The sequence below is a fragment of the Burkholderia metallica genome, from assembly GCF_001718555.1.
GTDB lineage: Bacteria > Pseudomonadota > Gammaproteobacteria > Burkholderiales > Burkholderiaceae > Burkholderia > Burkholderia metallica.
Genome location: NZ_CP013401.1, coordinates 3295539 through 3351691, shown reverse-complemented (window position 1 = coordinate 3351691; position 56153 = coordinate 3295539). Strand labels below are relative to the sequence as shown.

At 69.1% G+C, this 56153-nt stretch carries 50 protein-coding genes (2 of these 50 cut by a window edge); 18 read left to right on the top strand and 32 right to left on the bottom strand.

Annotation, left to right across the window (positions count from 1 at the left end; genetic code table 11):
* The 3 genes from ttcA to WJ16_RS15130 all read right to left on the bottom strand — a co-directional run.
* On the bottom strand, positions 1-721 hold the 5' portion of the coding sequence (gene ttcA / locus WJ16_RS15140; RefSeq protein ID WP_069257744.1) for a tRNA 2-thiocytidine(32) synthetase TtcA. It extends 275 nt beyond the left edge of the window; only the first 721 of its 996 coding nucleotides appear in the window; its start codon is at positions 719-721; its stop codon lies beyond the left edge, outside the window.
* On the bottom strand, positions 718-1122 hold the full coding sequence (locus WJ16_RS15135) for a dihydroneopterin aldolase (RefSeq protein WP_059521150.1): 405 nt from the start codon (positions 1120-1122) through the stop codon (positions 718-720). The genes ttcA and WJ16_RS15135 overlap by 4 nt, the downstream gene beginning before the upstream one ends.
* A 75-nt stretch (positions 1123-1197) precedes the next feature.
* Positions 1198-1941, bottom strand: coding sequence for an SDR family oxidoreductase (locus WJ16_RS15130; protein WP_069257743.1), 744 nt, complete (start codon positions 1939-1941; stop codon positions 1198-1200).
* A gap of 13 nt (positions 1942-1954) precedes the next feature.
* Between WJ16_RS15130 and WJ16_RS15125 the strand changes: the two genes are divergently transcribed.
* The gene (locus WJ16_RS15125) at positions 1955-3148 is read left to right on the top strand and encodes a class I SAM-dependent methyltransferase (protein ID WP_069257742.1); all 1194 of its coding nucleotides are present in this window, start codon (positions 1955-1957) and stop codon (positions 3146-3148) included.
* An 11-nt stretch (positions 3149-3159) separates the two neighbouring features.
* On the top strand, positions 3160-3354 hold the full coding sequence (locus WJ16_RS15120) for a DUF2905 domain-containing protein (protein WP_006484654.1): 195 nt from the start codon (positions 3160-3162) through the stop codon (positions 3352-3354).
* A gap of 40 nt (positions 3355-3394) precedes the next feature.
* Here the strand turns inward: WJ16_RS15120 and WJ16_RS15115 are convergent, their stop codons facing one another.
* The 6 genes from WJ16_RS15115 to WJ16_RS15090 form a co-directional block, all read right to left on the bottom strand.
* Positions 3395-3616 carry a hypothetical protein gene (locus WJ16_RS15115; protein WP_069257741.1) on the bottom strand — a complete coding sequence of 74 codons (222 nt, stop codon included), beginning with the start codon at positions 3614-3616 and terminating at the stop codon, positions 3395-3397.
* Positions 3617-3715: 99 nt separating this feature from the next.
* Positions 3716-4624, bottom strand: a complete 909-nt coding sequence (locus WJ16_RS15110) for a carbohydrate kinase family protein (protein WP_069257740.1) — start codon at positions 4622-4624, stop codon at positions 3716-3718.
* Positions 4621-5901 (bottom strand): AGE family epimerase/isomerase, encoded by a 1281-nt coding sequence (locus WJ16_RS15105; protein ID WP_069257739.1) that lies wholly within the window; start codon positions 5899-5901, stop codon positions 4621-4623. The genes WJ16_RS15110 and WJ16_RS15105 overlap by 4 nt, the downstream gene beginning before the upstream one ends.
* On the bottom strand, positions 5898-6917 hold the full coding sequence (locus WJ16_RS15100) for a LacI family DNA-binding transcriptional regulator (protein ID WP_039355370.1): 1020 nt from the start codon (positions 6915-6917) through the stop codon (positions 5898-5900). The genes WJ16_RS15105 and WJ16_RS15100 overlap by 4 nt, the downstream gene beginning before the upstream one ends.
* Before the next feature lie 428 nt (positions 6918-7345).
* Entirely contained in the window at positions 7346-9184 is a 1839-nt protein-coding gene (locus WJ16_RS15095) for an EAL domain-containing protein (RefSeq protein ID WP_069258086.1), read from the bottom strand.
* Between the two features lie 467 nt (positions 9185-9651).
* A complete protein-coding gene (locus WJ16_RS15090) occupies positions 9652-10683 on the bottom strand; it encodes a bile acid:sodium symporter family protein (RefSeq protein ID WP_069257738.1) in 1032 nt (343 codons plus the stop codon).
* Between the two features lie 346 nt (positions 10684-11029).
* Between WJ16_RS15090 and WJ16_RS15085 the strand changes: the two genes are divergently transcribed.
* The 3 genes from WJ16_RS15085 to WJ16_RS15075 all read left to right on the top strand — a co-directional run bounded on the left by WJ16_RS15085 (position 11030) and on the right by WJ16_RS15075 (position 14070).
* On the top strand, positions 11030-11506 hold the full coding sequence (locus tag WJ16_RS15085) for a peptide-binding protein (protein WP_069257737.1): 477 nt from the start codon (positions 11030-11032) through the stop codon (positions 11504-11506).
* Between the two features lie 345 nt (positions 11507-11851).
* Positions 11852-12928, top strand: a complete 1077-nt coding sequence (locus WJ16_RS15080) for a porin (RefSeq protein ID WP_069257736.1) — start codon at positions 11852-11854, stop codon at positions 12926-12928.
* Positions 12929-13107: 179 nt separating this feature from the next.
* Complete coding sequence (locus tag WJ16_RS15075; protein ID WP_069257735.1) at positions 13108-14070, top strand: LysR family transcriptional regulator; 963 nt, start codon at positions 13108-13110, stop codon at positions 14068-14070.
* 115 nt (positions 14071-14185) lie between these two features.
* On the opposite strand, the gene WJ16_RS15070 is transcribed toward WJ16_RS15075, so the two are convergent.
* Positions 14186-15145 carry an NAD(P)H-dependent flavin oxidoreductase gene (locus tag WJ16_RS15070; protein WP_069257734.1) on the bottom strand — a complete coding sequence of 320 codons (960 nt, stop codon included), beginning with the start codon at positions 15143-15145 and terminating at the stop codon, positions 14186-14188.
* Between the two features lie 262 nt (positions 15146-15407).
* On the opposite strand from WJ16_RS15070, the gene WJ16_RS15065 reads away from it, so the two are divergent.
* Entirely contained in the window at positions 15408-16304 is an 897-nt protein-coding gene (locus tag WJ16_RS15065) for an alpha/beta fold hydrolase (RefSeq protein WP_069257733.1), read from the top strand.
* 33 nt (positions 16305-16337) lie between these two features.
* Here WJ16_RS15065 and WJ16_RS15060 read toward each other — a convergent pair whose 3' ends face one another.
* Positions 16338-16829, bottom strand: coding sequence for an Lrp/AsnC family transcriptional regulator (locus tag WJ16_RS15060; protein ID WP_069257732.1), 492 nt, complete (start codon positions 16827-16829; stop codon positions 16338-16340).
* Between the two features lie 112 nt (positions 16830-16941).
* Between WJ16_RS15060 and WJ16_RS15055 the strand changes: the two genes are divergently transcribed.
* Positions 16942-17844 carry a DMT family transporter gene (locus WJ16_RS15055; RefSeq protein ID WP_069257731.1) on the top strand — a complete coding sequence of 301 codons (903 nt, stop codon included), beginning with the start codon at positions 16942-16944 and terminating at the stop codon, positions 17842-17844.
* A gap of 275 nt (positions 17845-18119) precedes the next feature.
* Here the strand turns inward: WJ16_RS15055 and WJ16_RS15050 are convergent, their stop codons facing one another.
* Genes WJ16_RS15050 through WJ16_RS15035 form a run of 4 tightly spaced genes read right to left on the bottom strand, consistent with a single transcriptional unit; the run spans position 18120 to position 20756 of the window.
* Positions 18120-18326, bottom strand: coding sequence for a DUF1289 domain-containing protein (locus tag WJ16_RS15050; RefSeq protein ID WP_069257730.1), 207 nt, complete (start codon positions 18324-18326; stop codon positions 18120-18122).
* Positions 18323-18829 carry a YbaK/EbsC family protein gene (locus WJ16_RS15045; protein ID WP_069257729.1) on the bottom strand — a complete coding sequence of 169 codons (507 nt, stop codon included), beginning with the start codon at positions 18827-18829 and terminating at the stop codon, positions 18323-18325. The genes WJ16_RS15050 and WJ16_RS15045 overlap by 4 nt, the downstream gene beginning before the upstream one ends.
* Before the next feature lie 26 nt (positions 18830-18855).
* Positions 18856-19788: a hydroxymethylglutaryl-CoA lyase gene (locus WJ16_RS15040; RefSeq protein ID WP_069257728.1), complete on the bottom strand. Its 933-nt coding sequence runs from the start codon at positions 19786-19788 to the stop codon at positions 18856-18858.
* 26 nt (positions 19789-19814) lie between these two features.
* Entirely contained in the window at positions 19815-20756 is a 942-nt protein-coding gene (locus WJ16_RS15035; RefSeq protein ID WP_069257727.1) for a 2-hydroxyacid dehydrogenase, read from the bottom strand.
* A 329-nt stretch (positions 20757-21085) separates the two neighbouring features.
* Here WJ16_RS15035 and WJ16_RS15030 point away from each other — a divergent pair, with 329 nt between their 5' ends.
* On the top strand, positions 21086-21709 hold the full coding sequence (locus tag WJ16_RS15030; protein WP_069257726.1) for an RBBP9/YdeN family alpha/beta hydrolase: 624 nt from the start codon (positions 21086-21088) through the stop codon (positions 21707-21709).
* Between the two features lie 60 nt (positions 21710-21769).
* Here WJ16_RS15030 and WJ16_RS15025 read toward each other — a convergent pair whose 3' ends face one another.
* The 3 genes from WJ16_RS15025 to WJ16_RS15015 all read right to left on the bottom strand — a co-directional run bounded on the left by WJ16_RS15025 (position 21770) and on the right by WJ16_RS15015 (position 25389).
* A complete protein-coding gene (locus WJ16_RS15025; protein WP_069257725.1) occupies positions 21770-23887 on the bottom strand; it encodes a phosphocholine-specific phospholipase C in 2118 nt (705 codons plus the stop codon).
* Between the two features lie 48 nt (positions 23888-23935).
* The gene (locus tag WJ16_RS15020; RefSeq protein WP_069257724.1) at positions 23936-24217 is read right to left on the bottom strand and encodes a hypothetical protein; all 282 of its coding nucleotides are present in this window, start codon (positions 24215-24217) and stop codon (positions 23936-23938) included.
* A gap of 251 nt (positions 24218-24468) precedes the next feature.
* Positions 24469-25389, bottom strand: coding sequence for a LysR substrate-binding domain-containing protein (locus tag WJ16_RS15015; RefSeq protein ID WP_069257723.1), 921 nt, complete (start codon positions 25387-25389; stop codon positions 24469-24471).
* 111 nt (positions 25390-25500) lie between these two features.
* On the opposite strand from WJ16_RS15015, the gene WJ16_RS15010 reads away from it, so the two are divergent.
* Entirely contained in the window at positions 25501-26139 is a 639-nt protein-coding gene (locus tag WJ16_RS15010) for a glutathione S-transferase family protein (RefSeq protein WP_069257722.1), read from the top strand.
* A 14-nt stretch (positions 26140-26153) separates the two neighbouring features.
* Here WJ16_RS15010 and WJ16_RS15005 read toward each other — a convergent pair whose 3' ends face one another.
* The gene (locus WJ16_RS15005; protein WP_069257721.1) at positions 26154-27437 is read right to left on the bottom strand and encodes an MFS transporter; all 1284 of its coding nucleotides are present in this window, start codon (positions 27435-27437) and stop codon (positions 26154-26156) included.
* Positions 27438-27543: 106 nt separating this feature from the next.
* On the opposite strand from WJ16_RS15005, the gene WJ16_RS15000 reads away from it, so the two are divergent.
* Both WJ16_RS15000 and WJ16_RS14995 read left to right on the top strand, forming a co-directional pair.
* On the top strand, positions 27544-28599 hold the full coding sequence (locus WJ16_RS15000) for a LysR substrate-binding domain-containing protein (RefSeq protein WP_069257720.1): 1056 nt from the start codon (positions 27544-27546) through the stop codon (positions 28597-28599).
* Between the two features lie 120 nt (positions 28600-28719).
* On the top strand, positions 28720-28929 hold the full coding sequence (locus WJ16_RS14995) for a hypothetical protein (RefSeq protein WP_069257719.1): 210 nt from the start codon (positions 28720-28722) through the stop codon (positions 28927-28929).
* Positions 28930-29024: 95 nt separating this feature from the next.
* Here WJ16_RS14995 and dapA read toward each other — a convergent pair whose 3' ends face one another.
* On the bottom strand, positions 29025-29918 hold the full coding sequence (gene dapA / locus WJ16_RS14990) for a 4-hydroxy-tetrahydrodipicolinate synthase (protein WP_069257718.1): 894 nt from the start codon (positions 29916-29918) through the stop codon (positions 29025-29027).
* A 451-nt stretch (positions 29919-30369) separates the two neighbouring features.
* Between dapA and WJ16_RS14985 the strand changes: the two genes are divergently transcribed.
* Together WJ16_RS14985 and WJ16_RS14980 are read left to right on the top strand one after the other, a co-directional pair.
* On the top strand, positions 30370-31389 hold the full coding sequence (locus WJ16_RS14985) for a sulfate ABC transporter substrate-binding protein (protein ID WP_069257717.1): 1020 nt from the start codon (positions 30370-30372) through the stop codon (positions 31387-31389).
* 178 nt (positions 31390-31567) lie between these two features.
* Positions 31568-32527, top strand: a complete 960-nt coding sequence (locus WJ16_RS14980) for an ion channel (RefSeq protein WP_069257716.1) — start codon at positions 31568-31570, stop codon at positions 32525-32527.
* A 61-nt stretch (positions 32528-32588) separates the two neighbouring features.
* Here WJ16_RS14980 and WJ16_RS14975 read toward each other — a convergent pair whose 3' ends face one another.
* Positions 32589-33203 carry a glutathione S-transferase family protein gene (locus tag WJ16_RS14975; RefSeq protein ID WP_069257715.1) on the bottom strand — a complete coding sequence of 205 codons (615 nt, stop codon included), beginning with the start codon at positions 33201-33203 and terminating at the stop codon, positions 32589-32591.
* A 371-nt stretch (positions 33204-33574) separates the two neighbouring features.
* On the opposite strand from WJ16_RS14975, the gene WJ16_RS14970 reads away from it, so the two are divergent.
* Both WJ16_RS14970 and WJ16_RS14965 read left to right on the top strand, forming a co-directional pair.
* Positions 33575-34132 carry a sugar O-acetyltransferase gene (locus WJ16_RS14970; protein ID WP_069257714.1) on the top strand — a complete coding sequence of 186 codons (558 nt, stop codon included), beginning with the start codon at positions 33575-33577 and terminating at the stop codon, positions 34130-34132.
* Positions 34133-35961: 1829 nt separating this feature from the next.
* Positions 35962-39534 (top strand): indolepyruvate ferredoxin oxidoreductase family protein, encoded by a 3573-nt coding sequence (locus tag WJ16_RS14965; protein WP_069257713.1) that lies wholly within the window; start codon positions 35962-35964, stop codon positions 39532-39534.
* A gap of 85 nt (positions 39535-39619) precedes the next feature.
* On the opposite strand, the gene WJ16_RS14960 is transcribed toward WJ16_RS14965, so the two are convergent.
* Positions 39620-41287: a Na+/H+ antiporter gene (locus tag WJ16_RS14960; protein WP_069257712.1), complete on the bottom strand. Its 1668-nt coding sequence runs from the start codon at positions 41285-41287 to the stop codon at positions 39620-39622.
* 296 nt (positions 41288-41583) lie between these two features.
* Between WJ16_RS14960 and WJ16_RS14955 the strand changes: the two genes are divergently transcribed.
* On the top strand, positions 41584-42870 hold the full coding sequence (locus WJ16_RS14955) for a sensor domain-containing phosphodiesterase (protein ID WP_069257711.1): 1287 nt from the start codon (positions 41584-41586) through the stop codon (positions 42868-42870).
* A gap of 143 nt (positions 42871-43013) precedes the next feature.
* Positions 43014-43739: a copper homeostasis protein CutC gene (locus tag WJ16_RS14950; protein ID WP_069257710.1), complete on the top strand. Its 726-nt coding sequence runs from the start codon at positions 43014-43016 to the stop codon at positions 43737-43739.
* Between the two features lie 111 nt (positions 43740-43850).
* On the opposite strand, the gene bioB is transcribed toward WJ16_RS14950, so the two are convergent.
* From bioB to aceK, 9 genes are all read right to left on the bottom strand, one after another.
* A complete protein-coding gene (gene bioB / locus WJ16_RS14945) occupies positions 43851-44873 on the bottom strand; it encodes a biotin synthase BioB (protein ID WP_069257709.1) in 1023 nt (340 codons plus the stop codon).
* Positions 44874-44929: 56 nt separating this feature from the next.
* A complete protein-coding gene (gene bioD, locus WJ16_RS14940; RefSeq protein ID WP_069257708.1) occupies positions 44930-45649 on the bottom strand; it encodes a dethiobiotin synthase in 720 nt (239 codons plus the stop codon).
* A complete protein-coding gene (gene bioF / locus WJ16_RS14935) occupies positions 45646-46956 on the bottom strand; it encodes an 8-amino-7-oxononanoate synthase (RefSeq protein WP_236858157.1) in 1311 nt (436 codons plus the stop codon). Before bioF ends, bioD begins: the two co-directional genes overlap by 4 nt.
* Positions 46953-48299, bottom strand: a complete 1347-nt coding sequence (gene bioA, locus WJ16_RS14930) for an adenosylmethionine--8-amino-7-oxononanoate transaminase (RefSeq protein WP_069257707.1) — start codon at positions 48297-48299, stop codon at positions 46953-46955. Before bioA ends, bioF begins: the two co-directional genes overlap by 4 nt.
* Positions 48300-48798: 499 nt before the next feature.
* Positions 48799-50070 (bottom strand): dienelactone hydrolase family protein, encoded by a 1272-nt coding sequence (locus WJ16_RS14920; RefSeq protein ID WP_069257705.1) that lies wholly within the window; start codon positions 50068-50070, stop codon positions 48799-48801.
* Positions 50071-50176: 106 nt separating this feature from the next.
* Positions 50177-50614, bottom strand: coding sequence for a YchJ family protein (locus WJ16_RS14915; protein WP_069257704.1), 438 nt, complete (start codon positions 50612-50614; stop codon positions 50177-50179).
* 37 nt (positions 50615-50651) lie between these two features.
* Positions 50652-51329: an SDR family oxidoreductase gene (locus WJ16_RS14910; protein ID WP_069257703.1), complete on the bottom strand. Its 678-nt coding sequence runs from the start codon at positions 51327-51329 to the stop codon at positions 50652-50654.
* A gap of 83 nt (positions 51330-51412) precedes the next feature.
* Positions 51413-52180, bottom strand: coding sequence for a carbonate dehydratase (gene can, locus WJ16_RS14905; protein ID WP_069257702.1), 768 nt, complete (start codon positions 52178-52180; stop codon positions 51413-51415).
* A 53-nt stretch (positions 52181-52233) separates the two neighbouring features.
* The gene (aceK, locus tag WJ16_RS14900; RefSeq protein ID WP_069257701.1) at positions 52234-54051 is read right to left on the bottom strand and encodes a bifunctional isocitrate dehydrogenase kinase/phosphatase; all 1818 of its coding nucleotides are present in this window, start codon (positions 54049-54051) and stop codon (positions 52234-52236) included.
* 303 nt (positions 54052-54354) lie between these two features.
* On the opposite strand from aceK, the gene WJ16_RS14895 reads away from it, so the two are divergent.
* On the top strand, positions 54355-55434 hold the full coding sequence (locus WJ16_RS14895) for an MBL fold metallo-hydrolase (protein ID WP_069257700.1): 1080 nt from the start codon (positions 54355-54357) through the stop codon (positions 55432-55434).
* Between the two features lie 16 nt (positions 55435-55450).
* Here WJ16_RS14895 and WJ16_RS14890 read toward each other — a convergent pair whose 3' ends face one another.
* Positions 55451-56153: the final stretch of an ABC-F family ATP-binding cassette domain-containing protein gene (locus WJ16_RS14890; protein ID WP_069257699.1), read on the bottom strand. Its footprint extends 941 nt past the window's final position; only the last 703 of its 1644 coding nucleotides appear in the window; its start codon lies off the right edge, out of view — the gene reads right to left on this strand; the stop codon is at positions 55451-55453.

Below are 56153 nucleotides of genomic sequence, written 5' to 3'. Positions count from 1 at the left end.
GCTGGCTGCCGCACAGGTTGCACGGGATGATCGGAAATTCGCGCAGCTCCGCGTATTTCTCGAGATCGGTCTCCTTCACGTACGCGAGCGGCCGGATCACGATGTTCTTGCCGTCGTCCGACTGCAGCTTCGGCGGCATCCCCTTCAGCTTGCCGCCGTAGAACATGTTGAGCAGCAGCGTCTGCACGATGTCGTCGCGGTGATGGCCGAGCGCGATCTTGGTCGCGCCGAGCTCGCCGGCCACGCGGTACAGGATCCCGCGGCGCAGCCGCGAGCACAGCGAGCAGGTGGTCTTGCCCTCGGGCACGAGCCGCTTGACGATGCTGTAGGTGTCCTGGTTCTCGATGTGGAACGGCACGCCGACCTGCTTCAGATATTCCGGCAGCACGTGCTCGGGGAAGCCCGGCTGCTTCTGGTCGAGGTTCACCGCGACGATGTCGAAATCGATCGGCGCGCGCTCGCGCAGGCGCAGCAGCACGTCGAGCATCGCATAGCTGTCCTTGCCGCCGGACAGGCACACCATCACCTTGTCGCCCTGCTCGATCATGTTGAAGTCGCCGATCGCCTGGCCGACCTGGCGCACGATGCGCTTGAACAGCTTGTTGTTCTCGTACGCGTCCTTCTGCTCGCGGCGCGTGAGCGCCGGGCGGCCGGCCGGGGCGGCGGGGGTGTCCGGGGTGGCGGCAGCGGCCGCCGTGTCGTTCATGTGGGGGGCGTTCATGCGCGCTCCTCGTCCTTGATGCGAAAGACTTCGACGCCGACGGCGTCGCAGTCCGGATAAGCGTCCGGTTTCTCGGTACAGACGCGTACCGCGCGCACGGCGTCGTGCGCCAGCAGGTGCGCGGCGATCGCGTCGCACAGCGTTTCCTGCAGGTGGATGTGGCCGCGCGCCACGCATTGCGCGACGCTCTGCTTCATCAGGTCGTAGTCGACGACTTCGTGCAGCCGGTCGTCGACGGGCGTGGACAGCGCGAGCGGCACGAACAGGTCGACGTTGATGACGACGCGCTGCTCGCCGCGCTTCTCGTGTTCGAACGCACCGATGTTGATGTGCACTTCGTAGTCGCGCAGGTAGAGCCTGCGGCAATCCGCGAGGCGGGGGTGCAGGAGAGCGGAAAACATGGTCGTCCCAGTCAAATTGGCGTGCGCACACGCAAAGCGGCGGGCGGCGGCGTCAGGCCGCGCGAGCCGCGCAGTTCATTCATTCGGGCCGGCGGCGGGCGGCACGAGGTGCTCGCCGCCGTCGACGGTCAGCGTCGCGCCCGTGACGCCGGGCGCGCTCGCGAGATAGCAGGCGGCCGCCGCGATGTCGTCCGCGTGCGGCGCGTGGCCGCGCACCAGCGCCGCCACCCGCACCTTCGGCGCGAGCGCGAGCGCCAGCGCCGACGTCGCGCGGTTCAGCGCGGCCTGCATCAGCGCGTGCGACAACTGCGCCGGCGCTGGGTGAAACAGCGCCTGGTCGAGCACGTGGATCGCACAGGCGCGCAGCGCTTCGTGCTCGCGCGCGGCGTCGGGCGTCGCATCGGCGAGCGCGCGGGCCAGCGCGAGCGGCGCCGTCACGTTGCGCGCGAGTGCGCCGGCGAGCGCCGCGCCGTCCACCGTGTGGGCATCGTCGGCGCCCGCGCTGGCGCTCACGAACACCGCGCACGCGGGCCGGCCGAGCGCCGTGCCGCACGCGGCGACGAGCGCGGCGGCGTCGGCTTCCAGGGCCAGATCGGCGTCGAGCACGACCGCGCGGCGGCCGAGCGCCGCGACTTCGGCGACGAGCGCATCGGCGGCCGCGTGCGGCGCGCCGGGGCTGCGCTGCAGCGCGACGTCCCAGCCGCGCCGGGCGAAACCCGTCGCGAGCGCGCGGCCGATCGACGCGGCGTCGGCCGCGCTGCCCAGGGCGCCCGTGACGAGCACCACGCGTTGGGGCGACGTATCGGCTGAAACGGTCATTTACAATGCCGGGATGAACCCGAAAGCTCACGAACCCGCTAGTTTACCTGCTCCCGGCCCCGACGCGCTCGCGCAGTCCGAAACCCTCGCCGCGCAACTGCGCGACGAGATCGCGGCGGCCGGCGGCTGGCTGCCGTTCGATCGCTTCATGGAGCGTGCGCTGTATGCGCCCGGCCTCGGCTATTACAGCGGCGGCGCGCGCAAGTTCGGGCGCCGCGCCGACGACGGCAGCGACTTCGTCACCGCACCGGAGTTGTCGCCGCTGTTCGCGCAAACTTTGGCGCAACCCGTCGCGCAAGCGCTCGCGGCGAGCGGCACGCGTTGCGTGATGGAATTCGGCGCCGGCACGGGCAAGCTCGCGGCCGGGCTGCTCGCGGCGCTCGACGCGCTCGGCGTCGAACTCGACGCGTACCTGATCGTCGACTTGTCCGGCGAGCTGCGCGAACGGCAGCGCGACACGATCGCGGCCGCCGCCCCGGCGCTCGCCGCGAAGGTGCGCTGGCTCGACGCGCTGCCCGAGCGGTTCGACGGCGTCGTGGTCGGCAACGAGGTGCTCGACGCGATGCCGGTGCGGCTGTTCGCGAAGGCGGGCGGCGCGTGGCACGAGCGCGGCGTCGCGCTCGACGCGCGCCACGCGTTCGTGTTCGACGACCGTCCGGCCGCGCCGGCCAGTCTGCCGCCGGTGCTCGCGGGGCTCGACGATGTGCACGACGGCTACGTGACCGAAACGCACGAGGCCGCGCTTGCGTTCACCCGCACCGTGTGCACGATGCTCGGGCGCGGTGCGGTGCTGCTGGTCGACTACGGCTTTCCCGCGCACGAGTACTACCACCCGCAGCGCGACCGCGGCACGCTGATGTGCCACTACCGCCACCACGCGCACGACGATCCGTTCCTGTACCCGGGGCTGCAGGACATCACCGCGCACGTCGAATTCACCGGCATCTACGAAACGGCCGTCGCGACCGGCGCCGACCTGCTCGGCTACACGTCGCAGGCGCGCTTCCTGTTGAACGCGGGCATCACCGACGCGCTGGCCGCGATCGATCCGTCGGACCTCCACGCGTTCCTGCCGGCCGCGAACGCGGTGCAGAAGCTGATCTCGGAAGCCGAGATGGGCGAGTTGTTCAAGGTGATCGCGTTCTCGCGCGGCATCGACGGCACGCTCGACGCGTTCGCGCGCGGCGACCGCTCGCACGCGCTCTGACGGGAGCCGGCATGCTGCGCTGGCTGATGGCGTCGTTCGTCGCGGTGATGATCCTGACGCGCTGCTGGCCGTGGCTCGGCAAGCTCGGCATCGGGCGGATGCCGGGCGACGTCACGCTGACGCTCGGCGGGCGGCGCTACCCGTTCCCGTTCATGTCGACGCTGGTGCTGACGATGCTGGTGTCGATGGTGGCGCGGCTGCTCTGAGCCGCGCCGACGCGCCGGCGCGCATCCGGTGCGGCGCGCGCTACAGCTCGATTTCGCCGAGAATCCGGTGGGCGAGCGCCTTCGCCTCGTCGAACGCTTCTTCCTCGCTGGGGCTCGTCGAGTGGACGTCGTAGCGCGTGTTCTCGGTGTCGTCGCCGTCGTCCCGCGAGAGGATCACGTAACCCTGGAACTGCCCGTTGCCCGCTTGCTGGGTATGCGCCTTGGCCGTGTAGATACCCTTCGTGAACGTGTTGGTGTCCATCGTGCTCTCCTGCAAAAGGACACTTCATCGTAGCACTGCGGCGCAGCATGTACAGCGCGGCGAATCGGTGACCGAACGGGGCCGGTCACCGCCTTTCCGTCATCGTTCGATCAGCGCGACGACCTCGTCGAGCGTCGGCGCGTGCGCGCCCGTATGCCGGCACGCCGCGGCGCCCGCCGCGAGCGCGAACACGAGATGCTCGCGCCACGACCGCTGCGGCGCGGCCATCAGGCTGAACAGCAGGCCGCCGATCGACGCATCGCCCGCGCCGACAGTGTCGGCCACCTCGACGCGCGGCGGGCGGGCTTCATGCACGTCGCCGTCCGCGTAGAGCGTCGCAGCCTGCGCGCCGCGCGTGACGAGCACCGCCGCGCGCGGGTTCAGCGCACGGACCGCGTCGATCGCGTCGGGGCCGTCGCCGCCGAACAGGTGCCGAAGGTCCTCGTCGGACACCTTGATCAGATCGGCCAGCGCGGCCATTTTCTCCAGTGTCGGCCGGTACGCGGCCGTCATCAGGTTGCGCACGTTCGGGTCGAAGCTGATCTTCACGCCGCGCGCGTGCAGCTCGGCCGCGAGCGCGGCCAGCGTGCCGGCGAGCGGTTCGCGCACGAGGCTGATGCAGCCGAAATGCGCCCATTTCACGTGGCCGGTCCAGCCGGCCGGCAGCCGCGCGGGATCGAACGCGAGATCGGCGCTCGCTTCGCCGATGAAGAAATACGCGGGCGGGCGCGTCTCGTGGACGATCGCGAGCAGCGGCGGCCGTGCGACGCGCTGCAGGAAGCGCAGGTCGAGCCCGGCCGCTTCGCTCGTGCGCCACAGCACGTCGGAGAAGCAGTCCTCGCCGATCGAGCCCGCGAGCGCGCTCGGCACGCCGAGCCGCGCGACCGCGCGCGCGACGTTCCAGCCGGCGCCGCCCGGCACCGACGTCCACTGCGCATCGCCCGCGCGCACCATGTCGGTCAGGATGTCGCCCGCCGACACGAAAGCCGGAAACGTGCCGCCGCTCATTGCGTCGGCTCGCTGCGCTGCATACGCGCGAGGGTCGACAGCACGTCGTAGCACGCGCCCATCGTGTGGTAGTCGGTCTTGCCGGCCGGGCTCTTCTCGTCGCTGTACTTGCGGTTGTCGCAGGTAAGGATGCGGTACCACGCGCCGTAGCGGTGATCGACGAAGTGCGCCCAGCTGTAGCGCCAGATTTCGTCGTACCAGTCCCAGAACCGCTCGCTGCCGGTGCGCGCGCCGAGCATCGCGGCGGCCGCGAAGGTTTCCGCCTGCACCCAGAAATACTTGTTGTGGTCGCAGATCGTGAAATCGGGGCCGAAGCCGTAGTACAGCCCGCCGTGATCGGCGTCCCACGCGTGCGCGAGCGCGGCGTCGAACAGCTCGGCCGCGCGCGGCACGAGCCAGTCGAGCGGGCGATGCCGTTCGAGGATCAGCAGCAGCTTCGCCCATTCGGTCTGGTGGCCGGGCTGGAAGCCCCACGGGCGGAAGATGTTCGAGCTGTCTTCCTTGTTGTAGTCCCAGTCGACCGACCAGTCCGCGTGGTAGTGCTCCCACACGAGCCCGCCCGACAGCGCGGCCTGGCGCTGCGTGACGTGGGTCGCGAGCTTTTCCGCGCGATCGAGGTAGGTGAGGTGGCCGGTCGCCTCGTACGCCGCGAGCAGCGCCTCCGTCATGTGCATGTTGGCGTTCTGGCCGCGGTACGACGACACGTTCCAGTTCGGCGTCGCGTCGTCCGCATAGAGGCCCGCAGCAGCATCCCAGAAGCGGTGCTCGGCGAGTTCGTAGGTGGCGGCGATCAGCGGGCGCGCCTCGTCGATGCCGGCCATCGTCGCGTGCGCGGCCGCGAGCAGCACGAACGCGAGCCCGTAGCAGTGGCGCGAGCCGTCGAGCGTCGCGTGCTTCGCACCGTCGCGCCAGTCGAGTTCCCAGTCGTAGCCTTGCAGTTCATCGTCCCAGTGCGCGTCGCGCAGGAAGCGCAGCCCGTGGCGTGCGTAGTCTAGGTGACGCGGGTCGCCGAAATGCCGGTACGCCATCGCGTAGTTGAAGACGAACCTACAGCTGCTGACCAGGTGGCGCGACGTGCGGTTGTAGATGCTGCCGTCGTCGCGGAAGTAGTGATGGAAGCCGCCCGTCGGGTCGAACGCATTCGTTGCGTAGAAGCGCAGCGTGTCCTCGATGTGCGACAGCAGGAACGACGGATCGCGGAAGCTCGCGACGAACGGCGCGGCTTGCGTGTGGGCGGCCGGCGCGGCCGTGCAGGGTTGGACCGGGGGCATGTTCATGATTCGGTGACCGTTGCGGTATCGAGTGCCGGGGAGCCGGCGGGCTGGCTGCTGGCCCGCACGATCAGCTCGACGGGCAGGGAAATCTCGGTGCGCTCGGGCGCTTCCGCGAGCAGCAGCTCGACGCCGCGGCGGCCGAGCGCCTCCTTGTCGACCGCGAGCGTCGTGAGCGGCGGGCTCGCGTGCGCGGCGGCCGGGATGTTGTCGAAGCCGACGATCGCGATGTCGTCGGGAATGCGCAGCCCGCGCGCGGTGCACACGCGCTGCGCGGCGAGCGCGGCCGCGTCGTTGTATGCGAACACGGCTTCCGGGCGCGGGCCCGGCGCGTCGAGCAGCTGCTCCATCGCACGCGCGGCGCCCGTGTCGGGGTCGAGCCCCGCGTCGATCGTTACTTCGTAGGCGGGATCGAACAGCCGCCCGGCCTCGAAGAACGCGCGCCGGTAGCCGATCGCGCGCTGCGCGATGCTGTAGTGCGCGGGCGAGCCGCCGATGAACGCGATCCGCGTGCGGCCGGTGGCGAGCAGATGGCGCATCGCGAGCGCCGCGCCCGTCGCGTTGTCGATGTTGACCGAGCGCAGCCCGGGCGCCCACAGGTCGATCAGCACGAGCGGCCGGCCGGTCGCGGCGAGCGCCTCGATCGTTTCCGGCTCGATGAAGCCGGCCACCGCGATCGCGTCGGGCGCGTGCGGGCGCATCTGGCGCAGCACGTCGTCGTTCGGCCCGACCGTGAGCAGCGTCGGCACGATACCGCGCTCGCGGCACGCGTCCTCGACGCCGTGCAGCACGTGCGAGAAGAACGGGCTGGCCGGAAAGCGGTTGTGCTGGCGGTGCAGCAGGAAGGTGAGCCGGCGGATGCGCGGCCGCAGTTGCGCGGGATCGTAGCCGAGCCGCTGCGCGATCTCGACGATGCGCGCACGCGTGGCTTCGGACAGGCCCGGCTGGTTTTTCAGCGCGCGGGAGACGGTGCCGATCGAGACCTCTGCCGCCCGCGCCACATCGCGAATGGTGGTACCCATCGTTCGGGATCCGGTTTGTTTAGGGTGAAAGTGATTGTATAGTAAAACACATCGCGGAATTCGGGCCGGATAGGCGGGGAATACCCGCAAATTCGGGGTTTTTAAGCGCTAATCTGCGAAAACGCCGTTACTAAAAATACTAAACAAAACGCGAAAAAGGCAAGGTTGGGTTGAGGATGTGTGGCGAAGGTGAAGGTGGGCGGTAAGCGGGCGGGGGCAGCGCGATTGCGCAGCATGTCCGATGGTTTGCGCGGGGCGCGGGGAAGCAGGGAAACCGGGAGTCCGGGAGCGCGAGAGGGCGCGTGCCCGAGAAGCCGAGAAGCCGAGAAGCCCGGGGCACAATGAACGGCCCGGCCCCGTGACGTGCGAAGGCGCACCGCCGCTACAAGGAGCGCCGCCATGTCCGCCCACCGCCCACTGCCCACCGTTCAGCGTATCGCGACGGCCGGCGGTTCGCCGCGATCGCGCAACGCGGCGCGGCCCGCATCGAGATCGACGACCGCGAGCCCGTCCGGCTGCTGCTTCGCGCGCCGCTTCGCGAGCGCGGCAACCGATGCGATTTCGTCGCTGCCGTAGCGCTTGGCGCCGTGCGCGCCGGCCGGCACGCCGACCACGCCGATCGCCATCGTCACGAAGCCGAAGAACGCCGGGTTGCCGTGGCGGTCCTCGCCGCGCAGCCCGCCTGCCTGCCGGTCGGCCTGCGTGTAGAAGAGCCGCGCACCGTCGTTGAAGCGCGCGATCGCGTCGGCGGCGCGTTCGCGCCAGTCGGCGCGCTGGAACAGCACGAGGAAATCGTCGCCGCCGACGTGCCCGAGAAAGTCGCGCTGCGGATCGCACACGCCGGCCAGCACCGTCGCGGCGAACTTCAGCACCTCGTCGCCCTGCCAGTAGCCGTACTGGTCGTTGAACGGCTTGAACTGGTTCAGGTCGACGTAGCACGCATGAAAGCCGGCGTCGCGCTGGAGCAGGCGGTCGATGTGCGCGCTGATCGGGATGTTGCCGGGAAGGAACGTCAGCGGATTCGCGTAGCGTGCGGCCTCGATGCGCATCTCGGTCACCGCGCGCACGAGGCTCTCGCCGGTGCCGAGCCCGACGTAGCGGCCGTGTTCGGTGATCACGAAGCCGTCCGCGAGATAGCGCTGGTCGTGGCTCGCGAGCAGCATCGCGAGCTGCTCGAACGTCGTCGCGTTGTCGATCATCAGCGGCGCGTCGTTCGCGAACTGCAGGCACGGCTTCTTCCCGAATACCTCGCGGTGGTACGGCAGCGCGAAGCGGTCGATGAAGCCGCGGCGATTCACGAGCGCGACGGGCCGCCCGCGTTCGACGAGCGCGACCGCGTGGAGGTCGGGCATCCGGTTGAACAGGTCGAGCACGTCGTTGCTGGTCGCGTCGCGCGGCAGCGCCGGCGCGGGCACGAGCATCTTCGCGGCGATCGTGCCGGCCGGCCGCACGGTGCGCGTCGCGCCCGGAAACACCGCGATGTGCGGCGCGCGGATCGCGTCGCGCGCGGCCGGCGCGACGACTGGCGACGGTTGCGCGTTCGGCCGGCCGAGCAGGAAGCCCTGCACGCAGCAGATGCCCATGTCGCGCACGACGATCAGGTCGCACTCGTTCTCGATACCTTCGGCGATCAGTTGCGCGCCGCTCGCCTGCGCAAAGTGCTGCATCGCCTTCACGGCTTCGAACTTCAGCGGGTCGCGGGCGATGTCGTGGATGAAGAAGCGGTCGATCTTCACGACGTCCGGGTGCAGGCGCAGCCACAGGTTCATGCTCGCGTTCGCGGTGCCGTAGTCGTCGAGCGCGAACTGGATGCCGGCGTCGCGCAGCGACGCGACCGCCGGCCCGATGTGGGCGATGTCCGTCGACGCGTTCTGCTCGGTCAGCTCGATCACGATGCGCTCGGCGCCGACCCGCGCGCGGCCCAGCAGCAGGCGCGCTCGCTCGCGTTCGCGCGCGAGCTGCAGGATCGTGCCCGCGCTGAAATTGAGGAACAGCTTGCCGTCGCAGCCGAGCGCCGCGAACGCGTCGAGGCAGGTGCGTGCGGCGGCCTGTTCGAGCGCGATGGTCTCGCCTTCGCGGGCGGCCTGCGCGAACAGCGCGGCGGGCAGTTCGAGGTCGGTGCCGCGCGGGCCGCGTATCAGGCCTTCGTAGCCGACGACGGTCCCCGACCCGAGATCGACGATCGGCTGGAAGACGGCGGCGAGCGCGCGATCCGCGATCAGGCGCGAGGTGCTGGCGGCAGCGGAGTCGGAGGGAGGCGGGGGCATGGGCGAGGGCGGCCGAATCGACGGGACGACCGACATAACGGCACCGCCGGCGGAGAATTGAATGAAGATTTCGTGACGCGACGGGCGCTGCTGGTGCATCGCGGCGGATATGCGTGGTGGCTCAGCCGGAAGAGCGGTGCGGCGGGAAGGGAAAGCGCGAAGGTAGGAGGCGGAACGGCGGGAAAGCGGGAAAGCGGGAAAGCGGGAAAGCGGGAAGGCGGGAAAGCGGGAAGGCGGGAAAGCGGGAAGGCGGGAAGGCGGGAAGGCGGGAAGGCGGGAAGGCGGGAAGGCGGGAAGGCGGGAAGGCGGGAAGGCGGGAAGGCGGGGAAGCGGGGAAGCGGGGAAGCGGGGAAGCGGGAGGCGGGAGGCGGGAGGCGGTGCTGCGGAAAGGCAGGAGGCAAAACGGCGAACAGCACGACCGCCAGGACAGCGCCACCCGCGGCGGCCGTCCCGGCGCCCGCCGATCGTCAGCGCTTGCCGGCGTTCAACGCGCCGGACGCCCGTGCCGCGTCGCCCTCGTCGTGTTCGCCGCTCATGTCGCGCGCGCCCCAGCGCTGCGCGAGCGCCGCGCACGCCATCAGCTGGATCTGGTGGAACAGCATCAGCGGCAGCACGATCGCGCCGACCGCGTTCGCCGAGAAGATCACCTTCGCCATCGGCACGCCGGCCGCGAGGCTCTTCTTCGATCCGCAGAAGATGATCGTGATCTGGTCGGCGCGGTTGAAGCCGAGCCGCTTGCTGACGAACGCGGTCAGCAACAGCGCGATCGCGAGCAGCACGAGGTTCACCACGAGCAGGCCGCCGAGCGCGCGCGGCGGGATCTGGTGCCACAGGCCCTCGTTGACGGCCTCGCTGAACGCGACGTAGACGACCAGCAGGATCGAGCCCTGGTCGACGAAGCGCAGCACGCCGCGATTGCGGTCGATCCAGCCGCCGATCACGGGCCGCAGCAACTGGCCCGCGATGAACGGCACGAGCAACTGCATCACGATGCTGCCGACGGTGCTCCACGGCGACGCGGCGGCGGCCGACTGCGACGTGATCATCAGCCCGACGAGCGCCGGCGTGACGAAGATTCCGAGCAGGCTCGACGCGGAGGCCGCGCACACGGCGGCCGGCACGTTGCCCTTCGCGATCGACGTGAACGCGATCGACGACTGCACCGTCGACGGCAGCGTGCACAGGAACAGCACGCCCGCATACAGCGTCGGCGTGACGAGCGGCTGCAGCACGGGTTTCAGCGCGAGGCCGAGCAGCGGGAACAGCGCGAACGTGCTGAGCAGCACGACCGCGTGCAGCCGCCAGTGGGTCGCGCCCGCGACGACGGCTTCGCGCGACAGCTTCGCGCCGTGCAGGAAGAACAGCAGGCCGACGGCGATGTTGGTCGCCCAGTTGAACGCGTGGGCGGCCGGGCCGCGGCAGGGGAGGAAGCTCGCGAGCACGACGGTGCCGACGAGCGCGAGCGTGAAATTGTCGGGAAGAAAACGGGGACGGGCCATCGGGAACTCGATTCGAAAACGACGGAGGCGCGCGTCGCGCGCGCGGATGGCGCCATTGTCCCGGTTGGCGATTCACTACACAAATTCATTGTGTGAATCGATTGATGAATCGGTGGCATGAAAAAACGGCCACGACATCGGCCCCGGTACGCGCAAATCGGCAGAAGAATGTTCCGTCCGGGGCGGGCGTCGAAGTGAAAAAACCTAGCAGTAACATGGTGTTACACCGATGCCGGCGACATAACACTTTTTGGCTCGACACGCTTTCGGCCCGCTCATAAATTACTGCTGAAAGCCTTGGGTCGGCCGAAAGGAGCCGGCGGCGGGCGTGGACAGGCACTGAACGATGACGGAACGGGTGAAACGGAAGATCGGACGATGGGTGGCAGGCGTGCTCGGCGCGCTGCTGATGCCGCTCGCGCTCGCGCAGCCGCCCCATGGCGGTCATGGGTTCGGCGGCCACGGCTTCGGTGGCGGCGACATACGCGCGTACGGTCAGCCGGCAGGCGGCCTGCCCGTCTGGCGCCACGTCGCACCTCCCGCCGGTGCCGGCGGCGTGAGCGGCTACGGCTCCCGCTGGGGGCTGCGGCCGACGCCGTCGTACGGCCATTACGCCGCGCAAAGCCCGTATCGCCCGATCAGTGCCGACGCGCGCCAGATGCCGCGCCCGCCGGGCGGCGGCAACGTGCCGCTGCGCGCCGGTTCGATCCGCGCCGACGTCGCGCGCTACAACGAGGAGCGCGGCGGCCGTCCGATGCCGCCGCCCCGCTCGCAGGAAGAGCCTGCGCATTCGCCGTTTTTCTCCCCGTTCTACCGAAACTGACCGCCCCCGCGCGCGTCCCTCCGCCGGCTGATGCGAATTCGCCACAGTCGCGCACAGATTTCCGCTGATTTTCCCGCCGCATTGCGCTATCTTTCGCGCCCGGTTCGGGTGCGCCACGCCGCCGCCCTGCCGCGCGACCGCGCGCACGCGCGGCCGCCGGCGGGCAGCCGGCCATGGATCAAATCCGCGAAGTTAATGCTGCCGCTATACCCGCAATAAGCGTGCGCAATTTTGACCGGACGAATGATCCGTAAAGATGGCTGCGCCCCATACGACGCAAGCACTCGGCTCCAAACAACAACGCTCGCGCCACCTATCGACTATTCGACAAAACCTGGAGATCCCATGAAAGCACTCGCTCGCCGTGCGTCGCGCACGTCCGTCAAGCTGATCGCCGCGGCCGCCTGCGTGGCCGCGGCCGCACCCGTCCATGCACAATCGAGCGTGTCGCTCTACGGTCAGGTCGACGAATGGATCGGCGCCACCAAGTTCCCGGGCGGCGACCGTGCATGGAACGTGAGCGGCGGCGGGATGTCGACGTCGTACTGGGGCCTGCACGGCGCCGAGGATCTCGGCAACGGCTACAAGGCGATCTTCACGCTGGAAAGCTTCTTCCGCGCACAGAACGGCCAGTTCGGCCGCTTCCAGGGCGACACGTTCTTCGCGCGCAACGCGTACGTCGGCATCGATTCGCCGTACGGCACGGTAACGGCCGGGCGCCTGACGACGCACCTGTTCCTGTCGACGATCCTGTTCAACCCGTTCTACGACTCGTACACGTTCTCGCCGATGGTGTACCACGTGTTCCTCGGCCTCGGCACGTTCCCGACCTACCCGAGCGATCAGGGTGCGGTGGGCGATTCGGGCTGGAACAACGCGCTGTCGTATACGTCGCCGTCGTTCGGTGGCCTGAATTTCGGCGCGATGTACGCACTCGGCAACCAGGCCGGCGACAACGGCTCGAAGAAGTGGAGCGCGCAGTTCAACTACGCGAACGGCCCGTTCGCGGCGACCGCGGTCTACCAGTACGTGAACTTCAACAACGGCCCGCGTGACCTGAGCGCGCTGGTGGCCGGCATGAAGAGCCAGGGCATCGCGCAAGTCGGCGCGACCTACGATCTGAAGTACGTGAAGCTGTTCGGCCAGTACATGTACACGAAGAACGACCAGGTCGCGGGCAGCTGGCACGTGAACACCGCGCAAGGCGGTGTGTCGGTGCCGCTCGGCGTCGGCAACGCGATGGCGTCGTACGCGTACTCGCGCGATGCGGGCGGCCTCGACCAGACGCGCCAGACGTGGGCCGTCGGCTACGACTATCCGCTGTCCAAGCGCACGGACGTCTACGCTGCGTACATGAACGATCACATCAGCGGCCTGTCGACCGGCAACACGTTCGGCGCCGGTATCCGCGCGAAGTTCTGACGCGCACGCGCGAGCGCCGCGCCGGCCGCGCGCGAAAAGCGCGGCCGGGCTGCATGATTTCCCGCCACAACGGCGCCGCCACCCGCGGCGCCGTTTTGCCTTTCTTGACCTTTCTGTTTCCTCGCCTTTGCTACCCTATCTCGTAATTGGACCATTCCCCGTCATTACGAGCTAGTTCGATGGATACCCTCGTCAGCATGAATGTGTTTCGCTACGTCGTCGAAGTGGGCAGCTTCGTCGGCGCGGCCGAACGCATGCAGATGTCGGCTGCGATGGCGAGCAAGCACGTGATGCATCTCGAGCAGCAGCTCGGTGCGCGGCTGCTGCATCGCACGACACGACGCGTCGCCCCTACCGAGGCCGGACGCGAATACTATGAGCGCCTCGTGCAGGCGCTGTCGGAACTCGACGAAGCCGGGCAGGCCGTCGGCGCCGCGAGCGTGGTGCCGCAAGGCAGGCTGCGCGTGACGTCGCTGTCCGCGTTCGGATTGCGCCACGTGATGCAGGCCGTCACCGACTATGCGGGTCGGTTCCCGGACGTGATCGTCGACATGACGTTGTCCGATCGCGTGGTCGACCTGATCGAGGAAGGCTACGACGTCGCGGTGCGCGCGGCGCCGAACGGATTGAAATCGTCGTCGCTGGTCGCGCGGCAGATCGCGACCGCGCACATCCTGCTGGTCGCGTCGCCCGAGTATCTCGAAAAGCACGGCACGCCCGCGACGATCGCCGATCTCGCGCATCACAACTACCTGCGGCGCGACTCGAATTCGACGATGCTCGACGCGCTGGTGATCGACGCGGCCGCCGCGTCGCGCGTGAACCTGAACGGCAACCTGATCGTGAATCACCTCGAGGGGCTGCGTGCAGCCGTGCTCGCGGGCGCGGGTATCGCGCTGCTCGGCACCGAGGTGGTCGGCGACGACATCGAGTCCGGCCGGCTCGTGCCGGTGCTGCTCGATGCGGTGCCGCCGCACGAGGCGCCGATCTATGCGGTCTATGCGAGCCGTCGTCACGTGTCCGCGAAGGTACGTTCGTTCGTCGACTTCCTGGCTGCGCGTTTCGAAGGGCAGTCGCTGTGCCCGTCGATCGAATCGCGCCTGCGCGTGCTGCCGATCACGCGGATGAAGCGCGCGGTGTGAGCGTGCCGTTCCCGCCGCGGCGGGACGATGAAAAAAACGCGAACCGCTGCGGTTCGCGTTTTTTTATGTCCGACGGCATGCGCGGTGCCGGCGGCCGCGATGGCCGCCGCCGCCGTCAGCGCGGAATGCCGAGTCGCGCCTTCGCGTCGTCGTACTCGCGCTTCAGGCGCTCGACCAGCGCGCTGACGCTCGGCAGGTCGTCCATCAGGCCGACACCCTGGCCGGCACCCCAGATGTCCTTCCACGCCTTCGTCTTGTCGCTGCCGAAATTCATCTTGGTCTTGTCGGATTCCGGCAGCGCGTCCGGATCGAGGCCGGCCTTCTCGATGCTCTCGCGGATGTAGTTGCCGTGCACGCCGGTGAAGAGGTTCGTGTAGATGATGTCCGACGATTTCGCGTTCACGATCGCGTGCTTGTAGTCGTCGATCGCGTGCGCTTCCTGCGTCGCGATGAAGCGCGTGCCCATGTATGCGAAGTCGGCGCCCATCGCCTGCGCGGCGAGGATCGAGCCGCCGTTCGCGATCGAGCCGGACAGCACGATCGGGCCGTCGAACACCTTGCGGACTTCGCCGACGAGCGCGAACGGCGACGTCGTGCCCGCGTGGCCGCCGGCGCCGGCCGCGACGAGGATCAGCCCGTCGACGCCGGCTTCGAGCGCCTTCTGCGCATGGCGCAGGTTGATCACGTCGTGCAGCACGATGCCGCCGTAGCTGTGCACCGCGTCGACGATCTCGCGCGCCGGTGCGCGCAGGCTCGTGATGAAGATCGGCACCTTGTGCTCGACGCACACGCGCACGTCGTGCTCGAGCCGCGCATTCGACTGGTGGACGATCTGGTTGACCGCGATCGGGCCGATCACCGCGTCCGGGTGCTTCGCCTTGTGGTCGGCGAGCTCGGCCTGGATCTGCGTGAGCCACTCGTCGAGCAGTTCGGCCGGGCGGGCGTTGAGTGCGGGGAACGAACCGACGATGCCCGCCTTGCATTGCGCGAGCACGAGTTCGGGGTAGCTGACGATGAACATCGGCGACGCGATGACGGGCAGCGTCAGGTTCTGCAGGACAGCGGGCAAGGCCATGTGATGTCTCCAGTCTCGAGGGGCGGCGCCCTGACGCCGATACCCTGCGTTGCGGTCGAACGGTAATTTGAGTGTAGCTGCGAACGCGTTCGTTCATATTAATACGAACGATCGTGCGATTCTACGCGAGCTTAACAAAATGTGCGGCGTGCAGGCAATCGAGTGAGTGTTCTCTTTCTATGGTTTCCGGTGCTTACCGCGCTGTGAAGATGCGCGCGCGCTCCTAAAATAGCCGCCATAACAAACCAACGAGAAACAAACCATGTCGTTTGAGGCGTTTGCACCGTTTCGCGTGAGGGTGCAGGACACCGACATCTTCGGTGTCAAAGGAGGCGCGGGCCCGCCGCTGCTGTTGCTGCACGGGCATCCGCAAACCCACATGATCTGGCATCGCGTCGCGGCGACGCTGGCGAATCATTTCACGGTGATCGCCACCGACCTGCGCGGTTACGGCGCGTCGGGCAAACCGCCGAGCGACGCGCAGCATGCGCCGTATTCGAAACGGGCGATGGCGGCGGACCAGGTCGCGGTGATGCGGCATTTCGGCTTCAAGCACTTCCACGTATGCGCACACGATCGCGGTGCGCGGGTCGCGCATCGGCTCGCGCTCGATCACGCGGACGCCGTCGAGCGGATGATGCTGCTCGATATCGCGCCGACGCTCGCGATGTACGAGAAAACCGATCGCGCATTCGCGACCGCGTACTTCCACTGGTTCTTCCTGATCCAGCCGGAGCCGCTGCCCGAGACGCTGATCGGCGCGCACACCGACGCGTACATCGAGCGCGTGATGGGCAACCGGTCCGCCGGCCTCGCGCCGTTCGCGCCCGAGGCGCTCGCCGCGTACCGCGCCGCGCTCGCGCAGCCGGGCGCCGTGCATGCGATGTGCGAGGACTACCGCGCATCGGCGACGATCGACCTCGAACACGACCGTGCGGATCTCGAGCGCGGCAACAAGGTCGCGTGCCCGCTGCGCGTGCTGTGGGGCGAGAACGGGATCGTCGGCCGCTGCTTCGATCCGCTCGACGAATGGCGCCGCGTCGCGCGCGACGTCAGCGGCCGCGCGCTCGACTGCGGGCACTACATTCCGGAAGAGGCGCCCGCCGCGCTGATCGACGAACTGCTCGCGTTCTTCGACGCGCGCGACGCGGCCGCCTGAGCGTGCGGTTGGCCGGCGTGCGCGGCCCGCCGCTCAGCGGTGCGCGCCGTCGTCCTCGACGAGCGGCGGCAGCCGGCGCGGCACCGGCGTCGATTTCACGATCGCGGTGCTCGTCTCGGCGCGCTCCGTCACTTTCGACAGGATACCGTCGAGGTGCTCGATCGTGCGCAGGTACAGCCGGCAGATGAAGCAGTCGTCGCCGGTGACCTTGTCGACCTCCACGAATTCCGGCATCCGCCGCAGCATCTCCTCGACGAGATGCAGCTGGCCCGGCAGCGGCTTCACGCGGACGATCGCCTGCAGCGTGTAGCCGAGCGCGCGCGGGTCGAGTTCGACGGTGAACGCGGCGATCACGCCTTGCGCCTCGAGCCGCCGCACGCGGTCGGCGGTCGCGGGCGCCGACAGTCCGATCTGGCGGGCCAGTTCGCTGGTGGCGATGCGCGCGTCGTCGGCCAGCGCCGCGAGGATCGCGCGGTCGGTCGCGTCGAGCGACGCGACGGCGGGCGGGGAAAGGCGTTTCGGCATGATCGCTTTTCTTTCGAAGGTGAATCGGTCGATTTACTTCAGTTTAGCCGTGGCTGTCGCGAAAGCAAGTTTCTAGAATCGAAGTCATCCACTCTTCTGAACAGAGGTCACGATGGCTTCGAATGAAATCCGCCGCGGCGCCGCCGAGATGGTCGTCGCGATGATGATGTCCGGCACGATCGGCTGGCTCGTGATGTCGTCGCAGCAGCCGCTGACGAACGTCGTGTTCTTCCGCTGCCTGTTCGGCGCCGCGACGCTCGCGATCGTATGCGCGGCGTTCGGCTTCCTGCGCCGTGCGCTGTTCTCGCCGCGGATGCTCGCGCTGGCGACGCTCGGCAGCGTCGCGATCGTCGCGAACTGGCTGCTGCTGTTCGCCGCGTATTCGCGCGCGTCGATCTCGATGGCGACCGCCGTCTACAACACGCAGCCGTTCATGCTCGTCGCGCTCGGCGCGATTGTGTTCCGGGAGCGGATCTCCGCGTCGACGATCGCGTGGCTCGCGCTCGCATTCGTCGGGCTCGTCGCCGTGGTGCGCGTCGAGCCGGCCGTGCTCGCGGTGCCGGGCGAATATCTGGAGGGCGTCGCGCTGTCGCTCGGTGCGGCGTTCCTGTATGCGATTTCGTCGATCGTCACGAAGCACCTGAAGGGCACGCCGCCGCATCTGCTCGCGCTGCTGCAGGCCGGCCTCGGCGTGCTGCTGCTCGCGCCGTTCGCGCACTTCGGCACGTTGCCGGCGACCGCCGCGCAATGGCTCGACCTCGTCGTGCTCGGTGTCGTCAACACGGGCCTGATGTACGTGCTGCTGTACGGCGCGATCCAGAAGCTGCCGACCGCGATGACCGGCGCGCTGTCGTTCGTCTATCCGGTCGTCGCGATCGTCGTCGATCGCGTTGCGTTCGGCCAGACGCTCGCATGGACGCAGGTGGTCGGCGCGCTGCTGATCCTGCTCGCGGCGGCCGGCGTGAATCTCGGCTGGCGCATCGTGCCCGCGCGTCGCGCGGCGGTCGGGAACTGAAACGATCGTGCGATTCGGCGCTGCCGCGGGGCGTCGCGGCGCGTAGCCGCGGTGCGTCGAATCCGCATGTCGGGAACGCATACTACGCATGGACGGCACGGATCGCGCGAGCGAAAAGCCGCGCGCCCGCACGCGTGAAAGATGCTGTAAGAAGTTGTAGGGAAACACCCGATGCGATGCCGTCGCGTCGCTCGTATGATGCGGGCTGTGACGTTGATCACGTTCACAGGATTCCGATCTCGTGCCGTTCGCCCGCCAGGCTGAACGGCTTTTTTTTATGCGCCGCTCCGCGCGAGCAGGCGCCGCCGCGCATCGAGCTGCGCGAGCAACGCGCGCCTCGCGTCGTCGTCCGATGCGCGCCACCCCTTGATCTCGTCGCGCGTGCGCAGGCAACCCGCGCACCAGTCGGTGCGCGGATCGATCCGGCAGACGTCGGTGCACGGCGAGCCGACCGTGCCGGCCTGCACCGGCACGTCGCTCATGCGGGCTCCCGCAGCGCGACGTCCGCGACTGGCGCGCCCGTGAGCGACACGAGTTCGTTCGGCGACAGGTTGAACACCGCGTGCGGATGACCGGCGGCCGCCCACAGGCTGTCGAGCGCGAGCAGGTCGGCGTCGATCAGCGTGACCGGTTCGACGAGATGGCCGATCGGGCAGACGCCGCCGATCGCGTAGCCGGTGTTGTCGCGCACGAACTTCGCATCCGCGCGGCCGACCGCGCCCACTTGCGCGGCGACCTTCTTCTCGTCGACGCGATTGACGCCGCTCGCGACCACGAGCACGGGCGCGCCGTCCGACTGGCGGCGAAACAGGATCGATTTCGCGATCTGCGCGACCGAGCAGCCGAGCCCGGCCGCGGCCTCGGCCGACGTCTTGCCGGTTTCCGCGAGCATCACGATGTCTTTCGCATGGCCGCGCTCGCGCAGCAGCAGCGCGACGCGTCGCGCGGAATCGGGGAGGGAATCGAATGAAGCGGGTGTCGTCATGTTGAGGAATCCGTCGAATACCGGGGTCATGCGCAGTTCGCGGCGTCGGCCGCGCTCTGCGCCTTGGCGAGCAATGCGCGACCGGCGCGCGACACGTTGGCGCGGCCGATCGCGGTCGAGATGAAGTCGCCGGCGGCGACGACCTGCGCGAGATCGACGCCGGTGTCGATGCCGAGGCCCTGCATCAGATACAGCACGTCCTCGGTCGCGACGTTGCCGGTCGCGCCTTTCGCGTACGGGCAGCCGCCGAGGCCCGCGACCGACGCGTGAAAGATCTCGATCCCTTCGAACAGCGCCGCGTAGATGTTCGCGAGCGCCTGGCCGTAGGTGTCGTGAAAGTGGCCCGACAGGCGTTCGCGCGGGAACACGCGCGTGACGGCCGCGAGCACGTCGCGCGTGCGCTTCGGCGTGCCGACGCCGATCGTGTCGGCGATGTCGATCTCGTCGCAGCCGAGCGCCGCGAAGCGCTCGACGACGTCGACGACCGACGCGACCGGCACGTCGCCCTGATAGGGGCAGCCGAGCGCGCACGACACGCTGCCGCGCAGCCGCACGCCCGCATCCTTCGCCGCCTTCGCGACGGGTTCGAAGCGCGCGATGCTCTCGGCGATGCTGCAGTTGATGTTCCGTTGCGAGAACGCCTCGCTCGCGGCGCCGAAGATCACCACTTCGTCGGCGCGCGCGGCGAGCGCGTTCTCGAAGCCCTTCAGGTTCGGCGTGAGCACCGAGTACACGGTGCCCGCGCGGCGCTCGATCCCGGCCATCACGTCGGCGCCGTCGGACATCTGCGGCACCCATTTCGGCGACACGAACGATGCGGCTTCGATGTTGCGCAAGCCGGCGCGCGACAGCCGGTCGACGAGCGCGATCTTCACGTCGGTCGGCACGAAGGTCTTCTCGTTCTGCAGCCCGTCGCGCGGGCCGACTTCGACGATCTTGACGGAGGTGGGGAAGGTCATGGTTGTCTCCTGATTGGTCTGTCGGTTCAGTAGCCGCGTGCGTAGTCGACAATGCCGCCAACATGTTCGCCGCGCTCGAGCGCGCGGATCTTGCCGGCGATCTGCGCGACGGCTTCGTCGCGCAGCGTTTCGGCCGAGCTGTGCGGCGTGATCGTGATGCGCGGTGCGTGCCAGAACGGATGGTCTTCCGGCAGCGGCTCCCGATGGAACACGTCGAGCGTCGCGGCGGCGATCCGGCCGCTCGACAGCGCGTCGAGCAGGTCGGCGTCGACGAGATGCGCGCCGCGCGCGACGTTGACCACATACGCGCCGGGCGCGAGCCGCGCGAACGCGTGCGACGACAGGATGCCGTCGGTGTCGGGCGTGCTCGGCAGCAGATTGACGAGCACCTTCGCGCCGTCCAGGCATGCATCGAACGCGCCGTCGCCGGCGAAGGTCGTGACGCCGTCGAGCTGCTTCGGGCTGCGGCTGTATCCGCGCACGGGCAGGCCGAGCGCGGCGAGCGCGAGCGCGACCTGCGTGCCGAGCACGCCGAGGCCGAGCACGGCGACGGTGAAGCCGGCGCGCGCATGCGGTTCGAGCGGCTGCCAGCGGCGCGCGCGCTGCAGCGCTTCGTATTCGTCGAAGCGGCGCAGGTAGCGCAGTACCGCGTGCGTCACGTACTCGACCATCTGCCGCGCCATGCCCGAATCTTCGAGCCGCACGAGCGGCACGTGCGGCGGCAGCGTGCCCGGATGCGCGCGCTCGAGCGCGAGCAGCGCGTCGACGCCGGCGCCGAGGTTGAAGATCGCGCGCAGACCGTCGCGCGGCGTGAAGAATTCGCGCGGCGCGCGCCACACGAGCGCGTAATCGGCGGCGGCCGTGTCGCCCGGCTGCCACGCGCGCAGTTCGGCTTCCGGCAGCGCCTGCGCGATCTCGTCGCGCCACGCCGCGGCTTCCTGGTGCGGGGAATGGAACAGGATCTTCATCGGACGACGGCGCGCGTGCGGGCGACGCGCGCAGCGGGAACGGCGACAGAAGCCGGGCGCGGCGCGCCGGCGGGCGTAGCGGACATGGGGCGTCTCCTGACGACCGGGCGCCCGGCGCGTCGGCGCCCGGCCCCGGTTCCGTGTGAAGCTGACGGGAAGCCCACATTCTACGGTTTCGCGGCGCAACGCGCCGGTACGCGGGGCGGCCCGGTGCGGGCGGTCGTCCCCCGCTCGCCGGGCCACGCAAAAGCAAAGCACAAAATATTGGTTCGGCCGCCGGGCGCGCCGCGCCACAATCGAATCCCGTTTTCAGGCAAGCGAGGGCAATCATGCGCGCATGCAGCAAATCGGCATGGCCGCCGCGGCTCGTGACCGTTCCGGGCCTGCACGGCAGCGAAGGCGCTCACTGGCAGACCTGGCTCGAGAGGCAGTTTCCGCGCTCGCTGCGCGTCGAGCAGGACGACTGGGACGCGCCCGATCTCGCGGGGTGGGCGCGCTCGGTACGCGCGTTGCTCGACCGCGAACGCGGCCCGTTCGTGCTGGCCGCGCACAGCTTCGGCTGCCTCGCGACCGCGCATGCGCTCGCGCAGTGGCCGCATGCGGGCGACGTCGCGGGCGTGCTGCTCGTCGCGCCGGCCAGTCCGAAGAAATTCACGTTCGCCGGGCCGTTCGACGCGCGCCGGCTCGCCGTGCCGTCGATCGTGATCGGCAGCGAGACCGATCCGTGGATGCCGCTCGCCGACGCGCGCACGCTCGCGCAGCACCTGGGCAGCGCGTTCGTGAACCTCGGCGACGCCGGGCACATCAACACCGCGGCCGGCTTCGGGCCGTGGCCGCGCGCGAAGTATTTCATCGACACGCTCGTCCACTGCGCGGCGCCGCTGCGCTTTCGCGATACGGACGACGGCTTCGAAGCCGCGCTCGTCGACCGCGCGCTCGCGCACGCGATCTGACGGGTCGGGCAGGCGGCGCGCGCGGCACGGCGAGGGCCGCGCCACGCCGCGGCGCCGGGCTTACACGGCGGAGACGGGCTTGACGGCGGCCGGGTCCGAGTAACTGGGCCGGCCGTTCTCGACGTGGCCGGCGAACCGGCGCGAGAACGTGCCGTTCGCACCGTCGCTCACCGTGACGTCATACCAGTGGTGGCTCGACGCGAGCGCATACTGCTCGACGCGTTCGTCGCCGCCGTGCAGGGTGACCTGCCGCGGCGGCGCGCCGTATGCGTTGTCGGTCAGCGAGAGCGTGACGTGCGCGCCGCCATGGTTGCGCAGCTTCAGGTACAGGTTCCCGTTCGCGACGTCGTAGCCGGCCTTCACTTCCGGCTGCGCCGCATTGCGATGCGGCACGGCCGGGGCCGACACGTTGCCCGAGAACACGCGCACGAAACCGTTCGGCCCGTACACCGCGAACGTGTACGCGCCGTGCGTCGCCGTCAGGTCGAAGTCCGCATGCAGCACGCGGCGCGCGCCGACCGTGTAGCGCCACGGGCCGTCGGTGCGGTTCGTCGCATACACGTGGAAGTGCGCGCCCTGGTTGCCGCGGTTCGCGAACTCGATGCGCAGGCGCGTCCCGTCGATGCTCGCATTCACGTGCAGTTCGTACGGCAGCGCACGCGCGGGCCGCACGCCGGGCTCCTGCGGGTCGACCGGCGACGGCGTCGCGGGCACCGTCGGCGCGGGCTGCGACGTGCACTGCTGGTCGGCGATCGAGCGGTACTGGCTGGTATCGGGCAGCGGCGGGAACGACGCGTCGGACGAACGGAAGTCGAACGCGGCGGTGAGGTCGCCGCACACGGTGCGGCGCCACGGCGTGATGTTCGGCTCGTCGATGCCGAAGCGCTCGCCGATGAAGCGGATCACCGACGTGTGGTCGAACACCTGCGAGCACACGAAGCCGCCCTTCGTCCACGGCGACACGACCGTCATCGGCACGCGCGGCCCGAGGCCGTAGGGCAGGCCGTCGGCCGTGTAGCTGCCGCCGCGGCCGGGATTCACGACCGTGTGCAGCTCGCCGTCGGTCGTCACGGTCGACGCGCCCTGCGCGGCCGACGTCGGCGGCTGCGGCGGCACGATGTGGTCGAAGAAGCCGTCGTTTTCGTCATACATGATGAACAGCACGGTCTTGCGCCAGACGTCGGGGTTCGACGTGAGCGCATCGAGGATCTGCGACGTGTAGTTCGCGCCGTACGCGGGCGTGTATTTCGGATGCTCGGAGAACGCGGCGGGCGGGCACAGCCACGACACCTGCGGCAGCCGGTCGTTGATCACGTCGTCCTTCAGGTTGTCGAGCGTGCGCGCCGTCTGCGCGCGCTGGTACAGCGACGAACCGGGCTTCGCATTGATGAAGTTCGCGAAGTTCTGCAGCACGTTCGTGCCGTAGTTGCCGTTGTACGGATCGTTGCCGGTCGTGCCCTGCTGGTAGATCTGCCACGACACGCCATGCGCTTCGAGACGCTCGGGAAAGGTCGTCCACGACAGCAGCTGGTACGCGGGCGGCCCGTCGCCGTCCACATAGTCGCTGTTGTCGAGCAGCGGGCCGCCGAACTTGCCGGTCGGATCGACCGTGCCCGTCATCAGGTACGAACGGTTCGGGTGCGTCGGCCCCGGCAGCGAACAGAAGTAGTGGTCGCACACGGTGAACGCATCGGCGAGCGCGTAGTGGAACGGGATGTCCTCGCGCACGTGATAGCCCATCGTCATGTCGGTCTTGTTTGCGGGCCACTGGTCGTAGCGGCCGCCGTCGATCGCCGCGTGCGTCTTGTACCACGAGTGGTCGAGATCGCCGACGCACTGCGCGCTCGTCGTCAGCGTGTTCAGCCGGAACGGCAGCACCGGTTTCGACGGATCGGCCTTCGACGGCTGGTACCACACCGGCTTGCCGTTCGGCAGCGGAATCGGGAAGCGGTCGTTGTAGCCGCGCACACCGCGCAGGTGTCCGAAGTAATGGTCGAACGAGCGGTTCTCCTGCATGAACACGACGATGTGCTCGACATCGCGGATCGTGCCGGTGCCGCGCGCGGCGGGAATCGCGAGCGCGCGGCGGATCGATTCGGGGAAGGCGTTCAGGGCGACGGCGGCGCCCGCGGATTGTGCGACGGTATGCAGGAAACGGCGGCGGCTCGATGACGTCATGTTGTTTCACCTCGGTTCTGCTGCGGTCGGGGGATGAAAGCGGCGGGATCAGCCGGGCGACGACGCGGCGGTACTCGACGCACCCGCATTGGCCGCGGGCTTCGCGTCGTCGTCGTCATCGGGCGGGTAGTGCACGACGGGCGGCGCGAGCGGCGCGGCATCGGACGCGGCGCGGTTCGCGGCGGCATCGTTGTTGAACGCGCTGGCGGAGCCGGCCGATGCGCCGGCCTGCTGCGACGCGTCGGTCGCGTGTGCGTCGTGCGGCGCGTCGTCGCTGCAGGCGGCGACGAGAGCGGCGGCACAAAGAACGACGACGGAAACGCGATGCATGACTTCTCTCCTGGCGGGCTGATCGGGAAACGTTTTCGAGTATGCCGATGCGATGCGACGTTTCGGTGAATCGTTTGCGACCGGCGCGTGATCGCACGATGCTTTCGACATCCTGACCAAGTGCTTTCGCGCGATCGGCGGCACGCAATATTTGCCGATGCGGATGCGGGCAGGGCGCTTTTACGTGGATGCGATCGCATATGCGGCAGCGTCGCCGTTCATGATGACCGTGTGCAGCCGGTCGCGTTGCGTCAGCGCCGCGGCGTGCGTCGCCGCACCTCGCTGCGCAGCCAGTCGAGCCACGTGCGGATGGCCGCTTCGTGCGGATGGCCGGGGCGCCACACCACGTAGTGCGCATACACGTCGGTCACGCGCACTGTCGACACGCGCACGAGCGAGCCGTTCGCGAGTTCGGGTTCGATCAGCGAGCGGCGCGCGAGCGCGACGCCGCGGCCTTTCAGCGCGGCGTCGATCAGCGCATTCGCATCGGTGAATCGCGGGGCGCGCGCGGATTCGGTGAGGTCGAGCCGTGCGGCCTGAAGCCACGGTTCCCACGGCTGCGCGGGATGGCGCAGCAGCGTCGCGCGCACGAGGTCGGCCGGCGCGCGTGGCGCGATGCCGTCGCGATTGCGGTATGCGGGGCTCGCGACCGGAAAGATCGTCTCGTTCATCAGCTTCTCGGCGACGACGCCCGGCCACGCGCCGGGCCCGTAGCGCAGCGCGACGTCGATACGGTCGCGCTTGCGCAGCGGCGCGAGCGCGACCTCCGGGTGCAGTGCGATCGCGATGTGCGGGTGCGCGGCCGAGAAGCGCGGCAGGCGCGGCGCGAGCCAGCGCTCGGCGACGCTCGGCAGCACGCTGACGTTGAGCGTGACGTCGCACGTGCGCGGGCGGCTGCGCGTGGCGAGGGCCGGCTCGAACGCGCGTTCGAGCACGCTCAGGCCCTGGCGCACCTGCAGCGCGAGCGCGTGCGCGGCGTGCGTCGGCGTCGCGCCGTTGCGCTCGCGCGTGAAGAGCGGATAGCCGAGCTGCGCCTCGAGGGCGCGGATGTGCTGGCTGACGGCGCCTTGCGTGAGCGCGAGCGCGTCGGCCGCGCGCGTGAAGCTCTGCAGCCGCACGGCGGTCTCGAACGCACGCAGCGTCTGCAGCGGAGGAAGGTGGATGCGTCGCATGCGGGTATTAGTAACACTAATGCCCGAGCACGACAATTCATCGTTTGCGGCGCGCGGGCCCGCGTTCCTACACTCGGTTCCGTCTCCCACAGCCCGTCGGGCCACGCCACCATGAACGCATATCGTCTCTATCTTTCGCCGGGCACCTGCTCGCTTGCCGCCCACATCGCCCTGGAGGAAACCGGCGCGCCGTTCGACGTCGAAATCGTCTCCGTGCGGCAGCAACAGAATCTCGAAGCGCGCTATCTCGCGATCAACGCGAAGGCGCGCGTGCCGGTGCTCGCGATTCCGGGCGAGCCGCGCGTGCTGACCGAAACGCCGGCGATCCTCACGTATCTCGCGCGCCGTCATCCCGACGCGCAATTGCTGCCGCTCGGCGATTCGCTGCGCGAGGCGCGGTGCCACGAATGGCTCGCGTGGCTGGTCGGCTGGGTGCACGGTGTCGGCTACGGCGCGCTGTGGCGGCCGGGCCGCTTCATCGGCGATCCGGCGCTGCACGGCGCCGTCAGCACGCACGGGCGCGGCGTGATCGAAGCCGCAAACGACACGATCGAAGCGGCGCTGGCCGACGGCCGTATGTGGGCCGAGCCCGGCGCCCACTCGATCGTCGATCCGTTCCTGTTCGTGTTGTATCGCTGGGGTGTCGCGATCGGGCTCGACATGACGCGGCATCCCGCGTGGACCGCCCATGCGCAGCGCGAGGCCGAACGACCGGCCGCCCGGCGCGCGCTGGCGCGGGAAGCGGCCTGACGCAAGCGCGGCGGCTAGCGCGCGGCGAACAGCGGATAGGTCGCGCCCGCGACCAGCGCGGCCGCGAGCCACACCACGCTCCACGAACCGGCCGCGAGGAGCGGCGGGATCGCGAGCGGCGTCGCGAACAGCCCGAGATAGACGATCGTGTTCGCCATTCCGAGCGCGGTGCCCGCGTGGTTGGCGCCCGCGAGCGTTGCGAGCTCCGTATACGCGACGCCGTGCCACGCCGACACGCAGACGCCGGCGCACACGAGAATCGCGACGATCGCCGCGAGCGGGACAGCCGGGCTGCCGGCCGTCGCCGCGGCGAGCAGCGCGAACGACCCGGCCGCGACGAGCACCGAACCGCGCAGGTACGCACGCCGGTTGCCGTGCCGGTCGGTATGGCGGCCGCTCCACACGCGCATCACCATCGCGCCGAGCTGCAGCGCGACCATCGCCGTGCTGATGCCGGCGAGGCCGAGCCGCCCGAAGTCGTGCAGGAACACCGTCGCGAACGTGAGCACCGCGAATTGCGGTGCGCACAGCGCGCCGATGCCGAGCACGATGCGCCACACGGGGCCGCTCGTCAGCGGGCCGCGGCTGCGCGGGGCGGCACGATGCGCGGGCCCGGTCGCACGTGGCGCGGCGATGGCTGCGGCGGCCGCGACGGCCGGGGCCGCGGGCGGTTCGTGCAACCAGCGCCAGGTCAGCGCCGCCGATCCGGCGCACAGCAGCATCAGCGCGCCGAATACCGCGGCAAAGCCGAGGTGCGAGGCGAGCGACGGCAGCAGCGCCGCGCCGATGCCGCCGCCCAGCGGCACGGCCGTCTGACGGATGCTCATCGCGAGCCCGCGTTCGCGCTCGCCGAACCAGCGCATCACCGCGCGCCCGCTCGACCCGTTCACGCTGCCGCCGAGCAGCCCGACGCAGCACATCGCCGCGACGACGCGCAGCAGCGGCGGCACGCCGTGCGCGGTCGGGACGATCGTGGTCACCATCAGCGCGAACATCGCGGCCGTCGCGACGAGCCCGGCGAGCAGCACGCGGCGGTCGCCGAAGCGGTCGGCGGCCATCCCCCACGGCAGCTCGGACAGCGCGACGCCGAAGCCGAGCGCGCCGAGCACGAGGCCGAGTGCGTGGTTGTCGAGGTGGTACGCCGTCCGCATCCAGACGGCCGTGGTCGGAATGCCGGCCGCCGCCGCCGAGAAGCTCATGTTCGCGGCGACGCCGGCGGCCAGCACGCGCCAGCGATGGGCGGGACCGCGCGCAGCGCGGGTGGGCGAGGAGGGGGAAGCGACGTACGAGGTATCCATGACGGCAGGCCCGGTTGGAAATTGACATCGACAGTCTGGCGGCCTACATTCATCCTGAAAATCGGAAAGTTCTTGATGGATCGTTCGATAAAATAGGATGGTTGAGATGTCCGGACAAGACGTTCCGCGCGGCGACGGCGAGTCGTTCGCGCAAGCCGATGCCGCACGGGTGCGGCCCAACTTCGACGTGGCGGCGCTGCGCAGCCTCGTCGCGGGCGTGGATCTCGGCAGTTTTGCGAAGGCGGCCGATCGCGTCGCACGCTCGTCGTCGGCGGTGAGCGCGCAGATCCGCAAGCTCGAGGAGCAGGCCGGCACGCCGCTGTTCGTGAAAGCCGGGCGCGGGCTGGCGCTGACCGACGCCGGCGACGCGATGCTGCGCTATGCGCGGCGAATGATCGAGCTGAACGACGAGGCGGCCGCGGCGGTGCGCGGGATGAATCTCGACGGCTGGGTGCGCGTCGGGCTGCAGGAGGATTTCGGCGAGGCGATTTTGCCCGACGTGCTCGGGCGGTTCGCGCGCGCGCATCCGAAGGTGCGGATCGAGGCGCGCGTCGCGCGCAATGCCGACCTGCTCGACCGGCTCGACGCGAACCAGCTCGATCTCGCGCTGGTGTGGGGCGACCCGGCATCGGCGGCGCTGGTGGCGCGTGCGGGCGTCGACAGCGAAGCGATCGCGCACGTGCCGATGCAGTGGGTCGGCGCGGCGGGCCCGGGCGCGGGCGGTTTCGGCACGCCGGGCGGCGGCACGGAGGCCGACGACACGGAGGCGCCGCGCGGCGAAACGGGCATCGGCGCGATGGCCGTGCCGGGCGAGCCGCTGCCGCTCGTCGTGTTCGACCGGCCGTGCCGGTTCTTCGGCGCGGCGACCGCCGCGCTCGACCGCGCCGGCATGCCCTGGCGCGTTGCGTTCACGACGCCGAGTCTCGCCGGGTTATGGGCCGCGGCGGCGGCCGGCCTCGGGCTGACGGTGCGCTCGCACTACGGGCTGCCGGCGTCGGTGCGCGTGCTCGATGCGGCTTCGTGCGGGCTGCCGGCGCTGCCCAGCCTGCCGCTGATCCTGCTGCGGCGCACGTCGTCGGCGACGCCGACCGTCGATCGGCTCGCGCGGATCGTGAAGCAGGCGGTGCGGGAGGCGACGGAGGGGGCGGTGCTGGCGGCGTGACAAGACGCTCGCTTTGCGCCGTGGGTTGCGGTGCGGTTCGGCAAGCCCTCTGCCGATCGGTCGAATGGATCGATCGCGTGAACCTGATTACAGTGGGGTTCACTTGAAACGGAGGTCATCATGCAAGACGCGAATACACCCGGCGGCAGCGACGTCGATCGGCGTCAAAGGACAGATGCCGCGATTCACGGCGACAGGGCTTCAGCCGATCGGCGCGTGACGGCCGATGCGCCCGTGCGGTTCGGCGTGCTGCAAGGGCAGGCCCGGATCGCGGACGATTTCGACGCTCCGCTGCCCGATGACCTGCTGGATGCTTTCGAAGGGCGCTGATGCGGTTGTTGCTCGATACGCGCATCTTTTTGTGGGTCGTGACCCACGACCCCAGGCTCAGCGCACGGGTGCGCAGTCTTGGCCGCCGACGGGATTCATGCCGCTGCGATGTCCGGCTCGACTTCGTTCAGTGCCGCCCGGATCGCCGCCAGCCGCGCCCTCAACGCGTCACTCGCCGGCACGAACGGCAGCCGCAGCCCGTCCTCGCACCAGCCTTGCGCGGCCAGCACGGCCTTCACCGGCGCCGGGTTCGGCTCCGCGAACAGCGCCGCGACGAGCGGCTGCAGCGCGACCGACAGGCGCCGTGCATCGGCGAGCCGGCCGTCGCGCAGCAGCGCATGGATGCGCACGTGCCATTCGGGCAGCACGTGCGCGCTGCTCGCGATCGCGCCGTGTGCGCCGGCGCACATCGCCGCGAAGTTCTGGTTGTCGTCGCCGGACAGGATCGCGAGCGGCGTGTCGTGCACGAGCCGGCTCATCCGGTCGAGCGTGCCGCCGCACTCCTTGATGCCCGCGACCCGCGCGTCGCGCGCGAGCGCCTGCAGCGTCTCCAGTTCGACGTTCACGCCCGTGCGGTACGGGATGTTGTAGACGAGCACCGGCAGGTCGGCCGCGTCGACGATCGCCTCGACGTGGCGGCGGATGCCGTCCTGCGTCGGCCGGACGTAGACGGGCGGCGTGACGAGCAGCCCGTCGGGCCGCAACGCCGCGAGTTCGCGCGCACGGGCCGCCGCGAGATGCGTCGCGCTCGCGGTCAGCCCGACGACGATCGGCAGCCCGGGCGCCGCTTCGCGCAGCGTCGCGAACACCGCGTCCTGTTCGCGCGCGTCGAGCAGCACGCCTTCACCGGTCGTCGCGCCCGCGACGAAGCCCGCGATGCCCGCGGCCGCATAGTGGCGCGCGAGCCGCGCGAGCGCGGCGTGGTCGACTTCGCCGTGATGGAACGGCGTGATGATCGGCAGCCAGATACCTTCGAAACGTGTGTTCATGCAAAGCCTCATGATGGAAACGGAGTGGGAAGGAACCGTTCCGCCGGCGCAGGGCCGGAGCGAGGCGTGCAAGCAAGGAAAGAGAAACGACCTGCGGGCATCCCGTCCGGCATTCGCCTGACGGGACGCGACGTCCCCGTCAGTCGAGGAGTCGTTTTTTCAGTTTCAGCCCGGCCGCGCGCGCACCTGCCGCGACGGCGGCGAGGATCGGAAGCGAGCGCAGGGTAGCGGACATGGAGGAACCGTAAGTGGGCTGAGCGGCGATCTTAACACCGGTTACGATCCGCGCGCGAGCGCGCGCCGCCGTTTAGCAGAATTCGAGATTTGCTTTCCACGACTGATTGGAAAGCGTGCCGCGCGCGGCCGCTAGAATGCCCGCTTACGTTTGGATGACAGCGCGTACGCGTGCCGTCACGCACATTCACCACCACTGGAAACGGGGCATATCACGATGGCAAGCATGAAGGGGATCGGTCGCTGGCTGCACACGGGCGCGGCGGCGGCGCTGGTCGTGGCGGCGACGGCCGCGCACGCGGATACGTCGATCCTGAACGTGTCGTACGACGTGACGCGTGAGCTGTACAAGGACATCAACGCAAGCTTCGCCGCCGCGTACAAGCAGAAGACCGGCGAGACGGTCGCGATCAAGCAGTCTCACGGCGCGTCGAGCGCGCAGGCGCTGTCGGTGCTGCAGGGGCTGCAGGCCGACGTCGTGACGATGAACCAGCCGAACGACATCGACCTGCTCGCCGAGCGTGGCCAGTTGCTGCCGAAGGACTGGCGCGCGCGTTTCCCGGACAACAGCTCGCCGTACTCGACCACGATGGTGTTCCTCGTGCGCAAGGGCAACCCGAAGGCGATCAAGGACTGGAGCGACCTCGCGAAGCCGGGTGTGCAGGTGATCATCGCGAACCCGAAGACGTCGGGCAACGGCCGCTATGCGTATCTCGCCGCGTGGGGCTTCCAGAAGCAGAAGGGCGCGACCGACCAGCAGGCGATCGACTTCGAGAAGGCGATCTTCCGCAACGTGCCGGTGCTCGACTCCGGCGGCCGGGGCGCGACGACGACGTTCACGCAGCGCGGCATCGGCGACGTGCTGGTCACGTTCGAGAACGAAGTCGCGCTGATGGACACAGGCGCGTCGGGCGCGCAGTTCGACGCCGTGTATCCGTCGGCGAGCATCCTCGCGGAGCCGCCTGTCGCCGTCGTCGACAAGGTCGTCGACAAGAAGGGCACGCGCAAGGTCGCGCAGGCGTATCTCGACTACCTGTATACGCCGGAAGCGCAGGAGATCATCGCGCAGCACCATCTGCGCCCGCGCGACGCGAACGTGCTGAAGAAGCATGCGGCCGAATTCAAGCCGCTGAAGACGTTCAGCGTCGAGCAGGTCTTCGGCAGCTGGGCCAACGCGCAGAAGACGCACTTCGCCGACGGCGGCACGTTCGACCAGGTGATCGTCGACCGCAAGTGAGCGGCGCGCATATCGTGCGCGCCTCCGCACGCTGACGACGCAGCCGGCCGCTTCCGCGGCCGGTTTTTTTTCGCCGCGCAGCCGGCGGCGCGGCGGAAGCCCGTTCCGAACCGGCACGCATACCCGGCCGCCGCCGCGCGTGCTACGCTCATCGCCTCCCTGCTTCCGGCGCCGCGCGATGAACGTCGATTCGTCCTCCCCAGCTCCCCGCGGCCGTGGCCGCAAGCTCTGGTCGGGCACGCGCCCGGTCGTCGCGTACGGGATGCCGCCGCCCGGCTGGCGCGACCTTTATCACCGCGCGCTGACGGTGAGCTGGCCCGTCTTCTTCCTGGCGCTCGCTGCGCTGTTCCTGCTGCTCAACGGCGTCTTCGCGGTGCTCTACCTGCTCGGCCACGCGTCGATCGCGAACCAGTCGCCGGCCGGCTTCGGCGGCGCGTTCTTTTTCAGCGTCGAGACGCTCGCGACCGTCGGGTATGGCGACATGCATCCGCAGACCGTCTATGCGCACCTGGTCGCGACGCTCGAGATCTTCATCGGGATGTCGGGCATCGCGATGGCCACGGGGCTGGTGTTCGCGCGGTTTTCACGGCCGCAGGCGAAGATCCTGTTCGCGCGCTATGCGGTCGTGCGGCCGTTGAACGGCCGGATGACGCTGATGGTGCGCGCCGCGAATGCACGCCAGAACGTGATTGCCGAGGCGCAGGCGAAGTTGCGGCTGATGCGCGTCGAAGGCACGCACGAGGGCTACACGCTGCGCAAGATCCACGACCTGCCGCTCGTGCGCAGCGAGCATCCGATCTTCCTGCTCGGCTGGAACCTGATGCACGTGATCGACGAATCGAGCGCGCTGTTCGGCGAGACGCCCGAATCGCTCGCCGCGCGCGACGCGTCGTTGCTGATCACGATCGAAGGCTCGGACGAGACGACCGCGCAGGTGATGCAGGCGCGTCATTCGTGGACGCATGGCGAGATCCGCTGGCGTCACCGCTATGTCGACCTGATGCACGACGAGGACGGCATCACGCATATCGACTACACGCATTTTCATGACGTGGTGCCGGTCGATGTCGATACCGACGAACGGGGCTCGCCGGGCGCGGTGGTCGATGCGGGCGCTGCGTCGGGGCCGGCCGCGTAATGGCGCGCGCGGGTGGTCGGGCGGCGCCTGCGCCCGCGTTCGCGCATTACGCGTCTACTCGTCAAGCGTGCAGCAGACGGGCCGCCTCGCGCTGTTCGATCGCGACCGCGCGCCGGAACGCGTCGCGATCCTCGGCGCGCGCGACGTAGTCGCCGAGCACGCCTTCGTGCGGCAGCAGATGCGCGTCGAATGCGATTTTCAGCGTGCTGGCGAGCAGCAGGTCGGCCGCGGTGAAACGGTCGCCGACGAGCCACGGATCATGGGCGAGCGCTTGCGCCAGTGCGCGCTGCACCCGTGCGATGTTGCCCCAGCCGAACGCGACCGGATTGCCCGACGCGCCGGTGAATTTTTCGGCCATCGCCGGTTCGAGGCAGGTCGGCGTGAAGAACATCCATTGGAGGAAACGGCCGCGCAGCGGATCGTCGGGCGCGACGCCGAGCCCGGCACCGGGACAACGGTCGGCAAGATAGAGCAGCACGGCGCCCGATTCGGCGAACGGGACGCTACCGTCGTCGAGCGCGGGCAGCTTGGCCATCGGGTTGACCTGCACGAACGCGTCGCTGCCCTGTTCGTGCGAGCGCAGGTCGATCGGCACGAGTTCGTACACCACGCCGAGCTCCTCGAGCATCCACAACGCCCGGAATGCCCGGGTCTTCGGCCAGTAATAGAGCTTCATCGCGCCTCCGCGTTCGGGTGCAGCTGTCGGTCCGGTGATGCTCAAGCGTACCCGAGCGCCGAAGGTTCGGACAGGGGCGGCCGGTCGACGATGGCAAGCGGCGGGCGATGGTTGGATGGGGGTACGTCGAGCGTGGATCGGGCGGAAAGAGGGGCAAAGGCTTATGTTGCAAGGAGGTTTATTCATAACTAGTTATATTGATACTAGTTATGAACGGCGCCTGCAATTTTGATTTGAGCCGGACTCATGCGAATGGCATCGCGGAGCCGGCAGCGTCGGCTCATACGGAAGCACGGCAACACGGCAACACGGCATCCGCCGGCGGTCGCCGACGCATCGCGAAACATGGAATTAATCGGAGAGCTCCACGCATGGCAAACGACGATCGCACCACAATCATTCCAGGACGAACGCCGGAATCTGCGGAGATGGTGGCCGAGATCAAGCGGGCGATGTCGATCACTGCGCGGATCAATCGCCTGACGTTCGACGATGCCGCCGAAGTTCGTGCGTTGTTCGGCGATCTGATCGGCACGCCAGTGGACGACCGCTTCGTCCTGATCCCGCCGTTTTACGCGACGGGCGGTACCGGCATGAAGCTCGGGCGCAACGTGTTCGTCAACCAGAACTGCACGTTCTACGATCTCGGCGGGCTCGAAATCGGCGATGACGTGATGATCGGGCCGAACGTCAGCCTGATCACGTCCGGCCATCCCGTCGAACCTTCCCGGCGGCGCGAGTTCGTCGTCGCGAAGCCGATCGTGATCGGGCGGAACGTATGGATCGGTGCCGGCGCGACGATCATCGGCGGCGTGATGGTAGGCGAGAACGCGGTGGTTGGCGCGGGTTCGGTCGTTACGCGGGACGTTCCGCCGAATACGCTGGTCGGTGGAAATCCGGCGCGGATCATTCGATCGATTGCCGAGTGACGGTGGCTGAGCGCCTCTTCAGCGGCGACGTGAATGTGGACAACCGGCCCCGCCGACCACTCGAAACGCTGTGGATGCGAACGGTGAGTGTATCGCTGGAGCCAGCATCGGCGGGACTTCCCGGCATTCGACACCGCTCGCGGGCAGATGCATGAGCCGACATTGCCGATGCGCTGGCCGCACATTCCTGCGCGGCGTCGGTTGTGGATATCCCGGCCCTCAAATCACTCGCCACGCTGTGCTTTTCATCGGTGAGCGTGATGCAGGGTGTGGACAACCGCGACTCCGAACGACGAAAAATGCTGTGCTTCCGAAGGGTGAGCGTCGGCGACCGATTGCGGGTGAGGCTTGCCTGGTATGGACTTCCGGGAGTCGAGCGCGCGTCGCGCGGGAATTCGAGGCGCCGCGCATTCTAACGGCACGCGTGGATCGGCGATACATCCGGGCGTGTATCGCGGTGTGGATATTTCGCAGCCGAATTCACTCGCAGCGCTGTGTATTTCAATGGTGAGCGTCGGTGGCCGATCGAGCGGCGTGCCCGTTCGTGATCTTCGGCATCGCTTCGAGCGGTTGCGCATTCTAACCGCACACGCGATCGCGCGTTCCGTTCGAGCCCGTGCACCGAGGCGGATAGCCGGTCGCCGAAGCCAGTCGACCTGCTGTGTATTTCAGCGGTGAGGGGCGCGTGCGTGCGGCTCGGCCGCGTCTGCGCGAATCCGGAGCCACGGGGCGCAGCGTGGTTGCGGGGCGGCTGATCGCGCCGAAGTGCCGCCTTCGTGCGACAGGGCGCTCACGCTCACCGTTGAATTTCACAGCGTCTCGACTGCTCTCGGGTTGGGTTGTCCACACTCGAATCGGTGCCCTGGTTCGATCGTCGTGCCGTCGCTCACCATTGAAATTCACAGTGTTGAGAGTTGTTGCGGATCGGGCGATCCACACCCGATTCGGCACCCTTGTTCGAGCGCGGACCTTCGCTCACCATTGAAATTCACAGTGTTCAGAGTCGTCGCGGATCGGGCTGTCCACACCAGAATCGGCACCCTCGTTCGAGTCCGTACCATCACTCACCGTCGAAATTCACAGGGCTTTGAGTGTCCGCGGGTGGCGATATGCACACCCATACCGGCGTCTCGCTCGACTGCCCAACGGCGCGCACGAAGGCCGCACGGCCATGTGGATATCCTGCCGCCGAATCGACTCACGGCCCTGTGCATCCGGACGCTGAGCGCGAACGTCGCAGCGGCCACGCAGCGATCCAGCGGTGTGGATATCTCCTGCCGGCATCGACTCGTCGCGCTGTGAATTTCGACGGTGAGCGTCGGCGTCCGCATGAACGGCGGACAGATCGAGGTGTGGACATCCGGCGCACGACGCGACTCGAAACCCTGTGCGATCGAACGGTGAGCGCGATCGCCCGCTCGGCCGGCAGCCCCGGCATTGTGGACATCCCGCGCCCGCAATCACTCCGAACGCTGTGCATTCCATCGGTGAGCACGCCGCCGCTTCCCCGCCGAAACCTTGTCGCACGGGCCCCGAGCACCCGCCGCCGTACCAGCGGCCGACGTCCCGCTCGTCACCCGCGATGTCGAGGCAAGCGCCCACCCATCTCGCCCATCCCGCCCAACCGCCGCCCACCACCCCGCGCGAAAATTCTCTCAATTCCCTCCCGAAACCTACGCGGTTTTTCTCACTTCGGGGCTGGCCGAGCAAGATGAGAAAAAACTTTCTCGTCTCCCCGCGAAAAAATAGAGCCATCCAGCCGCCTCCGGCCGGCGTCGCCCGACGCGCCGGTGCGCAGCCCAGAACAGCACAATCAGGAGACACCCCCCATGACCGCCCGCCTGCCCGTCGACGGCACGCCCTCCCTGTCCGACTACCGCCTCACCGACAACCTGACCGCGACGCGCGGCCGGATCTTCCTGACCGGCACGCAGGCGCTGGTCCGCCTGCTGCTGATGCAGCGCACCGTCGACGCCGAACAGGGCCTGAACACGGCCGGCTTCGTCAGCGGCTACCGCGGGTCGCCGCTCGGGATGGTCGACCAGCAGCTGTGGAAGGCGAAGAAACTGCTCGACGCCGGCGGCGTGCGCTTCCTGCCCGCGATCAACGAGGAACTCGGCGGCACGGCGGTGCTCGGCACGCAGCGCGTGGAAGCCGATCCCGAACGCACGGTCGAAGGCGTGTATGCGATGTGGTACGGCAAGGGCCCGGGCGTCGATCGCGCGGGCGACGCGCTGAAGCACGGCAACGCGTACGGTTCGTCGCCGCACGGCGGCGTGCTCGTCGTCGCGGGCGACGACCACGGTTGCGTGTCGTCGTCGATGCCGCACCAGAGCGACTTCGCGATGATCGCGTGGCACATGCCGGTCGTGAATCCGGCGAACATCGCCGACATGCTCGAATTCGGCCTGTACGGCTGGGCGCTGTCGCGCTATTCGGGCGCGTGGGTCGGCTTCAAGGCGATCTCGGAAACGGTCGAGTCGGGCTCCACCGTCGACCTCGACGCGCTGCAGACGCGCTGGCCGGCGCCGGAAGGCTTCACGCCGCCGGCCGGCGGCCTGCACAACCGCTGGCCCGACCTGCCGAGCCTGACGATCGAGGCGCGGCTCGCCGCGAAGCTCGACGCGGTGCGCCATTTCGCGCGCGCCAACAGCATCGACAAGTGGATCGCACCGAGCGCACAGGCGAACGTCGGTATCGTCACCTGCGGCAAGGCGCACCTCGACCTGATGGAAGCGCTGCGCCGCCTCGACCTGACGGTGGCCGACCTCGACGCGGCCGGCGTGCGGATCTACAAGGTCGGCCTGTCGTATCCGCTCGAGATGACGCGCATCGAGACCTTCGTCGACGGGCTCGCCGAAGTGCTCGTGATCGAGGAGAAAGGCCCGGTCATCGAGCAGCAGATCAAGGACTACCTGTACAACCGCACGGAAGGCGCGCGCCCGCGCGTGCTCGGCAAGCACGATGCGGCCGGCGCCTGCCTGCTGTCCGAGCTCGGCGAACTGCGCCCGTCGCGCATCCTGCCGGTGTTCGCCGAGTGGCTCGCGCGGCACAAGCCGGCGCTCGACCGCCGCGAACGCGTCGTCGATCTCGTCGCGCCGCAGATCCTGTCGAACGAGGCCGACGCGGTGAAGCGCACGCCGTATTTCTGCTCGGGCTGCCCGCACAACACGTCGACGAAGGTGCCGGAAGGCTCGATCGCGCAGGCGGGCATCGGCTGCCACTTCATGGCGTCCTGGATGGAGCGCGACACGACCGGGCTGATCCAGATGGGCGGCGAGGGCGTCGACTGGGCCGCGCATGCGATGTTCACCAACACGAAGCACGTGTTCCAGAACCTCGGCGACGGCACCTACTTCCACTCGGGCATCCTCGCGATCCGCCAGGCGGTGGCCGCGAAAGCGAACATCACGTACAAGATCCTCTACAACGACGCGGTCGCGATGACGGGCGGCCAGCCGGTCGACGGCAGCATCTCGGTGCCGCAGATCGCGCGGCAGGTCGAGGCGGAAGGCGTGTCGCGCTTCGTCGTCGTGTCCGACGAACCGGAGAAGTACGACGGCCATCACGGCCAGTTCCCGACCGGCACGACGTTCCATCACCGCAGCGAACTCGACACCGTGCAGCGCGAGCTGCGCGAGACGCCGGGCGTCACCGTGCTGATCTACGACCAGACCTGCGCGGCCGAGAAGCGCCGCCGCCGCAAGAAAGGCGAATTCCCCGACCCGGACAAGCGCCTGTTCATCAACGACGCGGTGTGCGAAGGCTGCGGCGACTGCGGCGTGCAGTCGAACTGCCTGTCGGTCGAGCCGCTCGAGACGCCGCTCGGCCGCAAGCGCCGCATCGACCAGTCGTCGTGCAACAAGGACTACTCGTGCGTGAACGGCTTCTGCCCGAGCTTCGTGACGCTCGAAGGCGCGGCGCTGAAGAAGGCGGCCGGTGCCGCGTTCGACGAAGCGGCGCTCGCCGCGCGCGTCGATGCGCTGCCGGTGCCGGCCACGCATCTCGACGCGGCGCCGTTCGACATGCTCGTGACGGGCGTCGGCGGCACCGGCGTCGTGACGGTGGGCGCGCTGATCAGCATGGCCGCGCACCTCGAAGGCAAGAGCGCGTCGGTGCTCGACTTCATGGGCTTCGCGCAGAAGGGCGGCTCGGTGCTGTCGTTCGTGCGGATCGCGTCGAGCGACCGGTGGCTGAACCAGGTGCGCATCGACACGCAGCAGGCCGACGTGCTGCTCGCGTGCGATATGGTCGTCGGCGCCAGCGCCGAGGCGCTGCAGACGGTGCGCCACGAGCGCACGCGCATCGTCGTCAACACGCACCGGATCCCGAACGCGTCGTTCGTGCAGAACCCCGATGCGAACCTGCACGCGGATGCGCTGCTCGAAAAGATGCATCACGCGGCCGGCGACGGCTACCTGTCGAGCTGCGATGCGCAGGCGCTCGCCGCGAAGTTCCTCGGCGACTCGATCGGCGCGAACATCCTGATGCTCGGCTACGCGTGGCAGCTCGGCCTCGTGCCGGTGTCGCTCGCGGCGATGATGCGCGCGATCGAGCTGAACAACGTCGCGGTGCCGATGAACAAGCTCGCGTTCTCGATCGGCCGGATGGCGGCCGGCGACGCGGCGGGCCTCGACGCGTTGTGGAACGCGCGGCACGCGGTGGCCGTGCATGCTGCACCGGAGACGCTCGCCGAGCTGATCGCCGATCGCGAAGCGCGTCTGAACGCATACGGCGGCGCGCGCTACGTCGAGCGCTACCGGGTGCTCGTGAACGCGGCGCGCGCGAAGGGCGACGACGCGCTGACACGCGCGGTCGCGACGACGTTCTACCGGCTGCTCGCGGTGAAGGACGAATACGAGGTCGCGCGGCTGTACACGGACGACGCGTTCCGCACGGCGCTCGAAGCGCAGTTCGAAGGCGTGCCGGGGCAGGCCTACCGCGTGAAGTTCAACCTGGCGCCGCCGACGGTCGCGAAGGCCGGCCGCGACGGCAGCGTGCCGAAAAAGCGCGTGTTCGGCCAGTGGATGTGGCCGGTGTTCGGCGTGCTCGCGCGCGTGCGCAGCCTGCGCGGCACGTGGCTCGATCCGTTCGGCCGCACCGTCGAGCGGAAGATGGAGCGCGCGCTCGCCGACGACTACGAAACGACGATCACGCGTGCGTTCGCCGCGATGACGGCCGGCAATGCCGCGCAGGTCGTGCAACTGGCCGACCTGCACGCCCGCGTGCGCGGCTTCGGTCACGTGAAGGTGCGCAACCTGGCCGGCGTGAAGCGCGCGGAGCGCGAACTCGCGCTGCAGCTCGGCATCGACGCGGCGACGAGCGCGGCCGTGCAGCACGCACTCGACGAGATGAAGGGCGCGGGGATGCTGAAGGGGATTCCGGTCGTCGTCGCGAAGTAACGCACGCGCGGGCGGATGTGAAAACGGCGACGCAGGTGCGTCGCCGTTTTTCATTGGAGCGGCCGCTGCGGCCGCGGCCGGGCCGTCAGAGAATGCCTTTCTTGCGCGTGGACAGTGCGGTTTCGGACAGGTCGATCTCGCGAAGCAGCTTGGTCAGCGTCTCGTCGGAAATCCTGCTCTCGCTGCGCAGCCGGTACAGCGCGGAGCGTTCCGCGCGCACGGCCGCGATCCGCATCTGCAGTTCCATCGTTTCGGTCTGCTTCGCTTCCGCGCGCGGCGTGGGGCCGTCCTCGGCGAGGGTCGCGAGGCGGCGGCGGTACTGGTCCATCACGCGCGCGGAGATGTCCGCGCAGCGCGCGGCGCCCGATTCGTCGAGATCGGCCGAGATCGCGTCGTGCGACGAATCGATCGCGCGGATCGCGGCCTGGGCCGCGGCCGCGCGCGCCGCGCGTTCCTCGTCGCCGAGCGTGTTGCGCGACGAGCGCACGCCGCGCAGCAGCAGCGGCAGGCCGATCACCGCGACGACGAGCGAGCCGAGGATCACCGCCGACGCGACGAAGATCGCCGTGTCGCGCCCCGGCAGCGGCACGCCGTCGGACAGCGCGACCGGAATCGACAGCACGCCGGCGAGCGTGACCGCGCCGCGCACGCCGCCGACCGTCATCACCGCGATCGTGCGGATGCCGGCCATCGTGCCCGCGAGGCCGTGGCGCGCGGCGCGACGGCTCGCGAACCAGCGCAGCAGCCAGACCCACAGGAAGCGGATCGCATACAGCGCGAGCATCATCGCGCACACGTTGAAGATCATCCGGCCGACGAGCGCGTCGCTCGTGTGATGCGCGTCGACGAGCGTGCGGCCGATGATGTGCGGCAACTGCAGCCCGAGCATGATGAACACCATGCCGTTGAACACGAACTCGATCATCGCCCACGTGCTCTCGGCGCGCACGCGCGACGCGACGGTGCTTTTGCGCGAGAAGCTCGTGTAGTTCATCATCATCCCGGCCGACACGGCCGCCAGCACGCCCGACAGGTCGAGGTGCTCGGCGAACAGGTAGGCCGCGAACGGCACGAGCAGCGTCATCACGATGCCGGGCGCCGGGTCGCCTTCCTGCTCGGCGTTCAGGAAGCGCGTGGACAGCGTGCTGAACACCCACGCCACGATCGCGCCCGTCGCGAGCCCGCCGGCCGCGACGATCACGAACGTGACCGACGCGTCGCGCAGCGAGAACATGCCCGTCAGCGCGGCCGCGATCGCGAATTTCAGCGCGACGAGGCCCGACGCGTCGTTCATCAGCGCCTCGCCCTCGAGGATGTGCATCAGTTGCGGCGGGATCCGGCCCTTGCCGGCGATGCCCGACAGCGCGACCGCGTCGGTGGGCGACAGCACGGCCGCGAGCGCGAACGCGATCGGCAGCGGCAACTCGGGTATCAGCCAGTGCGCGAAGTAGCCCACTGCGAGTACCGTCATGAACACGAGCCCGAACGCGAGCATCAGGATCGCGCGGCGCTGCAGGTACAGCTCGCGCTTCGGAATCCGCCAGCCGTCCGCGAACAGCAGCGGCGGAATGAACAGCAGCATGAAGATTTCGGGATCGAACGTGACGTGCAGGTTGAACTTCGGCCACGCGAGGATCGCGCCGAACGCGATCTGCATCAGCGGCAACGGCAGTTGGAACGGCAGGATGCGCGTGACGGCGCCGGACAGCGCGACGGTCAGCAGCAAAATCAGGACGGTGAAGACGATTTCCATCGATACGGCGAATACGGGGAATGAAACGATCGTACGGAGTGTAGCGTGACAGCGTGACGGGTGCGTTCGAGCGGCCGGTGCGCGCGCACGAAAATGGTGCGCGCGACGTGCGCCACGCCGGTGCGGCAGCCCGGTGCGTCCGCGCGGCGCATGGGTCTTCGGTACCTTGCACGGAGCTTGCTTGATGTTGGCCAGCCGTCCGGCGTCGACCGGGCAACCGAGGGTCCAACCATGACATTGCGCACGCCGTTCGCTTCGCCGGACGCCGCGTTCGAAGGCACTACCAGGAGGAAGGCATGACGATCGTGCAACAGGAGCGTCCGGCCGCCGCGTCGCCGTACCGGTTCGAGCGGGAAGTGAGCTCCGGCTTCGAACGTCTGGCGACGCAGCACCGCGATCTGACGCTCACCACCGTGTTCCAGCCGATTTTCAGCCTGTCGCACCAGCGTGCGGTGGGCTACGAGGCGCTGCTGCGCGCGCACGATGCGCTCGATCGCCCTGTGTCGCCGCTCGACGTGTTCGGCGAAGCCGCGCGCCAGGGCGAACTGCTGCAGCTCGACCGGCTCGCGCAGGCGCTGCATCTGGAGAACTTCACGCTGCTCGGGGCCGAGCGCGAATGGCTGTTCCTCAACGTGCATCCGGGCGTACTCACCGACCCGTTCCAGGCGGCCGCGCTGCTCGCGAACCTGAAGCGGCTCGGCATGCCGCCGCGCCGGGTCGTGCTCGAGGTGCTCGAACAGCGCGCGGAAGACGTCGAGCGGCTGGCCGAGGCCGTGCGCGAATTCCGCACGCACGGTTTCCTGATCGCGCTCGACGATTTCGGCGCGGGGCACTCGAACATCGAGCGGATCTGGCAACTGAACCCGGACATCGTGAAGCTCGACCGGATCATGCTGTCGCACGCGGCGCACCGCACCGGGCTCACCGCGATCCTGCACGGGCTCGTGACGCTGCTGCACGAGGCCGGCAAGCTCGTGCTCGTCGAGGGCATCGAGACCGAGCACGAGGCGCAGATCGCGCTGTCGTGCGAGGCCGATTTCGTGCAGGGCTACTACTTCGGCCGGCCGGCGCCGGGGCTGCCCGACAGTGAGGCCGCGACGGGCTGTATCGGTGAACTGACCGAGCGTTACCGGCAGCAGACCGAGGCGCGCGAGCGGCGCGACGCGCAGCGGCTCGCGCCGTACCTGCGCGCGTTCGAACGCGCGGCCGAGCGCCTCGCGGCCGGCGAGCCGCTCGACGAGGTGTGCTGGAACTTCCTCGCGCTCGACGCGGCCGCACGCTGCTTCCTGCTCGACGCGCACGGCCGTCAGTCGGGCCGCAACGTCGTGCTGCGCGCCGACCGCGCGCTCGCCGAGGCGCGCTTCTCACCGCTGGCGGATGCGCAGGGCGCGAACTGGCTGCGCCGGCCGTATTTCCGCTCGGCGATCGCCGAGCCGGGGCGCGTGCAGGTCACGCGGCCGTACCTGTCGATCAACGAGGCGCAGCCGTGCGTGACGTTGTCGGTGGCCGTGCGTGTCGGCGATGCGCAGCGCGTGCTGTGCGGCGACATCGACTGGGACGACGACGAAGCCGGCGCCGGCTGAACGCCGGATGCACCGAAGGCGGCGAGCGGCCGGCTGCCAGTGCGACCGCCGGCGCGACTGACCGCGCGGTGGCCGGCACGCTGGCGTCCGTCACGCGGCTCGGCTAGGATGCGCGAATTGTCCAGACGATTCGCGGGTCGCCCATGAACCGAAACGCCGCTTCCTCCGTACTCCTCGAAGTGATCGCCACGACCGTCGGCGATGCGAAGGCCGCCGCCCGTGCGGGCGCCGACCGCCTCGAACTCGTGACCGCGATCACCGAAGGCGGGCTGACGCCGAGCGTCGGCCTGATCGAAGCCGTCGTGGCCGCCGTGCCGATTCCCGTCAACGTGATCGTGCGCCCGCACAGCCGGTCGTTCGTCTACGACGCCGACGATCTGCGCGTGATCGAGCGCGACGTGCGCGCGGCCGTCGCGGCCGGTGCGAACGGCGTCGTGTTCGGCGCGCTCGATGCGCACGGCGACGTCGATCTCGGCGCGCTGGCCCGCATCGCGGCCGCGGCCGACGGCCGCGCGCTCACGTTCCACCGCGCGTTCGACGTGTCGCGCGACCTCAACGCCGCGTTCGACGCGCTGCTGCGCGTGCCGGCCGTCACGTCGGTGCTGACGTCGGGCGGCCATCCGTCGGTGCTCGACGCGGTCGCGACGATCACGCGGCTCGTGCGGCAGGCGGCGGGCTCGACGTGCACGGTGCTGGCGGGCTCCGGGCTCACGATCGACGCGGTCGGCGATTTCGTCCGCGCGACCGGCGTGCGCGCCGTGCATTTCGGCTCGGGCGTGCGCCCGCGCGGCGAGGTGCTCGCGCCCGTCGACGAAGCGCGCGTCGAGCGTGTGCGCGCGGCGCTCGACGGCGCGGCATCGCACGTGTGACGCGCGCGATCAAGTAACGGCAGGACACCGTGGGCGCGCAACGCGCGCACAAAAAAGCCGGGACGCATCCCGGCTTCTCGATGAGGCGGACGAATCCGCCGGGCGCTGCGCTTACGCGTTCGCCGACATCGCGTCCGCGTCGCTCGCGCGGATGCCGAGGCGCTCGAACAGCGCGCGATCCTTCTGCGTCTGCGGGTTGCTCGTCGTCAGCAACTGGTCGCCGTAGAACATCGAGTTCGCGCCGGCGAGGAAGCACATCGCCTGCAAGCCGTCGTCGAGCTGCTCGCGGCCGGCCGACAGGCGCACGACGGCCTTCGGCATCGTGATGCGCGCAACGGCGATCGTGCGCACGAACTCGAACGGGTCGAGCGGTGCGGTGCCTTCGAGCGGCGTGCCCTCGATCGCGACGAGGTTGTTGATCGGCACCGAATCCGGATACGGGTTCAGGTTCGCGAGCTGCGAGATCAGGCCCGCGCGTTCGCGGCGCGATTCGCCCATCCCGATGATGCCGCCGCAGCACACGTTGATGCCCGCGTCGCGCACGCGATCGAGCGTGTCGAGGCGATCCTGGTAGGTGCGCGTCGAGATCACCTGGCCGTAGAACTCCGGCGACGTGTCGAGGTTGTGGTTGTAGTAGTCGAGGCCCGCGTTCGCGAGTTCCTGCGCCTGCTCGTCTTCCAGCATGCCGAGCGTCATGCAGGTTTCGAGGCCGAGTTCCTTCACGCCGCGCACCATCTCGGTCAGCGCGGGCATGTGGCGCTCCTTCGGGTTGCGCCACGCGGCGCCCATGCAGAAGCGGCTCGCGCCGTTCGCCTTCGCCGCGCGCGCGGCGTCGAGCACCGCGTCGACGTCCATCAGCTTCTCGGCCTTCAGGCCCGTGTCGTGGTGCGACGACTGCGAACAGTAGCCGCAATCTTCCTCGCAGCCGCCCGTCTTGATCGACAGCAGCGTCGACAGCTGTACCGCGTTCGCGTCGAAGTGCTCACGGTGCACCTGCTGCGCGCGGAAGATCAGGTCGTTGAACGGCAGCTCGAACAGCGCGACGACGTCGGCGACGCGCCAGCGCGGCGCGGCCGGAGCGGCCACGGGAATCGCGTCGGGTTGCACGGTGGCGGCAGTCTGGGCTTGGGTCATATCGTTTTCCTGTCCTGGTCGGGGATGAGGGGATCGGGAGATCGGTTTCGGTGGGGTCAAGGCTGCGCGGCGCGCAGCGTCTCGACGAGCGCGGCGACGTCGAGCATCGCCGCGGCGGATTCGGGGGCGGCCGGGCTCATGTGCGGAATGCGGCCGAGCAGCGGTGCGCCGTGCTCGCGGGCGAGCCAGTCGCGCATCGTCGCGACGTTCTCGTCGGGGAACGACATCGCCGGGTCGACGTGATTCGCGACCCAGCCCGCGAGCGTGAGGCCGCGCGCGGCAATGGCGTCGGCGGTGAGCAGCGCGTGGTTGATGCAGCCGAGCCGCACGCCGACCACGAGCACGACCGGCACGCCGAGCGCGACCGCGAGATCGGCCATGTCCTGCGTGTCGTTCAGCGGGACGCGAAAGCCGCCGGCGCCTTCGACGACGACCACGTCCGCGCGCGTCAGCGCTTCGCGATGGCACGCGGCGATCGTGTCGATGTCGAGCGTCACGCCTTCCCGGGCGGCGACGATATGCGGCGCGGCCGGTGCTTTCAGCAGGAACGGCGTGCGCAGCTCGGGCGGCAGCACGACGTTCGCGGCCGCGTCGAGCTGGTCGGCGTCCTCGTTGCGCCACACGCCGTCGCGTTCATACGCGCCGGCCGCGACGGGCTTCAGCGCGGCTGCGCGCAGGCCGTGCCGCGCGAAGCCGTGCAGCATCGCGGCCGATACGAAGGTCTTGCCGATTTCGGTGTCGGTGCCGGTGACGAACAGCGAGAGCGGGGCGGTCATGCTGCGGCCTCCCGCGGGGCCGTTTCGAGCGCGACGTCGGCGCCTTCGCTGGCTTCGATCAGCGCGGCTTCGAGCCGCGCGAGATCGTCGAACGAATGCGCGGCCGACAGCGACACGCGCAGCCGCGACGTGCCGACGGGCACCGTCGGCGGCCGGATCGCGGGCACCCACAGGCCGTGAGCGTCGAGCGCGCGCATCGCCTTGAGCGTCGCGTCGTTGCTGCCGATCACGAGCGGCTGCACGGCCGTGTGCGAATCGACCGGCTGCCAGCGCGTATTGCGCAGCAGCGTGCGCGTGCGTTCGATCAGCGCGGCGAGATGCGCGCGCCGCGCGTCGCCTTCGTCGCCCGCGATCACCTTCAGGCTGGCCGAGACCGCGTGCGCGACGGCCGGCGGCGCGGCCGTCGTGAAGATGTAGCTGCGTGCGCGCTGGATCATCCATTCGATTACGGTCTCGTGCGCGATCACGAATGCGCCTGCGACGCCGGCCGCCTTGCCGAGCGTGCCGACGTACACGAGATGCGGCGAACGCAGCGCGGCGGCCGCGAGCGCGCCGCGGCCCTGCGGGCCGAGCACGCCGAAGCCGTGCGCATCGTCGACGACGAGCCACGCGCCGTGGCGTTCGGCCAGCGCGACGAGCTTGGCCAGCGGCGCGATGTCGCCGTCCATGCTGAACACGGTGTCGCTGACGATCAGTTTCGTTTCGGCATCCGATGCATCGAGCAGCGCGGCGAGCGCAACCGTATCCGCATGCGGATAGACCTGCACGTTCGCGCGCGACAGCCGCATCCCGTCGATCAGCGACGCGTGGTTCAGCGCGTCGGAAAAGATCGTTGCGCCTTTGCCGGTGAGCGTGGTCATCGCGGCGAGGTTCGCCATGTAGCCGGTGCTGAAGTACAGCGCGCGCGGCGCGTCGCAGAAGCCGCCCGAGAAGGCCGCGAGGTCGTCCTCGAGCGTCGCGTGCGCGCGCGAATGGCCGCCGAGCAGGTGCGAGCCGCCGCTGCCGGAGCCGTAGCGCTGCGCGCCTTCGGCGAACGCGGCGACGAGCGCCGGATGCGCGGCGAGGCCCAGATAGTCGTTGCTCGCGAAGCCGACGATCTCGCGGCCGTCGACGGTCATGCGCGCATCGCACGCGGTATCGGCGGTGCGGCGTACGCGGCGCAGCCCTTGCGCGTCGAGATCGGCGAGGCCGCGTTGCAGCGTATCGAGCAGCGGGTGCGTCGCGGCGTCCCGCCGGGCCGTCCCTGCGGAAGCGGCGGCCCCGTCGGGGAGCCGCGAACGAAGCGTGTGTGCGGGCGGTCGTGTCATCGGCCGATTTCCTCCAGCGTGGCGTCGAGCGTGTCGCGCGTGCGTTGCGCGAGCCACGCGATGTCGTCGTCGCTCATCACGTACGGCGGCATCAGGTACACGGTCGTGCCGATCGGGCGCAGCAGCAGCTCGCGTTCCAGCGAGCGTTCGAAGAAGCGCCGCGAGAAGCCGCGCGCCGCGTCGCCGTCGAGCGCGACGTCGAATGCGAACAGCGTGCCGCGTTCGCGCAGATGGCGCACCTGCGGGTGCGCGCCGAGCGGCGCGAGCGCCGCGCGCAGCGTCGCCGATTTGCTGGCGTTGCTCGCGAGCACGTCGTCGCGCGCGAACAGGTCGAGCGTCTCGACCGCCGCGCGGCACGCGAGCGGGTTGCCGGTGTACGAATGCGAGTGCAGGAAGCCGCGCGTCGTGTCGTCGTCGTAGAACGCGGCGAACACGTCGTCGCGCGTGAGCACGAGCGACAGCGGCAGGTAGCCGCCGCTGATGCCTTTCGACAGGCACAGGAAATCGGGCCAGACGCCGGCTTGCTCGCACGCGAAGAAGGTGCCGGTGCGGCCGCAGCCGACCGCGATCTCGTCGGCGATCAGGTGTACGCCGAATTCGTCGCACAGTGCGCGCAGCCCGCGCACGTATGACGGATCGTGCATCGCCATGCCGGCCGCGCACTGCACGAGCGGCTCGACGATCAGCGCGGCGATCCGGTCGCCGCGTTCGGCGAACAGGCGGCGCACGTCCGCGAGCGCGCGGCCGGCGACGTCGGCGGCCGTTTCGCCCGGCAGCGCGCCGCGCGCATCGGGCGACGCGACGACGTGCGCATGGCGGATCAGCGGGTCGTACGCGTCCTTGAACAGCGCAACGTCGGTCACGCCGAGCGCGCCGATCGTTTCGCCGTGATAGCCGTTCGCGACGCAGACGAATTCCTGCTTGTTCGCGCGGCCGCGGTTGCGCCACGTGTGGAAGCTCATCTTCAGCGCGATCTCGACGGCCGACGCGCCGTCCGACGCGAAGAACGCATGGCCGAGCGTGCGCGCGGTGAGCGCATGCAGCCGTTCGCCGAGCTCGATCGCGGGCTCGTGCGTGCAGCCGGCGAGCATCGCGTGCTCGAGCGTGTCGAGCTGCGCTTTCAGCGCCGCGTTGATGTCCGGGTTCGCATGGCCGAACAGGTTGACCCACCACGAGCTGATCGCGTCGAAGTAGCGGCGGCCGTCACGGTCGTACAGCCACACGCCCGCGCCACGCGCGACGGGGATGAGCGGCAGGCGCTCGTGGTGCTTCATCTGGGTGCAGGGATGCCAGACCGCGCGCAGGCTGCGCGCGACCCAGTCGTCGGTGGCTGGCGTACTCAAGGCGACTCCGGGGGACAAAACGGCCGCGCGGCATCGAAGGGATGCCGCGCGGCGGGACACGAAACGCGCTGAGATTAGCGTGTTCCGCGACCCGTTGCACTACCGGTTACAAACGCCGCAAAGCCTTGCTGGGCGGGAGTTCGGCGCAGATCGGGACGGCTCGGAACGGTACGGTTCAGATATCCCGAAATGACCGCAGATGACGACGTTCGAGTGAGCCTTCCCCACCGAAAAAAATCGTGGGGGCGGGCGGTGCGCGACGACGCGGAAATATGGGGAATGATGAGAGGGGTGGGGTGCGGCGACAGCGGGAGATCGACAGATCGAGCGTCTCGCGCTGCCTGATCGACGTGGAGGCGTGGATGATCCGTGGTTGCGCAGCGAGGGCCTCGTCGTTGCTCACGACGAGGTTGAAGACCATCCGCTTGAAGGCTTCCCGCTTGTCGACGCCCCGATGGCGTCGGCGTGACGGGTAATGGACGGAAATGCGGCCGTGCGTTTAGCGCGAAGCCAGCGCCGGCGTACCGGTGTCGCGTGCGTGGGCGTCGTCGTTGTCGGCCGTCTGCGTCGCGTTCCACACGACCCGGTCGTTGACCGCATACAGCCGGCATGCGCCCGCGTCCTGCTTCGCGCAGTTGTCGAGCGCGAGCGCCATCGGGTCGTCGCCGCCTTCGGCCCACGACCATGCGCCTTCCGACGACACCGCGAACGCGCGGCTCGGATGCTGGTTCAGGAAGCGGCGATAGCCTTCGCGGCCGGCTTCGTCGACGTACGGCACTGCGTCGACCGCGTCGATCGACGCAAAGCCGCTCGCCTTCGGCTCGTGCGGGTTCGCGACCGCGTAGCGCACCGACGTCGGCAGGTTCAACTGCGCGAGGAACGCGTTGACGGCCGGCCACCACACGGGCACGCCGTCGCGATCGACGATCAGCCGGTGCGCGTCGTCCTTGTAGCGGCCGAAATCGATGAACTGGGCCTGCGTGCCGTGCGACACGTACGCGTCGTGCATCTGCGCGACGAGCCCGGGCGTCCATACCGAATCGTTGTCGCCGTACAGCCACAGCGACCGCACGGCCGTGTGCGCGCCGTACTGGTCGAACGCGTCGACGAGGTTGCGCTGCCAGCCGTCGCAGAGGTCCTGGCGCAGCCCGCCGGAGAAGTTGATGATGCCGCGCACGCCCGGTGCGGCTTCGGTGCCGTACGCGACCGATACGAGGCCGCCGTGCGACGTGCCGGCGACGACGATGCGCGACGCATCGACATACGGCTGGCGCGACATGTAGCGCACCGTCGCGTCGACGTCGGCCGCTTGCGCGAGGCCGTTCTTGCCGACGTTGCAGCCTTCCTGCTGGTACGTGCCGCCCGACCCCGCGAAACCCTGGCGGTTCGGGGCGATCACCGCGTAGCCGCGGCGCACGAATTCGCGCGCGAACGCGAGCGGCCGGCTGCGCGGCTGAAGATGGAGATCGCCGGTGTTCTTGCCGTGATTGAAGACGACGAGCGGGAACGGGCCGGGGCCGTTCGGCTTGAAGAGCGTGGCCTCGAGCGTGACGGCACCCGATGCGTCGGCCGGAATGCGCAGGACCTGTTCGTTCAGGTCGGCGGCGACGGGCGGCAGGTTCGAATCGCCGTAGTCGAAGCGTTCGGCGTGGGCGAGCGACCCGCTGGCGCCGGCGCCCGTCCCCGTATTTGCGTTCGGCAGCGTACCGGCCTGAGCGGCCGACAGCGCGCAGGCCGCCATCCATCCCACCAATACCTTGCTGAACGCCATTCGTAAGCCCTGCCATGCAACATGACCAATACGAGGCCATCGTAGCCCGACAAATTCGGGTTGTGCAATGCAGGAATTACCCGGCGTCTGACACAGCAACTATTTGTCAGCGTTCACTTACTTCGCCGTCGACGTAGCGCCAGAAACCGTGTTCGTCACGCTCGAAACGGCTCGTCTCGTGGAGCCGGTAAGCACGTCCGCCGACCTTGTAGCGGGCCACGAACTCGACCTCCGCGTGCCGTTCGTCGAGCGGCGTATGGCGTTTGACCGCGAGACCGAGCCAGCGCGGCGCGTCGGGCGCTGCGGGGTCGACGTCGAGGTCGGGCGGGCAGGTGCGCGCGGCCCACGTCGCGCGCAGGTAGTCGGTCGCGCCGAGCACGTACGCGCTGTACCGCGAGCGCATCAACACGAGCGCGCTCGGCGCGGCTTCGCCGCCGTCGATGAAGCGGCCGCAGCAGGCCGCGTAGCGCGGCGCCGGTGCGTTGCCGGCGGGAGCGGGGGACGCGCCGCCGCACGGGCACGCGTCAGGTCGGATCAAAATCATGCGAAACGGGAATTAACGACGAAAGGTTGTCGGCCGCTCACCAGCTCAGCTCGATACCGTCGTACTGGAAGAAACGGCCGTTGGCCTGCGACACGTCCGCGCCGGATTCGGCGATCACGCGGCGCATGCCGGTCACGCTGGTTTCCGGATCGATCGCGGCCTGCGCGCCGCCCATGTCGGTGCGCACCCAGCCGGGATGCAGCGAAATGCACGCGGCATGGCGCGTCTGCAGCGACGCGATCCGCAGCGCGTCGTTCAGCGCGGCCTTGCTCGCGCGGTACAGCCAGCCGGTCGTGCCGGTCGCCTCGGCGATGCTGCCCATCCGGCTCGACACGACGGCCAGCACGCCGCGCGCGTCCTCGACGAGCGGCAGCACGATCGGCAGCAACTGCATCGGCCCGCGCACGTTCGTATGCATCACCGCGTCGAAATCCTCGGCGGTGACCGTCTCGACGCCCTCGGTGCGCGGCCCGTACACGCCCGACACCAGCACGGCCGCATCGAGCCGCTCGCCGTCGAGCTTCCAGCCGAGCGCCGCGATCTGCTCCGGCTGCGTGATGTCGAGCGCATGCGCGCTCGCGCCGAGCGCGCGCAGCGCGTCGAGCGACGCGTCGTCGCGCGCGGTGGCGATCACGTTCCAGCCGTCGCGCCGGTATTGCCTGACGAATTCGCGGCCGAGGCCGCGCGATGCGCCGACGATCAATACGGTTTTCATGCCCGTCGCTCCTTTGCTTGGCGCCGCCGCGATGGCGGCGCCGGGATCAGATCCGTTCGAAGGCGCGCGGCCGCGCGCCGGCGTTACTTCGCGTCGTCGCACGGCTTCAGCGTGGCGACGACGGCCTGCGCGACGCCTTCGAGCCGCGCGGCGTCCGCCGCGATCATGTCGTTGTCCGGTGCGTGTTGGCCGCCGGCGGTCAGCGCGGCCACGCAGCGCTTGTAGGTTGCGTCGAGCGCGTCGAAGTTCGACACGGCCATCCCGAGGTTGCGCATCCGCCCGTCGTGCACGCCGTACACGAGCCCGTGCACGGTGAGCGACTGGCCGCGCGCCCACGCGTCGTTGACGATCGTCGTGCGGCACACGTTGACCACCTGCTCGATCGCGTTCAGCTCGATCAGGCGGCGGTAGCGCGCTTCGCCCACCGGCCATTCGTCGAGCAGCTTCGCGTGGCGCTCGCGCACGTCCTGCACGTGATGCAGCCAGTTGTCGGCGAGGCCGACACGGCGGTTGAGCAGCGCGGCGTTCACGCCCGAGCAGCCGTAGTGGCCGACCACCATGATGTGCTTCACGCGCAGGATGTCGACCGCGAACTGGATCACCGACAGGCAGTTCAGGTCGCTGTGCACGACCACGTTCGCGATGTTGCGGTGGACGAACACTTCGCCCGGCGGCAGGCCGATGATCTGGTTCGCCGGCACCCGCGAGTCCGAGCAGCCGATCCACAGATACTCCGGCGCCTGCTGGTCGGCAAGGCGCGCGAAGAATTGCGGATCGTCCTCGAGCTTGCGTTTGACCCACGCGTCGTTGTTGTCGAACAGGTGTGAAAGCGGATTGTCTTGGGTGTTCATCGGTGTGGATTCCGTTGGCGGAAATCGGTCGCTATCGGTGCGGTAAATCGGCGTCAGGCGGCGCGCTGCGCGCCGCCCGCGTCATCGTTCCGGTCCGCCGCGCCGAAGCGCGCGGGGTAGCGTGCGCAAAAGCGCAGCGCGGTGTCGTACGGATAAAAGTCGGGCAATTCGCCCTGTAGCAGCTTGTCCTTGCTGGCCTGCCACAGCGCCGGATCGAAAAAGTCCGCGTGATGCTTCATGAAGACGGCGCGCACGCGCGGGTCGCCGAGCAGGAATGGCCCGTAGGTCTCCGGAAAGATGTCGTGCGGGCCGACGGTATACCACGGTTCGCCGGACAGCTCGTCCTCCTCGTTACGCGGTGGCGGCACGCGGCGCACGTTGCAGTCGGTCAGGTACTCGATCTCGTCGTAGTCGTAGAACACGACGCGGCCGTGGCGCGTGACGCCGAAGTTCTTGTACAGCATGTCGCCGGGGAAGATGTTCGCCTTCATCAGCTCCTTCACCGCGTTGCCGTATTCCTTCACGCCGTGCTCGACGTCCGCGTCGCTGCCGTTCTGCAGGTACAGGTTGAGCGGCGTCATCCGGCGCTCGATGTACAGGTGCTTGATCACGAGATTGTCGTCCTCGTATTCGAGCAGCGACGGCACTTCCTTTTCCAGCTCGCGCACGAGCGCGTGGTCGAGCCGCGCGAGCGGCAGCGCGACGCTCGAATACTCGAGCGTGTCGGCCATCCGCCCGAGGCGGTCGTGGCGCTTCACGAGCTGATACTTCTCCATGATCTGCGCGCGCGTCGTTTCCTTCGGCGGCGGGAACTGATCCTTGATGATCTTGAACACGTACGGGAACGACGGCAGCGTGAACACGAGCATCACGAGGCCCTTGATCCCGGGCGCGATGATGAAGCGGTCGCTCGAATGCGACAGGTGGTGCAGCAGGTCGCGGTAGAACAGGTTCTTGCCCTGCTTCTGCAGGCCGACCGACGTATAGATCTCCGCCTTCGGCTTGCCGGGCATGATCGTGCACAGGAAGTCGACGTACGCGGACGGCACGCCCATGTCGACGAGGAAATACGAGTGCGAGAAGCCGAAGATGATCATGAGCTGGTCGCGGCGCAGCAGCACGGTATCGAGCGCCAGCACGCCCGGGCGCACGTGGCGGATCGGCACCGCGAATGGCAGCACGCGGTCGGCGTTGATGATGCGGCCGACGATGTACGCGCTCTTGTTGCGGAAGAACAGCGACGACAGCACGTGAATCTGGAAATTCGGCGCTTCGTCGAAGTGGCCGAATTCGTCGTGGATCGCCTGCATCACGCATCCGATGTCGCGTGAAAGGTCGTCGAACGCCGGCTCGAGCTGGAAGTTCGTGACGATCCGCTCGAGCGTGGTCGCGAGCCCGTCGGTGCCCGGATAGTACGCGCGGTAGGTCGGCTTCGCGGCCGGCTCGTCGTTTTCGAGATACTCGGTCGAGATCGCCGGGCGAACGAAGATGAAATCGTTGCTGAAGTACGAGCGGTGCAGGATCTTGCAGCACACCGAATTGAAGAAGGTCTCCGCGCACTCGGGCTGGCGGTGCGACGTGAGCAGGCCGATGTAGTGCAGCTTGATCTGCTGCCACACTTCGTCGTCGATGTTCTCCGCGTCGTATTCGTCTTCCAGCACCTCGACGCATTCCTTCACGCGATCGTCGTACGACGTGATCCGCTCGCGCGCGAGCCGCTGCAGCCCGTGCCAGTCGCCGCGCTCGAACAGCGTCTTCGCTTCGACGGCCGCCTCGCGGAAGATCCGGTAATGGCGGTCGAAGTTCTCGAGCATCGTCTGGGCGACGTCGAAACCGATCTGCGAGGACAGCAGTTTGGGGAAGTGATTCATCGCGTGCAGGCTCGTTCGGGAGGGCTGTAAGCACTCGCCATTTTAGCGCCCAAGCGGGCGTTTCAAGGACTTTGCGGCGAGGCGCGGCTGGCCGCCAGGCGGCGGGTTGTCCGCCGTTGGATGCCGTTCGGTGCATCTTCGCGTAAAGATACGGGTACGGGACCGATTCTGGCACGAACTTTTTTTGACGGGCGAAAAGGCGCCGGGCACGCGTTCCGCGCGACGGCGATAGAATCGACGCACCGCCCGCCGCGGCCTGCCGCCGGCGCGCATTCGCACCGATAACGACGAGACGCCCCACCGATGAACGCACTGGAACACCAACTCGACTATCCCTTCGCCGACACGCTGCCCGCCGCGGGCGACACGTTCGAGGTCGCGCCCGGCGTGCGCTGGCTGCGCATGCCGCTGCCGTTCTCGCTCGATCACATCAACCTCTGGCTGCTGCGCGACGAGATCGACGGGCAGGCCGGCTGGACGATCGTCGATTGCGGGATCTCGTCGGACGCGATCCGCGCGCACTGGGAGCGGATCTTCGACGCGCATCTCGACGGGTTGCCCGTGCTGCGCGTGCTCGTCACGCACTGCCACCCCGATCACTTCGGCCTCGCGAACTGGCTGTGCGAAGGCGGCGACAAGGGCCGCTGGAACGTGCGGCTGTGGATGACGCTGGGCGAGTACATGTTCGGCTGCCTGATGGCGGCCGGCAACGGCTCGAACGCGGGCGGCGCGGCGGCGGCCGATCACTTCGCGCGCCACGGGCTCACCGATCCGGCCGCGCTCGACAAGCTGCGCAACCGCCGCAGCTACTACGCGGATCTCGTGCCGGCCGTGCCGCCGCGCTACCGGCGCCTGCGCGAAGGCGACGCGGTGACGATCGGCGCGCGCACGTGGCGCGTCGTGACCGGCTTCGGCCATTCGCCTGAACATTGCGCATTGCACAGCGACGCGGACGGCGTGCTGATCTCCGGCGACATGGTGCTGCCGCGCATTTCCACGAACGTATCCGTGTTCGACCTCGAGCCGGAAGCGAACCCGCTCGCGCTGTACCTGCAGTCGCTCGGCCGTTACGAGACGATGGCGCCCGATACGCTGGTGCTGCCGTCGCACGGCAAGCCGTTCCGCGGCGTGCGCACGCGCATCGCGCAACTGCGCGACCACCACGACGCGCGCCTGGCCGAAGTGCGCGTCGCATGCGCGGAGAAGCCGATGAGCGCGGCCGACATCGTGCCGATCATGTTCCGCCGTCGCGAACTCGACATTCACCAGATGACGTTCGCACTCGGCGAGGCGCTCGCGCACCTGAACTTGCTGTGGCTCGCGGGCGAACTCGTGCGCGAGCAGGGCGACGACGGCGTGCTGCGGTTCCGTACCGCCGGCTGACACCGCCGCATTTTCCTCACGCGACGGGTTCGTAGCGCCACCCGTCGCGATGCCATTGCATCGTGTGCGTCGGGTCGAGCGCCGCGAGAAACGCGGTGTCGTGCGACGCGACGACGATCGCGCCGGGGAAGCCGGCCAGTGCCGCTTCGATCGCCCGCACCGATTCGAGGTCCAGGTGATTGGTCGGCTCGTCGAGCAGCAGCAGTTGCGCGGGCGTGCCGCGCCACAACGCGCACGCGAGCGCGGCCTTCAGGCGTTCGCCGCCGCTCAGCCGCCGCGCCGGTTGCGTCGCGCGCGCCGCATCGAGCTGCAGCAGCGCGAGACGGCTGCGCAGATCGCCTTCGGCGAGCGGCGTGTCGAGCAACCCCAGTTGCTCGACGATCGAACGATCGGAATCGAGCAGCGCGAGCCGCTGGTCGAGATACGCGGCGCTCACATATGTCGTGCATGCGCCGGAACGCGGGACAAGCTCGCCGGCGAGCATCCGCAGCAACGTCGATTTGCCGCAGCCGTTCGGGCCGGTCAGCGCGATGCGCACGGGGCCGCTGGCCGACCACGTGATCGTGTCCGCATGGCCGGCGATGCGCCACGGCAATTGCGCGCGGTCGAGCGTGAACAGCTGGCGGCGCGCGCTGACCTCGGTGCCCGGCAGCGACACGAGCACGGGCGCATCGGCTTCGACGCGCGCGGCCGTCTCCTGCACGCGTTCGTCGAGCGAC

What these genes read in the sequence shown, in the direction of transcription:
- WJ16_RS14960 (WP_069257712.1), bottom strand. Translation starts at nt 41,287, where the DNA reads ATGGAAATCGTCTTCACCGTCCTGATTTTGCTGCTGACCGTCGCGCTG.
- WJ16_RS15070 (WP_069257734.1), bottom strand. Translation starts at nt 15,145, where the DNA reads ATGGCCTTGCCCGCTGTCCTGCAGAACCTGACGCTGCCCGTCATCGCG.
- WJ16_RS15135 (WP_059521150.1), bottom strand. Translation starts at nt 1,122, where the DNA reads ATGTTTTCCGCTCTCCTGCACCCCCGCCTCGCGGATTGCCGCAGGCTC.
- WJ16_RS14980 (WP_069257716.1), top strand. Translation starts at nt 31,568, where the DNA reads ATGAACGTCGATTCGTCCTCCCCAGCTCCCCGCGGCCGTGGCCGCAAG.
- WJ16_RS15090 (WP_069257738.1), bottom strand. Translation starts at nt 10,683, where the DNA reads ATGGCCCGTCCCCGTTTTCTTCCCGACAATTTCACGCTCGCGCTCGTC.
- WJ16_RS15020 (WP_069257724.1), bottom strand. Translation starts at nt 24,217, where the DNA reads ATGCATCGCGTTTCCGTCGTCGTTCTTTGTGCCGCCGCTCTCGTCGCC.
- WJ16_RS14965 (WP_069257713.1), top strand. Translation starts at nt 35,962, where the DNA reads ATGACCGCCCGCCTGCCCGTCGACGGCACGCCCTCCCTGTCCGACTAC.
- WJ16_RS15075 (WP_069257735.1), top strand. Translation starts at nt 13,108, where the DNA reads ATGGATACCCTCGTCAGCATGAATGTGTTTCGCTACGTCGTCGAAGTG.
- WJ16_RS15040 (WP_069257728.1), bottom strand. Translation starts at nt 19,788, where the DNA reads ATGACCTTCCCCACCTCCGTCAAGATCGTCGAAGTCGGCCCGCGCGAC.
- WJ16_RS14895 (WP_069257700.1), top strand. Translation starts at nt 54,355, where the DNA reads ATGAACGCACTGGAACACCAACTCGACTATCCCTTCGCCGACACGCTG.
- WJ16_RS14970 (WP_069257714.1), top strand. Translation starts at nt 33,575, where the DNA reads ATGGCAAACGACGATCGCACCACAATCATTCCAGGACGAACGCCGGAA.
- WJ16_RS15095 (WP_069258086.1), bottom strand. Translation starts at nt 9,184, where the DNA reads ATGCCCCCGCCTCCCTCCGACTCCGCTGCCGCCAGCACCTCGCGCCTG.
- WJ16_RS15035 (WP_069257727.1), bottom strand. Translation starts at nt 20,756, where the DNA reads ATGAAGATCCTGTTCCATTCCCCGCACCAGGAAGCCGCGGCGTGGCGC.
- dapA (WP_069257718.1), bottom strand. Translation starts at nt 29,918, where the DNA reads ATGAACACACGTTTCGAAGGTATCTGGCTGCCGATCATCACGCCGTTC.
- bioD (WP_069257708.1), bottom strand. Translation starts at nt 45,649, where the DNA reads ATGACCGCCCCGCTCTCGCTGTTCGTCACCGGCACCGACACCGAAATC.
- WJ16_RS14950 (WP_069257710.1), top strand. Translation starts at nt 43,014, where the DNA reads ATGAACCGAAACGCCGCTTCCTCCGTACTCCTCGAAGTGATCGCCACG.
- WJ16_RS15080 (WP_069257736.1), top strand. Translation starts at nt 11,852, where the DNA reads ATGAAAGCACTCGCTCGCCGTGCGTCGCGCACGTCCGTCAAGCTGATC.
- WJ16_RS14955 (WP_069257711.1), top strand. Translation starts at nt 41,584, where the DNA reads ATGACGATCGTGCAACAGGAGCGTCCGGCCGCCGCGTCGCCGTACCGG.
- WJ16_RS15010 (WP_069257722.1), top strand. Translation starts at nt 25,501, where the DNA reads ATGAACGCATATCGTCTCTATCTTTCGCCGGGCACCTGCTCGCTTGCC.
- WJ16_RS15015 (WP_069257723.1), bottom strand. Translation starts at nt 25,389, where the DNA reads ATGCGACGCATCCACCTTCCTCCGCTGCAGACGCTGCGTGCGTTCGAG.
- bioF (WP_236858157.1), bottom strand. Translation starts at nt 46,956, where the DNA reads ATGACACGACCGCCCGCACACACGCTTCGTTCGCGGCTCCCCGACGGG.
- WJ16_RS14995 (WP_069257719.1), top strand. Translation starts at nt 28,720, where the DNA reads ATGCAAGACGCGAATACACCCGGCGGCAGCGACGTCGATCGGCGTCAA.
- WJ16_RS14915 (WP_069257704.1), bottom strand. Translation starts at nt 50,614, where the DNA reads ATGATTTTGATCCGACCTGACGCGTGCCCGTGCGGCGGCGCGTCCCCC.
- WJ16_RS15120 (WP_006484654.1), top strand. Translation starts at nt 3,160, where the DNA reads ATGCTGCGCTGGCTGATGGCGTCGTTCGTCGCGGTGATGATCCTGACG.
- WJ16_RS15105 (WP_069257739.1), bottom strand. Translation starts at nt 5,901, where the DNA reads ATGAACATGCCCCCGGTCCAACCCTGCACGGCCGCGCCGGCCGCCCAC.
- WJ16_RS14975 (WP_069257715.1), bottom strand. Translation starts at nt 33,203, where the DNA reads ATGAAGCTCTATTACTGGCCGAAGACCCGGGCATTCCGGGCGTTGTGG.
- WJ16_RS15005 (WP_069257721.1), bottom strand. Translation starts at nt 27,437, where the DNA reads ATGGATACCTCGTACGTCGCTTCCCCCTCCTCGCCCACCCGCGCTGCG.
- aceK (WP_069257701.1), bottom strand. Translation starts at nt 54,051, where the DNA reads ATGAATCACTTCCCCAAACTGCTGTCCTCGCAGATCGGTTTCGACGTC.
- can (WP_069257702.1), bottom strand. Translation starts at nt 52,180, where the DNA reads ATGAACACCCAAGACAATCCGCTTTCACACCTGTTCGACAACAACGAC.
- WJ16_RS15055 (WP_069257731.1), top strand. Translation starts at nt 16,942, where the DNA reads ATGGCTTCGAATGAAATCCGCCGCGGCGCCGCCGAGATGGTCGTCGCG.
- WJ16_RS15065 (WP_069257733.1), top strand. Translation starts at nt 15,408, where the DNA reads ATGTCGTTTGAGGCGTTTGCACCGTTTCGCGTGAGGGTGCAGGACACC.
- WJ16_RS15050 (WP_069257730.1), bottom strand. Translation starts at nt 18,326, where the DNA reads ATGAGCGACGTGCCGGTGCAGGCCGGCACGGTCGGCTCGCCGTGCACC.
- WJ16_RS15045 (WP_069257729.1), bottom strand. Translation starts at nt 18,829, where the DNA reads ATGACGACACCCGCTTCATTCGATTCCCTCCCCGATTCCGCGCGACGC.
- WJ16_RS14910 (WP_069257703.1), bottom strand. Translation starts at nt 51,329, where the DNA reads ATGAAAACCGTATTGATCGTCGGCGCATCGCGCGGCCTCGGCCGCGAA.
- WJ16_RS15115 (WP_069257741.1), bottom strand. Translation starts at nt 3,616, where the DNA reads ATGGACACCAACACGTTCACGAAGGGTATCTACACGGCCAAGGCGCAT.
- WJ16_RS15085 (WP_069257737.1), top strand. Translation starts at nt 11,030, where the DNA reads ATGACGGAACGGGTGAAACGGAAGATCGGACGATGGGTGGCAGGCGTG.
- bioB (WP_069257709.1), bottom strand. Translation starts at nt 44,873, where the DNA reads ATGACCCAAGCCCAGACTGCCGCCACCGTGCAACCCGACGCGATTCCC.
- WJ16_RS15000 (WP_069257720.1), top strand. Translation starts at nt 27,544, where the DNA reads ATGTCCGGACAAGACGTTCCGCGCGGCGACGGCGAGTCGTTCGCGCAA.
- WJ16_RS15100 (WP_039355370.1), bottom strand. Translation starts at nt 6,917, where the DNA reads ATGGGTACCACCATTCGCGATGTGGCGCGGGCGGCAGAGGTCTCGATC.
- WJ16_RS15130 (WP_069257743.1), bottom strand. Translation starts at nt 1,941, where the DNA reads ATGACCGTTTCAGCCGATACGTCGCCCCAACGCGTGGTGCTCGTCACG.
- WJ16_RS15110 (WP_069257740.1), bottom strand. Translation starts at nt 4,624, where the DNA reads ATGAGCGGCGGCACGTTTCCGGCTTTCGTGTCGGCGGGCGACATCCTG.
- WJ16_RS15125 (WP_069257742.1), top strand. Translation starts at nt 1,955, where the DNA reads ATGAACCCGAAAGCTCACGAACCCGCTAGTTTACCTGCTCCCGGCCCC.
- WJ16_RS14985 (WP_069257717.1), top strand. Translation starts at nt 30,370, where the DNA reads ATGGCAAGCATGAAGGGGATCGGTCGCTGGCTGCACACGGGCGCGGCG.
- WJ16_RS14920 (WP_069257705.1), bottom strand. Translation starts at nt 50,070, where the DNA reads ATGGCGTTCAGCAAGGTATTGGTGGGATGGATGGCGGCCTGCGCGCTG.
- WJ16_RS15025 (WP_069257725.1), bottom strand. Translation starts at nt 23,887, where the DNA reads ATGACGTCATCGAGCCGCCGCCGTTTCCTGCATACCGTCGCACAATCC.
- WJ16_RS15030 (WP_069257726.1), top strand. Translation starts at nt 21,086, where the DNA reads ATGCGCGCATGCAGCAAATCGGCATGGCCGCCGCGGCTCGTGACCGTT.
- WJ16_RS15060 (WP_069257732.1), bottom strand. Translation starts at nt 16,829, where the DNA reads ATGCCGAAACGCCTTTCCCCGCCCGCCGTCGCGTCGCTCGACGCGACC.